Here is a 54,068-nt window from a genome sequence, read left to right as displayed (position 1 = left end):
TGCCCCACTGGCTGCACACCTACAACTGGCATCGACCCCATGCCAGCCTCGGCTACAACCCGCCTATCTCCAGAATTCCGATAACTGTGAACAACGTGCTGGCTTTACACAACTAGCGCGCCGCGCTGCAAGGCGCCCGATTACAGCCGATGCGACCTGCTTTTCCTGCATGCGGGAAACAAGCAAAAAGAGGTTCTGCTCGCAAATGCAGGAATGGGCGTTTCACTTCGGATGGGCTGCAGCCTGCCAGCCGGAAGCCGCTCTCCCCTCGGTCAAGGCCGCTTCGCGGTCCGGCCACGCGAAGCACGCGTGGCGTTCGCATGGACGCGCGGCAGTGCCGTGCAAGCCGCCCATGCTCACCCTGCCCTGACTCGGGCGCGCACCCTCCATGGCGCGCTTGACGCGACCACCGGCCGCCAGTCCGCTGCTGCGGACATACGCAACCCGACTCCGGATGGAGGCGAGGTCGCCCGCCGAAGAAGTCGCGCGCTTTCGGTTTCAGTGTGTTGTGCTGGCTGGGGATTGCGACAGCGGCCATGCGTGGGCGACGGTCGCGCCAGCACTGCGGCGCGACGCTGGCACCGACGAAGCACCAAAGAAGAAGCCGCGGAGACCGCGGCTTCTTTGAGCGCAGGCGCGGCGGCGCGTCAGCCCTTGCGGTAGTCGCGCACGTCGTAGCCGGTATAGATCTGGCGCGGACGACCGATCTTGGCCTCCGGATCGACCTGCTGCTCGAGCCAATGCGCCACCCAACCGGCGGTGCGGCCGATGGCGAACATCACCGTGAACATCTCGGTCGGGATCTTCAGCGCCTTGTAGATGATGCCGCTGTAGAAATCGACGTTCGGATAGAGCTTGCGCTCGACGAAGTACTCGTCCTTGAGCGCCGCCTCTTCCAGCTTCATCGCCACTTCCAGCAACGGATCGTCGATCCCCAGCTCGCCGAGCACCTTGTGGGTCATCTCGCGGATGATCTTCGCGCGCGGATCGAAGTTCTTGTAGACGCGGTGACCGAAGCCCATCAGGCGGAACGGATCGTTCTTGTCCTTGGCGCGCAGCACCGCCTTCTCGACGTTCTTCGCATCGCCGATCTCGGCCAGCTGCTTGAGCACCGCCTCGTTGGCGCCGCCGTGCGCCGGACCCCAGAGCGCGGTGATGCCCGCCGCGACCGAGGCGTACGGATTGGCGCCGGTGGAGCCGACCAGACGCACGGTCGAGGTCGACGCGTTCTGCTCGTGGTCGGCGTGCAGGATGAACAGCAGATCCATCGCCTTGGCGACCACGGGGTTGAGCTCGAGCGGCTCGCTGGGCACCTCGAACATCATGTGCAGGAAGCGGTCGACGTAGCCCAGGCTGTTGCGCGGGTACCGGATCGGCCAGCCGATCGAATAGCGGTAGGCAGCGGCGGCCAACGTCGGCATCTTGGCCAGCAGGCGGATCGCGGCGAGGCGGCGCTGCTCGGGATCCTGCAGATCCAGCGTGTCGTGGTAGAACGCCGACATCGACGCCACCGACGCGGCCAGCATCGCCATCGGGTGCGCATCGTGGCGGAAGCCCTGCAGGAAACACTTGAGCGACTCGTGCATCATCGTGTGATGCGTGACCTCGTGCTCGAAACGCCCGAACTCGTCCTTGGACGGCAGTTCGCCGTTCATCAGCAGATAGGCCACTTCCAGGAAGCTGGAATGTTCGGCGAGCTGCTCGATCGGGTAGCCGCGGTACAGCAGTACGCCCTGGTCGCCGTCGATGTAGGTGATCGCGGACTTGCAGCTGGCGGTGGCGGTAAAACCGGAATCGTAGGTGAAGCAGCCCGTTTCCTTCGGCAGCTTCGAGATGTCGATGCAGGGGTTGCCGAGCGTGCCATGCAGGACGGGCAGCGTCACCGACTTGCCGGCGGCATCGAGCGTGACCTGTTCGAGCTTGGAATTGGTATCGGACACTGAAAAAGACTCCTCGTTTCCCGGAGCGGCGGATGCTCCGGTGGGGCGGGCGCGGCGCTTGCCGCAACGCGTCAATTATCGCATAGCCCCCCGCGACACGCGGTCGCTGGGTTGCGGGAACGTCGAACACGACGACGCCCACCGCACCTGGAGATGCGATGGGCGTCGCGCACAAACGGCGACGGCCGCCAGCTGGCGGCCGCCTGCGCACACCGGACGCGTCGCGCGGGCGACGCGCGGCCCGGTTACTGCTTCGCGTAGCGCTTGCGGAACTTGTCGACGCGACCGCTGGTGTCGATGATCTTGTTCTGGCCGGTGTAGAACGGATGCGTGGCCGAGGACACGTCGATCTTGACCAGCGGGTATTCGTTGCCGTCGTCCCACTGGATCGATTCCTTCGCGGTGGCCGCGAGGGTCGAGCGGGTGAGGAACTTGAAATCCGAAGTCACGTCCTGAAACACGACTTCGCGGTAATCCGGATGGATGTCGGCCTTCATGGCGGCACCAGTTTGCGCAGGGAAAGAGCGGCATTATAGCCGCTGCCCGGACCGCCCGGCAAGGGCGCCCGTCGGCGGGCGCCAGGACGGGCTCAAGCCGCCTGCAGCGCCTCGCGGACCAGGGCGTGGAAGCGCACGCGGTCGTAACGCATCAGGATCGTGGCATTGTCCGGCCGTCCGAGTTGGCGCTGCCAGTCGACGATCGTCGCCCCGCGGGCCGGCCCCTGGTCGAGCACCACGTCCACCGGTCGGGCGACGGTCTCCAGCACGCCGTCGGGCGCGAGCACCCAGGCCATCGCCAGCGCATCCGCACTGTGCCACTCGTCGCCGCGGCGGTCGGCCGACCACTCGCGCGTCTTGCGCGAGATGGCTTCGTAGAAGTCCGCACGCGTGCCGCCCGCCCGCATCCACGCCAGTACCTCGTCGTGCGGCAGGCCATGGGCCACTGTGGCCTCCCAGTCCGAGAGCTCGAACGCCGGGAACGCGTCGAACACGAGCTTCGCCGCCTCAGGATCGAAGTAGACGTTGAACTCCGCGCTCGGCGTGATGTTGCCGTGCCCGGTGACTGCACCGGCCATCGTCACAAAGCGCGCCACCCGCGAGGGCAGCGTCGGATCGAGCTTGAGTGCAAGCGCGATGTTGGTCAGCGGCCCCAGCGCCACCAGCACCAGGCTGCCTGCGTGCACATGCGAGAGCCGGAGGATCGCCAGTGCGGCATGTTCGTCCTGCAGGCCGTGCGATGCCGGCGCGTAGCCGATGTCGCCGAAGCCGTCGTTGCCGTGTACGTAGGCCGCGTCCGGCGCAGGGTGCAGCAGCGGCGAGGCGCTGCCGGCATAGACCGGCACGTCGGAGCGCCCGACCAGCTCGCACAGCTTCAATGCGTTGGCCGTGGTGTGGTGCAGGCCGACGTTGCCGGCCGCGATCGTCAATCCGACCACCTCATGCGCGCGATCGTTGAACGCGAGCAGCAGGGCCAGGGCGTCATCGACCCCGGGGTCGGTGTCGATCAGCAGGGGAATACGGGCATCCATGCCGCATTATCCCCATCGCAGCCGCGCACGGCCAGCCGCGACGAACGGCGTCAGTCAGGGGACCGCGGCAGTGGCCCGGCGCTGCACCAGGACCTCGACGCGGCGATTGGGCGCCAGGCACGCGATCTCGTCCGCGCCGCGCAGGCCCTCGCAGGCAACCAGCGGCTCGCGACTCCCGCGGCCGTCGACCGAGATCCGCGCCGCTGCGCCGCCGCGCTGTGCGAGATGGTCGCGCACCGCCTCTGCCCGCCGGCGCGAGAGCGCATCGTTGGCAGCGGAGCGGCCGATCCTGTCGGCATGGCCGACGATCTCGATCGCCTCGCTGCCATCGAGCGCACCGGCGCGCTCGATCAGCGCATCGAGCGTGCGCCGGCCCAACGGCGTCAACTCGGCGCTGGCGAAGACGAACGTGGTATCGGCCGACAGCAGCGCGACCCGCTCGCCTGTGGTGGAGACACCGCCCCCGATCTGGGCATCGCGCGGCCGGGTCCGCTCGGCGCAGGCGGCAGGCATCCAATGCAGGTCGCGCGCCACACCGGCCTTGTCGAAACGCAACTTGAGCTGGCAACGCGCCGTCTGGCCATCCACCTCGCGGAAATTCAACACGTAGTCCCACTCGCGCACGCCGAACACGCCCTCGGAGAAATGCGGGGGGCCGAGCAACGCGTAGAGCTGGTCCTTGCTCAGCCCGGGCGCCAGCGGCTGCAATGCACCGACCGTGGGGTAGATGCCGCCAAGCGGCTTCGCCGAGGCGGGATCGGGGAATCGTGGCGCCTCGTCGACGTCGCCAGTCGAGGCGCAGGCAGCGAGTCCGGCGACGAGAACCACTGCGCAGAGGCGGACGGAAAAACTCGGGATCGAATGCATGCTGGGTCTCCTTGAACCGCATTCCAGGCAAACGGCCCCGTCCGTGGACGGGGCCGCTGCAATCACCACTGCAGGCCGGCGCCCATCGTGAAGCCGACGTCGTTGACGGTGTTGGTCGTACCGCTGAACTTGTAGACCCAGCGACCATTCTCCGAGACCGTCGTGATGCCGACCGCGAGACCGGCCTCGCGCTCGTACCCGCTCACGGCGGCCGCGACCATGCTCTTGCCGGGCATGTAGGCCTGCGGCAGGCCCGCCACCGCCATGGCGGCCGCCACACCGGCGCGGTACCCGCGATCGATCTCCCAGATGTCGGACTGCATCTGCCCCACACGCATGTCGGTGTAGGCGTTCGCCTCCCCGATTGCACGACCGATCCCGGCGTTGAGCTGATTGACGTTGACCGCGTCGGTGCCGGCGGTACCGGCCCGCACGTTGCGCACCAGCACTTCGCCGCCGCCCCGGTTGAGCGTGATCTGGGTCGGATTGGCGCTGCCGTCGGGATTGGTGTCGTAGCGCACGGTTCCCTGCTCGGACGCGCGCAACTGCGACACGTTGACCGCATCGGTGTCCTGGGTGCCGGCCGCGACGTTCACCACTTGGCGCTCGCTGCCTGCGCTGCCGACCGAGACTGTCCCGGCGCGATCGGCGACCGAGCCCTGGCCCAACGCGACCGCACCTTGCGCAGTGTCGGTGACAGTCGCGCCCTGGCCGATCGCGGTGCCGCCGCTTGCCGCGACCGTGCTGCCCTCGCCTACCGCGACGGCCTCGCTCGCCGCCGCCTGCACGGTGGCGTTGGCGCCGACCGCCGTGCTGTTGTCGGCATGGACCTTGGCATTGCCGCCGATCGCGGTGTCGTGATCACCGGCCGCGTGGCTGTCGCCACCAATGGCGGTGCCGTAACGCCCGCCGTGGCTCGCGTTGCTGCCGATCGAGACGCCGCGCTGGCCATCGGCCATAGCCGCATCATCGCTGCCGTCACGCACACCGTCGACGGCCACCAGCGGATCACCGCCACCGCTGCCAGGCGGCAGGTTGTCGATGCGCGCGTTGACCTGGGTCAGCCCGGTGTCGAGCGCGGCCAGCGCGTCGCCCACCGAGTTGTAGAACGTGCCCTGGATCATGTAGTCCGGTGGCACCAGCCCGCCGAACGGATCGACCGAGGCACCGCCTCCGAAGATCGCCGCCATGCTCGACATGCTCGCGAACATCTGCCCGCCGTTGATGGCCTGCAGGCTGCCGGCCGCGATCTGCCCGGCCGCGAGGTTGTCGATCACGGTACCGCCGCTTCCGCCCAATGTGATCTGCGCCATGTCGGCAGTGTCGTAGCGCACGGCGAATGCATCCAGATCGCCGATTTGCCCCTCCACCGCGCGCAGCTGACGGACATTCGCGGCATCGGTGTCGTCGACGCCATCGGCCACCCCGCTGAGCCGACGCGCATCGCCGTCGACATTCGCAAAGCTCACCTCGTCGCCGCCCGTCTGCCCGCCGACCGTCATCACCAGCGTGCCCGGATCCTGCCGCACCAGACCCTCGGTGCCGTCGAGCAGATTGTTGATCGTCGTGGTGTTGCTTGCCGTGCGCCCGTCGAGGTTGTCCAGCGCCGAGCCCACATCGCCGAAGTCGGTCGTCGTGCCGGTGTCGCTGCCGTCGTCGAGCGTGTACACCGGGCCGGTCACCGCGCCGGTCGTCGGGTCGATCCCGGCGCCGCCGCCCAGCGCTGCGACCACCGGCGACAGCTGGCCGACATTGACCGCCTCATCGGCCGCTACGCCTGCCGCGACATTGCCGATCGCCGTGCCACCGGTCCCGGCCAGCGTCACCCGGCTGTAGTCCGGATTGCCGTCGGCATCGGTGTCGTAGCGCACCGCAGTCGCCCCCAGGTCGCCGACATCGACGACCAGATCGTCGAACGCACCATCCACCGCGTCGAATGCATCGCCGACATTGGTGTAGTTGCCGCCACGGATCACGTAGGTCGGTGCGGAGATCGTGCCGTCGGCATTGACGCCCGCGCCCCCCCCCAGATGGTCGGCCACCGAGCCGGCCACCCCGAACAGCTGCGCCCCGTTGATCGCCTCGGTGCTCGTCGCGCTGACCTCGCCTGCCGCGACGTTGCCGATCGCCGTGCCACCGGTCCCGGCCAGCGTCACCCGGCTGTAGTCCGGATTGCCGTCGGCATCGGTGTCGTAGCGCACCGCCAGCGCACCGAGATCGCCGACCTCGCCGGCGACTTCGCTCAGTTGGCTCATATTGACCGCGTCGGTCGCATCGACACCCGCGGCCACCCCGCTGAGCCGACGCGCATCGCCATCGACATTCGCAAAGCTCACCTCGTCGCCGCCCGTCTGCCCGCCGACCGTCATCACCAGCGTGCCCGGATCCTGCCGCACCAGACCCTCGGTGCCGTCGAGCAGATTGTTGATCGTCGTGGTGTTGCTTGCCGTGCGCCCGTCGAGGTTGTCCAGCGCCGAGCCCACATCGCCGAAGTCGGTCGTCGTGCCGGTGTCGCTGCCGTCGTCGAGCGTGTACACCGGGCCGGTCACCGCGCCGGTCGTCGGGTCGATCCCGGCGCCGCCGCCCAGCGCTGCGACCACCGGCGACAGCTGGCCGACATTGACCGCCTCATCGGCCGCTACGCCTGCCGCGACATTGCCGATCGCCGTGCCACCGGTCCCGGCCAGCGTCACCCGGCTGTAGTCCGGATTGCCGTCGGCATCGGTGTCGTAGCGCACCGCAGTCGCCCCCAGGTCGCCGACATCGACGACCAGATCGTCGAACGCACCATCCACCGCGTCGAATGCATCGCCGACATTGGTGTAGTTGCCGCCACGGATCACGTAGGTCGGTGCGGAGATCGTGCCGTCGGCATTGACGCCCGCGCCCCCCCCCAGATGGTCGGCCACCGAGCCGGCCACCCCGAACAGCTGCGCCCCGTTGATCGCCTCGGTGCTCGTCGCGCTGACCTCGCCTGCCGCGACGTTGCCGATCGCCGTGCCACCGGTCCCGGCCAGCGTCACCCGGCTGTAGTCCGGATTGCCGTCGGCATCGGTGTCGTAGCGCACCGCCAGCGCACCGAGATCGCCGACCTCGCCGGCGACTTCGCTCAGTTGGCTCATATTGACCGCGTCGGTCGCATCGACACCCGCGGCCACCCCGCTGAGCCGACGCGCATCGCCATCGACATTCGCAAAGCTCACCTCGTCGCCGCCCGTCTGCCCGCCGACCGTCATCACCAGCGTGCCCGGATCCTGCCGCACCAGGCCCTCGGTGCCGTCGAGCAGGTTGTTGATCGTCGTGGTGTTGCTTGCCGTGCGCCCGTCGAGATTGTCGAGCGCCGAGCCCACATCGCCGAAGTCGGTCGTCGTGCCGGTGTTGCTGCCGTCGTCGAGCGTGTACACCGGGCCGGTCACCGCGCCGGTCGTCGGGTCGATCCCGGCGCCGCCGCCCAGCGCCGCGACCACCGGCGACAGCTGGCCGACATTGACCGCCTCATCGGCCGCCACGCCTGCCGCGACATTGCCGATCGCCGTGCCACCGGTCCCGGCCAGTGTGATCCGGCCGAAGTTGGGCGCGCCGGTGCCATCGTCGTCGTAGCGGACCGCAAACTCGCCGACGCCATCGACTTCGGCCAGTGCGCCCTGCAACTGGGCGACGTTGACCGCATCGGTGGCCGCGCTGCCCGCCGCGACATTGGTCAGCTGCCGGGCCGCGGTCGCTGTGCCGATCGACACTTCGCCGGCCGAGTTCTGCGCAATCGCCAGCCCCGGCGCGCTGTAGCCTGTCTGCGCGCCGCGCACAGTGACCGAGTCGGCGCCCAGCGCGACACTGTTGGCGTGCACCGAGTTGGCGTTCGCACCAAGGATGGTCTGCCGGTCCGCCGTGCCCGACGCGTTGTGGCCGATGACCACCGCATTGCCGAGCCGTGCGGCGTAGTTGCCGTCCGGACCGCCCGTCCAGCCCAGATCGGCTGCCGAGACCGCCGGCAGCGTGTGGCTGGCATTGGTACCCATGACCACCGTATTGGAACCGTTCGCGCCGGCACCGTCACCGATGATGATCTGGTAATCCTGCGCGGGCAACGTGTCCCAGGTGTAGGTGCCGAGCACGCCGGGGATGCACACGCCGATGCCGGCGACCAACTCACAATCCGGATCGTTGTTCTGGCCGGCGTAGTTGCCGACCGGCACGTTGATGTAGCTGCCCGAACTGGCGCGGCCGATGATCGTGGTGTGGTCGGCCGGACGGTTGCCGTTGAGGTCGAGGACATCCGGGATCACCAACAGATCGGTGCCGAACAGGGACACCGACTGGAACGCATAGCTGAAGTTCTCGCGCGCGATGGACAGGCATTCGTCGGGCAGCAGCGTGCCATTGCCCAGCAGTCCGCAGGCGCGGTACTGGTTGGAGACCGGCAGCAGGAAATTGGTCAGGTGCTGCACCAGCCCAGGCAACGTGCCGCCGGTCAGACCACCTGGATCGATCACACCCATCGGAGACACGCCACCGGCGACGGCCCGCGTCTGGCCGATCGTCGCGACATTCGACCAGACCGGCAACGCGCCGCCCGCCAACACGCGCTCGTTCTCGTCGAGATGGCGCTCGACGAGCTCGGCGATCCGCTCCGCGTCTGTCGACGACGACGCGCCGGTCCGCTCCTGGGCATCCGCGGCCGCGATCGCCGGAACACAGGCGATCGCCAGGACGATGGCCCGCACACGACGTCCGTCGCGGACGCGCCGGTCGGCCAACTCGGAGGCGACGACATAGGCACCGAGCGCACGGTTCCAGATCCTGCAAAAGACCTTGTTCATCCCGCTTCCCCTCTTGTTCGTGAGGGATCAAGGGAACAGCGCCGGTCAGCGATTGGGAATCAGACGATTCTCAAAAGCTCGCGCCTCTGGACGCACTGCACGGCGCCAAGCATCGATCGCGTCTTCGCGTCGAGTCGATGACGGTGATTTCCGCAGGCAAGCGCATGCATCCAGCGTCGCCGATTGGCGCGCCGGCCTCGGCCCGCATCGCTTCTGCTCAGCGGGCCAAGCCGCTGGACAGCGCGTAGGCGTAGAGCTGGCTGTGGTTGTCGAGACCGAGCTTGCGCATCGCATCGCTCTTTTGTCTGCTGACAGTCTTGACGCTGCGCGAGAACGACAGCGCGATCTCACTGACCGATTTGCCGCTCGCGAACAGGCGCACAACCTCCGCCTCCTGCCGCGACAACGGTGCACACTGTCCACTGCCCGCCGTGGCATCGAGCAGACGCTTGATCGTTCGACTGAGGTAGCGCCTGCCCTGCGCTGCGTGTCGGATCGCGGCCGGCAGTTCGTCAAGCGCGCCGGATTTGTCGACGATCGCGTGTACGCCCAGTTCGAGCATCGCGCGCAGGAGCGGCGGATTGCGAACTTCGCTAAATACCGCCACCCCGATGCCGGGAAAGCGCGTCCGCAACTGTCCGAGCAGACGAAGCCCGTCGCCGGCGCGGGCATCGCCCCCCGGCATCGAGAACTCCGTGACCACGACGTCGCAGTCCATCCGCGTCTGCAGCATCCACAACAACGTGTGGGCACCGGTCGCCTCGCCGGTCATCCTCATGCCCGAGTCCGGCGCCTGGACCACCGCGCGCATGCCGGCCAGCACGATCGGTCGCTCGTCGGCTGCATAGACCCGGATCGCTTCCTTCAACAGTGCCATTCCCTAGCCCCCATCTGCGACGCTGACACGCCGCATGCCCGGGACGGTACTGCGCACCGAAGTGGTGATCGAATGAAGATTGTCTATTCATGCAGCTGACTGGGCGAAAAAATGAGACAGCCATCGAAAAAAATGGGCGTCATGCTGCCGCGTAGCGCGCCGCGCCCCCGATCCAGCGCGCGACCAGCCGATCCGCGCACTGCGGATCGATCCGCAGCAATGCCTCCCCAAGGCGATGCACGAGCGGCAGCAGATCGGCGTCGCGCGCCAGATCGGCGAGACGGAACTCGGCCAAGCCGGTCTGGCGCGTGCCCAGCAGTTCGCCAGGCCCCCGCAAGGCCAGGTCCTTCTCGGCAATCACGAACCCATCGCCGGTCGTGCGCATCGTGTCGAGCCGTTCGCGTGCGGTGCGCGAGAGCGGCGGCTGATACAGCAGCACGCAGCTCGACGCCGCGCTGCCGCGCCCCACGCGCCCGCGCAACTGATGCAATTGCGCCAGCCCCAATCGCTCGGCGTTCTCGATCACCATCAGCGAGGCATTGGGCACATCCACACCCACCTCGATCACAGTGGTGGCGACCAGCAGATCGCTGTGACCGTCCTTGAACGCACGCATCGCGGCCTGCTTCTCTGCCGCCCGCAAGCGACCGTGCACGAAGCCGATCCGCAGGCCCGGCAACGCCGCTGACAACTGCTCGAACGTCGTCTGCGCGGCCTGCGCCACGACCTCGTCGGATTCGTCGATCAGCGTGCAAACCCAGTACGCCTGCCGGCCCTGGGCGCACGCGGCGCGCACGCGTTCGATCAGTTCGGCGCGTCGCCCGGCGCCGAGCACCACGGTCTGCACCGGCGTGCGCCCGGGCGGCAGCTCGTCGATCGCCGAAACATCGAGATCGGCGTACGCCGCCATCGCCAATGTGCGTGGAATCGGCGTGGCGGTCATCACCAGTTGATGCGGCACGCTGCCCGCCTGCGCCCCCTTGTCGCGCAGCGCCAGGCGCTGGTGCACGCCGAAGCGGTGCTGCTCGTCGACGATCGCCAGTGCCAGGTCGTGGAACTCGACCGCCTGCTGCATCAGCGCATGGGTGCCGACCACCAGTTGCGCGACGCCCGCGGCGATGTCGGCCGCGGCGGCCGCACGCGCACGCCCGGTGACCTTGCCGGCGAGCCAGGCGACGCGAACACCCAACGGCGCGAGCCAGGCAGACAGGTTGCGGAAATGCTGCTCGGCGAGCAATTCGGTCGGCGCCATCAGCGCCGCCTGGCGGCCCGAGTCGATCGCCGCCAGCGCGGCCAGCGCCGCGACGACAGTCTTGCCGCTGCCCACGTCGCCCTGCACCAGCCGCAGCATCGGACGCGGCCGTGCGAGATCGCGCACGATCTCGGCGTGGACGCGGCGCTGGGCACCGGTCAGCGCAAACGGCAGGCCGGCCTGCATCGCGGCCGCGAGCGGCCCGGGGCGCAACACCGGCGCACGATGCGCCTGCAACGCGATCCGCTGCCGCCGCAGGCTCAGGTGATGGGCGAGCATTTCCTCCAGCGCAAGCCGCCGCTGCGCCGGATGGCGTCCGGACAGCAGCGCGCCCAGATCCACATCCGGCGGCGGGCGATGCACGGTCAGCAGCGCCTCGCGCAAGGTCGGCAGCGCGAGTCCGGCGAGCATGTCGGCCGGCATCAGTTCCAGGGCGTCGTCGTCGGGCAAGCGGTCGAGCGCATGCCCGATCATGCGGCGCAGCGTCGCCGGCCCGATGCCCTCGATGGCGGGATAGACCGGATCGAGCGCGTCTTCGACCACTGACTCGGCGGCATCGCCGACGACCCGGTAGCTGGGATGAACGATTTCCAGGCCGTGCTGCCCCGGCCGCGGCGTGCCGTAGACGCACAGCTGCGTGCCGACCGCGAACTGCGCCAGCTGGGCCGCGCGGAAATGGAAGAAGCGCAGCCCCAGCGTCGCCCCCGATCCGTCGCCGATCGCGACACGCAGCATCGGACGCCGGCGGAACGCGCGCTCCACCGCCTCGACCCGACCCTGTACCTGGGCCGGTACGCCGCCGCGCAGCGCGCGGATCGGCACGACCCGGGTCCGATCTTCGTACTGGCGCGGCAGGTGCAGCCACAGGTCGCCGACCGTGGCCAGCCCGCGTGCAGCCAGCTTGTCGGCGACCTTCGGGCCGACGCCGGGCAGCGTCGAGACCGACGCGGCGCCGGCAGCGGCGAGCGCCGGCCTGTTCATCTGCGCGGCACGCCTGGGATCAGGCGAGCACCATCACCGCATCGACCTCGAAGCGCGCGCCCTTGGGCAGCGCCGGCACTTCGATCGTCGAGCGTGCGGGATACGGCGCGTCGAAGTAGTCGGCCATCACCGCATTGACCTGCGCGAACTCGCCCAGATCGGTAACGTACAGGCCCACGCGCACGATGTCGGCCATGCTGCCGCCGGCCGCTTCGGTCACGGCCTTGAGGTTGTCGAATGCGCGGCGTGCCTGCGCCGAGATGTCGCCCTGGACAATCTCCCCAGTCGCCGGATCGAGCGGAATCTGCCCGGAGAAGTACACGGTGTCGCCGGCACGGACGGCCTGGGAGTACGGGCCGATCGCGGCGGGTGCGTCCTGGGTGCTGATGGGCGTGCGGGGCATGGCGGAACTCCGATGGATGATCCGGCCATTGTAGGGCGATGCCCGTGCGCGGTCGCCCGGACAGCCGCGGCCTACATGCGCTGCACGCCGTGGACGACCGGCAGGCGCCGGGTGCGGCGGATGACATCGGCCAGGTGCTTGCGGTGCTTGACCTCGATCGAGAACCGGATCGCGGCGACCGTGCTGTCGCGCTCGAGGTACTCGACGCCGTCGATGTTGGAGTGCGCACGCGCGATCGCCGCGGCCACCTGTGCCAGCACGCCGGGATGGTTCTCGACCTCGATGCGCAGCGCAACGTTGTAGTCGCCGACGACCTCGCGGTCCCAGTCGATCGCGACCCAGCGCTCGGGCGACTTACGGAACTCGGCGACATTGGGGCAGTCCAGCCGATGCACGACGATGCCGCGTCCGGTGGTGTGGTAGCCCATGATGTCGTCGCCGGGGATCGGCATGCAGCAATTGGCGAACGCGATGACGCCGCGCTCGTCGCCGCGAATCCGGATCGTCTCGCCGGCCCGCGCCGCCGGCCGGTCGCCATCGGTATCGGCATCGTGCTGCGCCAGGGCCGACGCGACCTGCGCCGGCATCCAATTGCCCAGCGCGATGTCGGCCATCAGCTCCTCGAGCCGCGGATAGCGCGCCTCGGCCAGATAGGTGTCGAGCCGTTCCTGCGGCAGCCGGTCGAGCGAGGTGCCCAGGCCCTCCAGCGCGCGGTCGAGCATGCGATGGCCCAGTTGCACTGCGTCCTCGTGCTGCAGTTGCTTGAGCTGGGCACGGATCGCGGTCCGGGCCTTGCCGGTGGCCACGAACTCCAGCCATTGCGGCCGCGGCATCGACGACTTGGCGGTGACGATCTCCACCCGCTGGCCGCTCGCAAGCTGCGTGCGCAGTGGCACCAGCTTGCCGTCCACCCGCGCGGCGACCGCTTGGTTGCCGATGTCGGTGTGCACCGCGTAGGCGAAGTCGAGGGCAGTCGAGTTGCGCGGCAACGACATGATGTCGCCCTTGGGCGTGAACAGGTAGACCTCGTCGGGGAACAGGTCGACCTTGACGTTCTCCAGGAACTCCAGCGACGAGCCGGTCGTGCGCTGGGATTCCAGCAGGCCGGCAATCCACGAATGCGCGCGCGACTGGGCGCTGTTGGGCCCCTCGCCGCCGTGCTTGTAGGCCCAGTGCGCGGCGATGCCGCGCTCGGCGATCAGGTCCATCTCCTCGGTCCGGATCTGCACTTCGATCGGCGCGCCGTAAGGCCCGAACAGCACGGTGTGCAGCGACTGGTAGCCGTTGGCCTTCGGGATTGCGATGAAGTCGCGGAAGCGCCCATCGAGCGGCTTGAACACGGCGTGGGCGATGCCCAGCGCGTGGTAGCAGTCGGCGGCGTTGCCGACGATGATCCGGTAGCCGAACACATCCATGACCTGGGTGAACGTCTTTCCCTCGCCCTGCATCTTGTTGTAGATGCTCCAGGGCGATTTCACCCGCCCCACGAGCCGGTACTGAAGCCCTGCGCTGGTCAGGCGCTGCGCCAGTTGCGCTTCGATGCTCGCCAGCGCCTCGCGCCGCACCAGCGGCTGATTGCGGATGCGCTTCTCGAGCACTCTGTGGCGGATCGGATGCAGCGCATGGAACCCCAGATCCTGCAGTTCGGCCTTGATCCGGTTCATGCCCAGCCGCTGGGCGATCGGCGCGTAGACCTCCAGGGTTTCGCGCGCGATGCGCTCGCGCGAAGGACCGGGCTGCGCGCCGAGCGTGCGCATGTTGTGCAGGCGGTCGGCAAGCTTGATCAGGATCACGCGCAGGTCGCGCGCCATCGCCAGCATCATCTTGCGGAAGCTCTCGGCATCGGCTTCCTGCCGGCTGCTGAAGTTGAGCTTGTCGAGCTTGGTCACGCCATCGACGAGTTCGGCCACCGGCTCACCGAACTGTTCGGCGAGTTGATCGCGCGTGAGCGGCGTGTCCTCGATGGTGTCGTGCAGGATCGCCGCGACCAGCGTCTCGACGTCGACCTTCTGCTCGGCCAGCACTCGGGCCACCGCGACCGGATGGGTGATGTAGGGCTCGCCGGACTTGCGCATCTGCCCGGCATGCGCCGCCGCGCCCACCTCCCATGCACGCCGCAACAGCGCGCGCTGCTCATCGGGCAGATAAAGCGCGGCGCGGTCGAGGTCGCGGACGTAATCGGGCAGCGCGTCGTCGCCGGAAACGTCCGGCGTGACGAGGCTGGCGGGAGGGGCGGGCGTCATCCCGGAAGCCTACGGGCAAGGTCGACGTTTGTGAACCGGGCCGCGCCGCGGACAGGGCCAGCCACCACGCCCCGACAATGGGACGGACAAAACGCAACGACCCCGCTCGAAAGCGGGGCCGTCGACACACCACTGCGCGACGCGGGACGCGTCAGCGCGGCACGATCACAGATCGTCGCCCTTGGCCATGTCCTCGTCGGCGACCACTTCAGCGGCCGCCCATTCCAGCGCCTCGCGCTCCTTGCGCTCGCGCTCGGACTTGTCGACCGCGTCGATGAACGGCTGGTCGATCCGGCGCGCGGCGATCTCGCGCAGCGCCAGGACGGTCGGCTTGTCGTCGTTCTCGCTGTTGTCGAGCTGGGCCTCGACGCCATTGGCGAGCTGACGCGCACGCTTGGCGGCCATCATGACCAGCTCGAAGCGGTTGTCGACGACTTCCAGGCAATCTTCTACGGTGATGCGGGCCATGCGGGCTCCCGGCGACCGGCGCGGGTCGCGCGAATTCGGGGAAAAGGGCCGAGCATGATACGCCCGGGCGGCCCGCCGCGCAAGGCATGCCTCAGCGAATCAACCACTTGCGTAGCGCGGCGCCTGGTCCGCGCGGCTCAATGCCCCGACAGCAGCCTTGCGATGAGCCCGGCGTGGCGCTCGGCCTGACGCTCCCGGCGCAGGCGGCTGGCGCTGAAGATCGCGCACATCTCGGCGACCGCACGATCGAAGTCCTCGTTGACCACCAGGTAGTTGAACTCGTCGTAATGCGACATCTCCTCCTGCGCGGCCGCCAGGCGCTGGGCCATCACCGCCTCGCTGTCCTGGCCGCGCTTGCGCATCCGCTGGTCGAGCGCCTCGCGCGAGGGCGGCAGGATGAAGACGCTGACCGCCTCGGGCACCAGCGCCCGGACCTGCCGCGCGCCCTGCCAGTCGATCTCCAGCAGGACATCCTTGCCGGCGGCCAGTTGCGGTTCCACCGACTGCCGGGCGGTGCCCTTCCAGTCGCCGTGCACCAGCGCGTGCTCGAAGAACTCGCCCGCCTCGATCATCTGCTGGAAAGTGTCCTTGCCGACGAAATGGTAGTGCTCGGCGTGGCGCTCCCCCGGACGTGGCGGGCGCGAGGTGAACGAGATCGACAGCGCAATGTCCGGATCGCGCGACAAGCAGGCGTTGACGATGCTCGACTTGCCGGCGCCCGACGGCGCCGCGACGATGAACAGCGTGCCGCGCATGGGCGCCGCGGCGGTCTGGGGTGCGGGTTCGCGATGAGTCACGCCTGGCTCCGGCGCCCGGAAAGCCGCGCATCGTACCGCTTTACGTGCCGGCCCGTCGCGGTGCGCAGGCCAGGGCACACCTATCAGCGGCCGGCCGGGCATTGGAGCCGGAGTCGAACGAGGGGGCGGGTTCCTCCAATCGATTTTGCCCGGCGCATGGGATAGCGTCGGAGACGAACCGCGCGGGGAGCGCGGAACGGCGGCGCGATGGACACTGCATTGGAGACCTGGTTCCAGCGCGAGATCCTGCCTCACGAGGCCGCGCTCGTCCGCTTCCTGGCACGCAAATGGGTGCACCCCAACGAAGTGCAGGACATCCGGCACGACATCTACATCCGGGTCCTGCTGGCCGCCGAACGTCAGCGCCCGCACTCGCCCAAGGCATTCCTGTTCGACGTGGCGCGCAAGCTGCTGGTGGACCGTGTGCGCCGCGAGCGCATCGTGGCCTTCGACCTGTTGGCCGACGTGGACAGCCTGAATGTGCTGATCGATGAACTGTCGCCGGAGCGGCGCGCCGCCGGCCGCGAACAGATGCACCGCCTGTCGACCCTGTTCCGACGCCTGCCGCCACGCTGTCGTCAGGTCGTGTGGATGCGCCGGATCGAGGATCTTCCGCAGAAGGAAATCGCCCGCCGCTTGGGGATCGCCGAAGCGACCGTCGAAAAACACCTGATGCGCGGCATCGCCTTGCTGGCCGAGGCGCTGTACGGCAAGTCCGCCGACAACCGCGACACCGACGACACGTGGACAAGGATGGCAACGCGTTATGGGCGATAGGGAACGCGACGAGCAGGCCGCGGCCGCCTGGCTGCTGCGGCAGGACAACGGCCCCTGGAGCGAGCGCGACGCCGCCGAGCTCGAGACCTGGCTGGCGCAGTCGGCGGGCCACCGCGCGGCCTACTACCGCTTCAAGGGCGCCTGGCAGGAAGTGGGCCGGCTGCAGGCGCTGCTGGGGCAAGCCGGCACCGCGCCGGAACCGGTGCGCGCCGCGGCGCCGCCCAACGTCGAGGTCCGCACACGGCGCCGGCGCCTGCCCGGTCTGGCGCTCGCGGCCAGCGTGGCCTGCGTCCTCGGCCTGGCCGCGCTGGTGCAGTTGTCCTGGTCGCGCGGGGACGTCTACGCCACCCGCATCGGCGCGCTGGAGGCCGTCGCGCTGCCGGACGGCTCGCGGCTCACGCTCAACACCGACAGCCGCCTGCGCGTCGACATGGCCGGCGACGACCGGCGCGTGCGCCTGCGCCAGGGCGAAGCCTTCTTCGAGGTGGCCAAGGATCCGACCCGGCCGTTCGTCGTCGAGGCAGGCGACACGCGGATCATCGCGGTGGGCACCGCGTTTTCGGTGCGGCGCGACGGCGACGACGTACAGGTCGTGGTCACCGAGGGCCGCGTCCGGATCGAAACCGCAGGTGGTCCTGACGAGGTGCTGCAAGCCCCCCTGCTGGAGGCGGGCATGGCGGCGCGCACACAGGGCGATGCGGTGCTGGTGCGTGCGCGCTCGCCGGTGGAGCTCGCCCAGGACCTGAGCTGGCGCACCGGTCAGTTGGTCTTCCGCGACACCCCGATGGCCGAAGCGATCGCAGAGTTCAATCGCTACAACGCCCGCAAGCTGGTCGTCGAGGATCCGGCGGTCGGCGCACTGCGCGTGGGTGGCATCTTCCGCGCCACCGAACTCGATGCGTTCGTCAGCCTGATCCAGCAAGGCTTCCCGGTCCAGGCCCGGACCGAAGACGACCGCATCGTGCTGACCGCGCGCCAGTGACGCGCAACACCGGCGCCTCGATGGCGCCCACTTACCGGAATGTCCGCGATCGTTCGACTTCCTAAGCTGGCGGCCCCGTTCCGGGCCCGAGACCGAGACCTCATGCCGAGATTCGAACCAGGCCGCGACGCGCACGCGACCCCGCGCGCGTCCGATGCCGAAGGGGGCCGCGCCGCCCTGCGCGCACGTCGGTCGCTGCGCGCGCTGGCGTTACGCGTATCGATCGGCATCTGCATCGCGATGGCCTGCGCGCTGCCGCTGCAGGCGCGCGACGGCGCGCCGTCCGCGGCGCAGGTCGTCGACCTCAAGGAGGTCAGCGATCCGCAGATCAGCCCTGACGGCAGCACCATCGCCTACACGGTGGAGACGCCGCGCCCGGCGGGTGCGTCGAACCTGCGCCGCATCTGGCGTGTGGCCAGCGACGGCCGCAGCGCATCGGTGGAACTCGCTGCGCCGGACGCCGCCGCCGACCGGATGCCGCGCTGGTCGCCCGACGGCACGCGCCTGGGCTTTTTATCCACACGCGCCGCGCCGGACGTGGATACGACGGCACCGCGAGCATCGAGCCAAGTCTGGGCCACGGCCGCAGACGGCGCGACGCCGCGCCCGCTGACCGCGTCGGCTGGCGACGTCACTGCGTTCTCGTGGTCGACCGACGGCACGCGCGTGGCCTATCTGGCGATCGACCCGCCCGCGCCCGAGCGCGCCGCCCGGCTCGCGCGCAAGGACGACGCAATCCAGGTCGGTCGCGATGCGCAGTTCACGCGGCTGTGGCTGACCGATGCGAACGGCCGCAATGCCCGGGCCCTGACCCCGCCAGACCTGCAGGTCCAGGACCTGGCCTGGTCGCCGGACGGCCGCACGTTCGCGCTGCGGGTCTCCGACGAGGTCGGGCTCGGGGCCATGTGGTACCGCTCGCGGGTCGTGCTGATATCGGCCGAGGACGGCGGCGTGCTGGTCACGGTCACCGCGCGCGCCTCCGGCGGGCCGTTGGCCTGGTCGCCCGACGGCACCCGGCTGCTGTACGGACAGCTCGGCCCGCATGGGCACACCGCCACCCGGATGGTCTATGCCCCCGCTACCGACACCCACGTCGCGCTCGCGACGACCTGGCCCGGCACGCTGCGCACGCTGCAGTGGCGCGAGGACGGCACGCTGGTGGGGATCGGCCTGCGCGGCGTGCGGCCGCAACTGCTGGCGATCGCCCCAAGCGACGGCGAGGTCGTGGAGCTGGTCGAACTGCAGGGGCCAGTCCGCGGCCTGAGCCTGGCACGCAACGGCCGGGTCGCGCTCGCCCATGGCCGTGCGGACCATCCACCCGAGGTCGGCACCCTGTCGGAAGCCGACATGCTGGGCGGCGGGCACGTGACCTGGCTGACCGACACCAATCCGCAGGTGCGCGCCTGGCCGCTGGGCCAGGTCCGCGACCTCGTCTGGACAAGCTCACGCGACGGCCGGCAAATCCACGGCGTGCTCGTACTCCCGTCCGACTGGCGGCCCGGCACGCGCCTGCCGACGCTGGTACAGGCGCACGGCGGGCCGGCCGATGCCTGGCTGTCGGGCTGGTTGGGGTCCTGGCACGACTGGGCGCAATCGCTGGCCATGCGCGGCTACGCAGTGCTGCTGCCCAATCCACGCGGCTCGTACGGGCAAGGCGACGCGTTCACTTCGCTGGCGCGCGGCGACTGGGGCGACGGTCCATTTCAGGACGTGCTCGACGGGCTGGACGCGCTCCAGGAAGAGGGCATCGCCGACCCCGCGCGCGTGGCCATCGGCGGCTGGAGCTACGGCGGCTACCTGTCGGCCTGGGCGGTCGGCCACAGCGACCGCTTCCGCACGGCGATCGTCGGCGCGGCCGTCATCGATACCGCCGTGATGGCCCTGACCACCGACGTGCCCTACGAGTATCTGCCCGGCTACTTCGGCAACGTGCTCGAACAGCGCGCCCTCTACGACCGCAACTCGCCGATCCGCAGCGCCCAGCACGTTACGGTGCCGGTGCTGGTGCTGCACGGCGAGGACGACCGGCGCGTGCCGATCTCGCAGGGCGAGCAGTTCCATCGTGCGCTGCTGGTCAACGGCACGCCGGTGGAGATGGTGCGCTATCCACGCGGGCCGCACTGGTTCGAGGCACGCGAGCACGAACGCGACGTGCTCGAGCGCGTACTGGACTGGCTCGACCGCCATCTCTAGCACCTCGATGGACCCCGCGCGTCGCACGCCTCACGGCGCCGCGATGCATCGACGCGCAGATCGATAGCCGGAAAGCGCGCCGTCGTTCGACTCCACTGGCAGCGGCCCCTTCCGGGCCGGGCACGGGGACGCACATGATCCAGGGGCGGCTTGCATGCCGGTGACACGGCGCACGGCATTGAAGATGGGGGCCGCCGCAGTGGCGGCGTATGCGGCCGGCGGCGCCGGCGCGGTGTTCGCACGGCCAAGCGATGATGTGCTGGATCTGTCCGCCGTGGACCTCGCAGCGGCGATCCGCAAGCGCAGCGTCTCGGCGCGCGACACGATGACCGCTTATCTCTCGCGACTGTCGGCGCTCAATCCACGCTTCAACGCCATCGTCTCGTCGGTCGATCCCGACCTGCTGCTGCGGCAGGCCGCGGCGCAGGACGAGGACGCGGCGAAGGGGCGCTTCCACGGGCCCTTGCACGGGTTTCCGCACGCGGTGAAGGACACCGCGCCGGTGCGCGGCATGCGCAGCACGCAAGGCTCGCCGCTGCTGCGCGACAACGTGCCCGCGGCCGACTCGCTGATGGTGTCGCGGATGCGCAACGCCGGTGCGATCTTCACCGGCAAGACCAACGTGCCGGAGTTCGCGCTCGGCTCGCACAGCTACAACCCGGTGTTCGGCGTGACCCGCAACGCCTACGACCCGCGCAAGTCGGCCGGCGGCAGTTCCGGCGGCAGCGCCGTCGCGCTCGCGCTGCGGATGACGCCGCTGGGCGACGGCAGCGATTTCGGCGGCTCACTGCGCAATCCGGCGGGCTGGAACAACGTGTTCGGCTTCCGGCCGTCCTTCGGGCGTGTGCCGTCCGCCCCGTCCAGCGATGTCTTCAGCCAGACCTACGCCACCTCCGGACCGATGGCGCGCACCGTGGCCGACCTCGCGCTGATGCTCTCGGTCCAGGCCGGCGCCGATCCCCGTGCACCGTTTTCGCTCAAGGACGATCCGGCGATCTTCGCCCAGCCGCTGGCACGCGACTGGACCGGCCGGCGGATCGGCTGGCTGGGCGATCTGGGCGGCGCACTGCCGATGGAGGCCGGCCTGCTCGAGGCCTGCGAGCGCGCGCTCTCGGCGTTCCAGGCCATCGGCATGCGCGTGGACCCGGTCACGCTCGACGAACCGGCCGAGACGATGTGGCGCACCGCCGTGACGCTGCGTCACCTGTCGGTGGGTGACGACCTGCGCGCCTACGCCGCCGATCCGGCCAAACGCGCGATGATGAAACCCGAGGCCCTGTGGGAGGTCGAGGGCTTCAAGCAACTCACGCCCGAGCGCATCGCCGATGCGCAAGCCGGACGCACGCGGATCTACGAAGCATTCCGCAAGGCGTTCGAGCAGTTCGACTTCCTGGTGCTGCCCACCGCGCAGGTGTTCCCGTTCGATGTCGAGCAGCACTGGCCACGCGAGATCGCCGGCACGCCCATGGACAGCTATCACCGCTGGATGGAGGTGACGTTGCCGGCGACGATGGCGGGCCTGCCGGCGCTTGCGGTACCGGCGGGCTTCGGTGGACCCGATCAGCTGCCGCTCGGCCTGCAGATCATCGGCCCGACGCATGCCGACCTGGCCGTACTGCAGGTGGCGCACGCCTACGAACAGGCATCGCCGTGGATCGCAACGCGACGTCCGCCCGCGTTGGGCACCGATGCCTGATGTCCATCGCCCGGCCGGGCGACAGAAGTCTGCACACAGATGCGTTGCCGGAAGCACCGCGCCCGCTCGACGTTCCAATCAACGGCTCGACATCGAGCCGATTCCCGGGAAGGCCATGACACGTTCGAATCGTCCGCGTTACCGCCTCATCCATGCCGCCGTTCTCGCTGCATTGTCGGTCCTGTCGAGCTCGGCGGCGATCGCGGCCGAGCCCCGCCAGGTGGAGGTCGCCGCGGGCGACCTTGCAGAGGGCCTCGACACGCTGGCCAGACAGTTCGGCGTCAATGCGATCTATCCGGCGCGCCAGGTCAGAGGCCTGCGCACCGAAGGCGTCAACGGCCTGCTGGAACCGCGCGCTGCATTCGAGGCGCTGCTCCGGGGCACGGCGCTGGACGTCACCGAAGAGAACGGATCGATCCTGATCCGGCTGCCGGACGACGGCGCCGGGACATCCGGCGCGGCCGTCGGCGCGACGTCGGGCAATGCGGCAACCAATCTCGACACAGTGCAGGTCCGGGCCTCGTCGTCCCGGCTCGACCGCCCCGGCTTCGACGCGCCCACGCCGACCACGAGCCTCAGCGCGCAGGACCTGGGCATCGGCGCGCGGCCCAACATCGCCGCCGCCCTCAACGACCTGCCCCAGTTCCGCGCTGGCGTGTCGCCGCAGACCACCGGCACCAATACCGACGCCGGGTCGGCGCCCGTCGACCTGCGCGCGCTCGGCGTCAACCGCACGCTGGTGCTGATCGACGGCCGCCGCTTCTCCAGCACCAACGACCTCAACACCATTCCCACGATCATGGTGCAGGGCGCGGACATCGTCACCGGCGGCGCCTCGGCCGCATGGGGTTCGGGCGCAGTCAGCGGCGTGGTCAACATCGCCATCGACCGGACCTTCGTCGGCACCAAGCTCGGCACGCAGTTCGGCATCTCCGACCGCGGCGACGCCAACGAGCGGCGCTTCGAGGCCGCCTTCGGTCGCGAGCTGTTCGGCGGCCGCGGCCACTTGGTGCTGGGCGCCGAGTTCCTCGACAACGACGGCCTGGTGCCCAGGTCGCGCCGGCCGGATGTCGCCGGTTGGGCGACACTGCCCGACGGCAACGGCCGCTTCGTGCTCACCCACGGCGTGTCGATCGCCGACGCCGCCTATGGCGGCCTGATCCTGTCGGGCGCGCTCGCCGGCCAGGCCTTCGAGCCGGACGGATCCTTGCGTCCGTTCGAGTACGGGCGCGTGGTCGGCACGCAGATGGTCGGCGGCAACGGCCCGAGCGCGGACCACTTCAGCCCGCTGGTCACGCCGCAGCGGCGCTACAGCACGATGGGCACCGCGTATTTCGACCTGACCGACGACACCCGGCTCACGCTCGATGTCCGGCATTCGCGGATGTACAACGACTATCCCTGGTTCGGCGACCACAACCGTGGCAGTACGCGCCTGCGGATCTCGGCCGACAACGCGTTCCTCCCCACGCCGGTGCGCGATGCGCTGGCCGCGGCCGGCGAGTCGTCGTTCCAGATGGGCCGGTTCAATTCCGACTTTGCGTACGCGACGATCGACTTCCAGCGCAAGACCACCGAAGCCACGCTGGCGATCGACGGCGCGCTCGGCGCTGGCTGGACATGGCGCTCGTACTACACGCATGGCGAGTACCGCCAGGACATGCGCAACCCGGGCTTCCTGCTGCGCGACAACTACGCGCGCGCGGTCGATTCGGTGCTCAGTCCCACGACCGGCCAACCGATCTGTCGCGTGGCCCTGACCGATCCGACCACCGATTGCGTGCCGATCAATCTGTTCGGCAGTGGGGCGCCGTCGGCCGAGGCCATCGCCTACGTCACCGGCGCGCCCACGCAGGAGACGCTGATCAAGCTCGATGCTGGCGGCCTCAGCCTGCACGGCGACCCCTGGACCCTGCCCGCCGGTGATGTCTCGGTCGCGCTCGGCGTGGAAGCGCGCCGGGAGTGGCAGCAGAGCACCGCAGGCGCGCTCGACGCGGCCGGCGCGTTCCGCTCGTTCAGTCACGCCTCGATGTTCGGCGCCTTCCGCGTCAAGGAGGCCTTCGGCGAGATCCTGGTGCCGCTGGTGCGCGATGTGCCGGGACTCAACAAGCTCGAGTTCAATGCCGCGGCGCGGATCAGCGACTACGACACCACCGGCTCGATCTGGTCCTGGAAGGCCGGCGCAACCAACGAGTTCCTGCCGGGACTGCGCGCACGCGCCACGCGCTCGCGCGACATCCGCTCGGCCAACCTCACCGAACTGTTCACCACCGCGCTGACCGGCTGGAACAACGTCGCCGATCCCATCACCGGTCAGACCGTGCAGGCCCAGGTCATCAGCGGCGGCAATCCCGGTTTGACTCCGGAAGAAGCCGACACCACGACCTTCGGCATCGCCTGGACGCCGCAGTTCACCGAAGGCCTGGACATCTCGATCGACTACTTCGACATCACCATCAACGACGTGATCATGTCGCTGGGCGTGCAGGAAGTGGTCAACCGCTGCGCACGCGGCAACCAGGTGCTGTGCGGCCGCATCACCCGGAATGCGAACGGCAGCATCGAGCTGATCCGCTCCACGCCCGTCAATCTCGCGCAGTACAAGACCGACGGCATCGATGCCGAAATCCTCTACACGTTTCCGGCCTCACGGCTCGTGCCCTCGGCCGGCGCGCGGGTGCAATGGCGCGCGCTGGCGACCTGGATCAATGCACTGACCACCGACGACGGCGAAGTCAAGCTGAGCTACGTCGGCTCCCAGGGCTCGGCGTTCTCCGGACCCGGCATCCCGCGACTGCGCGTGACCAATACCCTCGCCTATCGCGGCGACACCTTCGGCGCCAACCTGCGGGCCCGCTACATCTCGTCGGGCAACTACAACTCGGCCGTCGACATCGTCGACAACCACATCGGCAGCGTCACCTACTTCGATTTGGGCATGAGCATGCGGACCGCGGGCTTCACCGATTCGGACCTGGAGCTCTACGCCAACATCAACAACGTGCTCGACAAGGGCCCGCCCGCCTCATCGGCGTTCTCGGCCTACTACGACGTGCTGGGGCGCTACTACTCGATCGGCGCGCGTCTGCGGTTCTGACCCGCGGCGCGGTTTGAACCGGGCGCAATCGCACCGCCCAGCGATCCGATGGAAGGCCGGCCAAATCTCGCGACGGTGTCACGCATGCCGGTCAATCCCCGATTATCGGCCCCGCGCTTTGGTATCCCCACAGACGACACTATGCAAGGCATCGTCCGAGTGAATGCCTATCCGCTCAGACGGGCGAGTGTACGTCCAAGGCCGCCATGACGATCGCCTTCGCCCATTGTGGGGTTTGCGCCAGATCCTCTGGCCTCACTGGGTAGCCAATGCCCTCGCGGTCCATGTCCAAAACAAGCAGCGGTTCAACACGGCCGTCGGCATCGGGCGGTCGACTGTTGTCGTAAACGCGCAGCGTTGCCAGATAGGGAATCAGCGCTATCAGGTTTGCCCTGGACGAATCGTAACGACCGCGGATCTTGTCCTCGGCGATATGGTGGCCACCAGCCGCCACGCGGGCGGCGACGCGCTCGATATGCAGCTCTGCGCTTTCCAGCCCGCAGAACCAGACCGTGACCTCGTGAAGGTTGCAAGCCTCACGCAGCAACTGGGGAATCGTTCTCGCGCCGAGGGTGGTCTCGAACGCATAGTCGGCCCCATTGGCAATCGCTTCACGCAGGCGCCTCACCCCTTCCTGCCACGCCTCGGCGTTCGCCTCATCGGGGGGCCATCCTGCCTCCACCAACGCCTGAGTGAAGGAGTCAGGGTTGAACCAGTTGGCTCCATCCTCCCGCAGCATCGCGCCCAGCAGCGAACTCTTGCCGGCGCCGTTGATCCCTGCCAAAACCAAGATCCGGCCCACAGGCTAGCGCGAGCTTCCCAACGCAATCTTCCTGCCCTTATGAGCAGGCCTACCCAGCACCTTGGACAGTCCCGAGCCGTCCTTCAGCGATGACAGGTGCTCATCGAACCGCAACTGCAACGCCCGCAGCGACTGCGCGCGCAGGTTAGCCCCGGATGCCGCGTTCGCATGCGCGACCAGCCGCTGATACTCGTTCACGTCCACCACAACAGCATCGGGATGGTTGTGGTTGGTGATGACGATGGCTCCGCTCGCGCGCACCTTGCGCATGAGGCTCGGCCACCCCTTCACTTTGACGTCCGCAGCGGGCGTCGTTTGAAGCTGAGCCAAATCCAGAGGGAGTTCCATGCTGGTATCCACCGAGGTGTTGTCGACCAGCACGATACTCCAAATTTCCCAATTTGGGAAAATATCGAAAATTGACCATTCAGCCTGACTGGGCGTGGTCGACTGGATCCGACAATGGCCGGAAATGCGATCACGGGGAGTTCAACCGCTTGCCGAAGATCACGTGCTTGATGAGACAAAACCCACGTTGAACAGCGGACTCATAGGTCTCTTTGGGATGGCATGACATCCTCTCGAAACGCTACTCGATGTTCTGCACCTGTTCGCGGATCTGGTCGATCAGCACCTTCAACTCGATCGCGGCCTGCGAGCTGCGCTTGTCGACCGACTTTGAGCCGAGCGTATTGGCTTCGCGGTTGAACTCCTGCAGCAGGAAATCGAGCCGGCGACCGACCGGCTCGCGCTGCGCGAACACACGACGGATCTCGTCCACATGGCTGTCGAGCCGGTCGAGTTCCTCGTCGACGTCGAGCTTCTGCAACCACAGCACCAGTTCCTGCTCCATGCGGCCCGGATCGACCGGCTGGGCCAGGTCGTCGAGCCGCGCCTGCAGCTTGGCCCGCTGGCCGTCGCGGATCGCCGGCATCAGCGTGCGCACCTGGGCGGCAATTGCGGCGATGCCGTCGACCCGTTCCAGTGTCGCGGCCACGAGCTTGGCCCCCTCGCGCTCGCGCGCGGCGATGAAGCCGTCGAGCACCTCGTCGAGCAGCGCCACCACCTCGACCTGCAACGCTGCCGGGTCCACGCCGCGCGACTGCAGCACGCCAGGGAACTGCAACAGCTCGGTCAGGCTGGCCCGCAATTCAGGAAAGCCGTTGCGCAGCTCCTGCGCCAGTTGGCCGAGCTGGTCGAGCAGCGCGCGGTTGAGCTGCAGCTCGCCGCCGCCCTCGACCGGGCGCAGGCGCAGGCCCAGATCCAGCTTGCCGCGCGAGACGCGCGCGGCAATGCGCTCGCGCAGCACCGGCTCCAGCGCCCGCAGTTCTTCAGGCATCCGCGTGCCCAGCTCCAGGAACCGGTGATTGACCGCGCGCAACTCGCAGCTCAGCGTGCCCCAGGGCGTGGTGCGTTCGCCCGAGGCGAAGGCGGTCATGCTGCGGATCATGGCGGTCCCGAAAATCAAGCTCGATAGAGCGCGGCAGTATGCCTGAAGGGCGCCGGTGCCGAGCCGACGCGAACCGGGGCTTGCGGGGCGGCTGCTAGAATCGCCCCCCGTTTTCCTGCAGCGACCCGACATGTCCGATTCTTCCCGCCCGAGCGGCCGCGCGCCCGACCAACTGCGCGAGGTGCGCTTCGAGCGCGGCTTCACCCGCCATGCCGAGGGTTCGGTGCTGGTGAGCTTCGGCGACACCCGCGTGCTGTGCACCGCCAGCGTCGAAAACCGCGTGCCCGCGTTCCTGCGCGGCAAGGGCGAGGGCTGGGTCACCGCCGAATACGGCATGCTCCCGCGCGCCACCAACACCCGCAACGACCGCGAGGCCGCGCGCGGCAAGCAGGGCGGGCGGACGCTGGAGATTCAGCGGCTGATCGGCCGCAGCCTGCGTGCCTGTGTCGACCGTCGTGCGCTGGGCGAACGCACCATCACCCTCGACTGCGATGTACTGCAGGCCGACGGCGGCACCCGCACCGCCGCGATCACCGGCGCCTATGTCGCGCTGGTCGATGCGATCCGCGTGCTGCAGGCGCGTCGCGAACTCGGCCGGGACCCGGTCCACGGCGCGATCGCCGCGGTCTCGGTGGGCGTCTACCGCGGCGTGCCGGTCCTCGACCTCGACTACGCCGAAGACAGCGACTGCGACACCGACATGAACGTCGTGATGAACGACGGCGGCGGCTTCATCGAGATCCAGGGCACGGCAGAAGGCCACGCGTTCCGTCGCGCCGAGATGGACGCGATGCTGGGCCTGGCCGAAGCCGGGGTCGCCGAACTGGTCGCGCTGCAACGCGCGGCGCTGGCGCGCTGACATGGACGCGTCCACGCGCACGCGCCTGGTGCTGGCCAGCGGCAATGCCGGCAAGCTGGTCGAGCTGCAGGAGATGCTCGCCGACCTGCCGCTGGAAATCGTGCCGCAGCGCGCGCTGGGCGTGGACGACGTGCCCGAAACCGGCACCACGTTCGTCGAGAACGCGTTGATCAAGGCCCGCCACGCCAGCGCCGCCACCGGGCTGCCCGCGCTGGCCGACGACTCGGGCCTGATCGTCGATGCGCTCGGCGGCGCCCCCGGGCTCTACAGTGCGCGCTATGCCGGCACGCCGACCGACGACGCGGCCAACAACGCCAAGCTGCTCGAGGCGCTGCGCGCTGTGCCCGAAGATCGGCGCACCGCCCGCTTCTACGCGGTGATCGTGGTACTGCGCCATGCCGACGATCCGCAGCCACTGATCGCAGAAGGTGCCTGGGAAGGCCGCATCCTGGACGCACCGCGTGGCCACCACGGCTTCGGCTACAACCCGGTCTTCCTCGACCCCGAGCACGGACTGACCGCCGCCGAGATGACGCCCGAGCTGAAGAACCGCCTCAGCCACCGCGCCCGCGCGCTGCTGGCGCTGCGCCAGCGCCTGACCGGTCTGGCATCCTGATCCCGCAGGCACGCCTGCCCGCCCCTGGCGCCGGGCCGCCCGGCCCCCTCCCCCCTACCGGCCGATGCTGATCCCCCCGCCCCTGTCGTTGTACGTGCACCTGCCGTGGTGCGTGCGCAAATGCCCGTACTGCGACTTCAACTCGCACGAGCAACGTGGTGCGCTGCCGTTCGATGCCTACGTCGACGCGCTGCTGGCCGACCTCGATCAGGATCTGCCGCTGGTCTGGGGTCGCACGGTGCACAGCGTGTTCTTCGGCGGCGGCACCCCGAGTCTGTTCCCGGCCGACGCGATCGACCGACTGCTGCAGGGCGCCTCGTCGCGGCTGCGTTTCGCCCCGGGCGCGGAAATCACCCTGGAGACCAACCCCGGCACCGCCGAGCACGGCCGCTTCGAGGACTACCGCCGGGCCGGCGTGAACCGGATCAGTTTCGGCATCCAGAGCTTCGACGATGGTTGCCTGCACCGCCTGGGCCGCATCCACGACAGCGCCCAGGCGTTGGCAGCGATCGCGCTGGCGCGCGAAGCGGGGTTCGACAACGTCAATCTCGACCTGATGTACGCGCTGCCGGGCCAGACGCTGGCGATGGCCGAGGACGACATCGCGCGCGCGATCGCCCTGGCACCGGCGCACATCTCGCACTACCAGCTCACGCTCGAGCCCAACACCGTCTACGCCGCGCGCCCGCCGCAGGACCTGCCCGACGAGGACCTGGCCTGGGACATGCAGGAGCGCTGCCAGGCCCGGCTCGCCGAAGCGGGCTACGCGCAGTACGAGATCTCGGCGTACGCGCGGCCCGGCCGACAATGCGCCCACAACCTCAATTACTGGCGCTTCGGCGACTACCTGGGCATCGGTGCCGGCGCACACGGCAAGCTCACACTGGGCAGCGAGCAGGCGATCGCACGCCGATGGAAGCACAAACACCCCACAGCCTGGCTGGCGACCGCTGGCACGCCCGCCTCGATCGGCGGCGACGAGCGCATCGCCGAGGCGCGCCGCCCGTTCGAGTACATGCTCAATGCGCTGCGACTGGTCGAGGGCTTCACGCTGCACGACTTCGAGGCCTGCACCGGCCTGCCGCCGTCGGCGATCGCCGCCCCGCTGCAAGCCGCGTTCGACGCCGGCTGGCTGCATGAGGACGGCGCGCGCATCGTGCCGACCGCGCTCGGCCACCGGTTCGCCAACGACGTGGTGTCGCTGTTCCTGGAAGACTGACCCACCCTCCCCCCCAGGCCCTGGGTCGCTTGCGGCAGAATAGACGTTCACGCTTTCCCCGCAGGATCGAGATGTCTATCACTTCCGCGTTGTCCGCTGCCGACCTCTACGCAGACCACCTCGCGACGCTGTCCGAGCGCACGCGCACCGCGCTCGAGCGCGCGGGCCTCGACCATCTGGTGATCCCCAGCGGCACCCTGCATTACCAGGTCTTCGACGACCGCGACTACCCCTACGCGGTCAATCCGCAGTTCAAGGCCTGGGTGCCGTTGACCCGCACCCCGGGCAGTTGGCTGGTGGTGACGCCCGGCGCGAAGCCGAAGCTGATCTACCTGCAGCCGCGCGACTACTGGCACGTCGTGCCCGAGGCGCCCTCGGGCTACTGGGTGGAACACTTCGATGTCGTGGTCATCCGCAAGCCGGAAGACACCCAGCAGCATCTGCCCAAGAATGCCGCGCGCTGCGCGATCCTCGGCGAGCCCCAGAGCGCACTCGGCCAGTACGGCGCCTATCGCCCGAACAACCCGCAGGCGGTGCTCGACCATCTCGACTACCACCGCGCGTTCAAGACGCCCTACGAGATCGCGATACTGCGCGAGGCCACGCGCATCGCGGTCGGCGCCCACCAGGCCGCCGAGCGTGCGTTCCGTGCCGGCGCCAGCGAGTTCGGCATCCACCTGGCCTACTGCCAGGCCGCCGGCCAGGATGCCAACGAACTGCCGTACCACAACATCGTCGCGCTCAACACGCACGCCGCGGTGCTGCACTACACCGAGCTGGGCCGTTTGGCACCCGACCCCGTGCACAGCTTCCTGATCGACGCCGGCGCCAGCCACGCCGGCTACGCGGCCGACATCACCCGCAGCTATGCGCACGACACCGGCAGCGAGTTCCAGGCGATGATCGACGCGGTCGACCGCGCGCAACAGGCGATGTGCGCGCAGGTGCGCAGCGGCTTCGACTACAAGCAATTGCACCTGGATGCACACCTGGCGCTGTCGGGCGTGCTGCGCGATTTCGGCGTGCTGCGCATCTCGCCCGAAGAAGCGCTGGAGACCGGCGTCAGCGCCGCGTTCTTTCCGCACGGCATCGGCCACGGCATCGGCCTGCAGGTGCACGACGTCGCCGGCTTCGCGGCCTCGGAGACCGGCGGCACCATCGCCAAGCCCGACGGCCATCCCTATCTGCGCCTGACCCGCACGCTGGCGCCGGGCATGGTCGTCACGATCGAGCCGGGCGTGTACTTCGTCGACATGCTGCTCGAGGACCTCAAAGCCGCGGGCAAGGGCGATGCGGTCGACTGGGATCGGGTCGAGACGTTCCGCCCCTACGGCGGCATCCGGATCGAGGACAACGTGGTGTGCACCGACGATGCCCCGATCAACCTCACGCGCGAGGCGTGGAGCGCGTCGGCCGAGTAAGCCGCCCCCGCCCACCCCGTCCACCCCGGCGCAACGCGCCGGGCGTTCGGTCGACCCGCGCGGCAGTGCCGCGCAAGCGGATCGCCCTCACCCCCGCGAGCGGGGGCGGGCTGATGGGTCTAGCGCGCCTGCGCCATGAACGCCTCGATCTCGTCGGCCGTGCGGGCCAGGCCGGCGGTGAGCACCTCGTGGCCGGCGCGGGTGATCAGCACGTCGTCCTCGGTGCGGATGCCGATGCCGCGCCACTTCGCATCGACCGACGTGTCATCGGCCGGCACGTAAAGCCCCGGCTCGATGGTATAGACCATGCCCGGCTCGAGCAGGCGGGACTCGCCCTCGATGCGGTAGTCGCCGACATCGTGCACGTCCAGGCCCAGCCAGTGCCCGGTCTTGTGCGGGTAGTAGCGCTTGTAGCGGCCCTCGGCGATGCATGTCTCTAGGCGCCCCTTGAGCAGCCCCAGCCGCAGCAGCCCCTCGGTCAGCGCTTCGACCGCCGCATGGTGCCCCGCCTCGTAGGGCCGGCCGGGCTGCGCCTTGCGCAACGCCGCCTGCTGCGCCGCTTCCACGACCTCGTGCAGCGCCCGCTGCGCCGCGGTGAAGCGGCCGTTGACCGGAAACGTCCGAGTGATGTCGGCGGCGTAGCCGCGGTACTCCGCTCCTGCGTCGATCAGCACCAGGTCGCCGTCGCGCGCCTGCGCGCCGTTGGCCCGGTAATGCAAGACGCAGGCGTTGGCACCTGCACCGACGATGCTCTCGTAGGCCGGTACCGCATCGTGGCGGCGGAACACGTACTCCAGCTCGGCCTGCAGTTCGTACTCGCGCATGCCCGGCCGCGCCGCACGCATCGCCGCGGCATGGGCCTCGACGCTGATCTTCGCCGCGCGGCGCATCAGTTTGAGTTCGTCGGCGGTCTTGATCAGCCGCATCTCGTCGAGCAGGTGACCAAGCTCGAGGAACTCGTGCGGCGGCTGCGCGCCCAGCCGCACCTGTGCGCGTACGCGGTTGAGCCAGCCGATGAGCTGCAGATCGAATTCGGTGTCGCGCCCGAAGTGGTAGTACACCCGCGTCCTGCCCTCGAGCAGCCCGGGCAGGATCTCGTCGAGATCGTCGATCGGGTATGCATCGTCGACGCCCAGCGCATCCATTGCCCCCTCGGGACCGACCCGCGGCCCGTCCCAGGCTTCGCGTTCGGCATCGCGCTCCCGGCAGAACAGCAGCGCCTCACCGTGCGCGCGGCCCGGCACCAGCACCAGCACCGCGTCGGGCTCAGCGAACCCAGTCAGGTACCACAGGTCGGAATCCTGGCGATACGGAAAGTGGGTGTCGCGACTGCGGATGCGCTCAGGCGCCGATGGGACCACCACGATCGCGTCGTTGCCGGCCATCCGCATCAACTGGCGCCGTCGCTTCTGACAGGCGGCCACGGACATCGCGCCGGCCACGTCAGTTCAACCGGTTGCGGTGACGCCGGCCCAGCGCCGCATCGCCGTGCAGCAGCAACACCGCCACGCGAACGAATTCCTCGATCTCGGCGAATGCGTCCTCCTCGGCATCGTCGTCCTCGGCATCGGCCTGGGCGTCGGCCGCCGCAAGCCGCGCGAGATCGGCCAAGGCCTCGGTGCCTTCTTCCGACAGGCCCGGGGCCGCGCCCGCAGCCAGACCGAAGCCGCCGAGAAAACCGCGACACCAATCGAACAGCGCCGCGCTGCGCGCCGACAGGGGGGCGTCCTCGTCGGGCAGCACCAGTGCAAACCCGAAACTGCGGTCCTCCAATTGCGCCGCGCTGACCGCGCGCAGCCGGTCGAGCGCACTGCCGGCCACCGGGGCAGGCAGCGTGTCGTCGGCGAGTACCGGCGCCAGCCAGTCGGCTCGCGACGCCCCGCCGCCGGCCAGCCAACCACAGAGGCCTCCATGCAATTCGCTGGCGCCGATGGCCAACTGCAGACGGCCGATTTCGGCGTCGATCTCGGCGGGACTGGGCAGGCGTTCGGACACGGGACTCACAAGGGCGGCGACGGACGATGCAGTGTAGCAACCGTGCCGTCGTCTCCTTATCGCCGCGCTTGTTGTCCCGCCCACGCGATGCCTAAACTCGACGCCGCCCCTCCGGCGCGGAGTCCGCGTGATCGTCCCCAGTCCGTTGCACGTTTCGGTCACTGCATTGCTGGCCGCATTGCTGGTGCTGTGCGTGGCGCTGGCGCTCGGGCGGCGGGGCCGACGCGACCGCCCCCGCCCGCGGGACGAACGGGCCACGCGACTGAACCTGGCGCTGTGGGCCACGGGCGAGCGCGACTGGGATTACGACATGGCGTCCGGCGTGGTCCGGCATACCGTGTGCGAGACCGACCCCCATGGCGAGACGGCCGTTGAGCACGCCGTCCCGATCGAGGGACTGCTGCACCCCGAGGATCGCCCGCTCGCCCGCGATGCGCTCGCGCGCTACATCCAGGGCGACGGCAGCGGCCAACTGCAACTGCAACTGCGCGTCGCGATCGACGGCGGCGACTGGCGCTGGGTTCGCGTGCGCGGTCGCGCCGTCGCACGCGGCCGCGACGGCGCGATAGCGCGCATCGCCGGCACGGCGCTCGACGTCACCGCCACGCGCACGGCCGAACGCGAACACCGGATCGCTGCCGAAGTGCTGCGCAGCATGCGCGAGGCGGTCGCGGTCATCGATGCCGGCTTCCGCTACGTCTCAGTCAATCCCGCATTCCTGCGCATGACCGGCTATACCGAGAGCGAGGTGCTCGGCCAGGATGCGCGGCTGCTCGACGACAACCCCGACGCCGAAGATGTCTCGCGCCACCTGCGCGAGGAGGCCGCGCGCCACGGGCACTGGAGCGGCGAGCTGCGGCAGCGGCGCAAGGACGGCGAGCAGTTCCTCGCAGCGGTGGAGTGCCGCACGGTCTACGACGCCGACATGGGCCAACCCCTGCACGTGTTCGTTCTCAACGACATCACCCACCAAAAGCGCGCCGAGCAGGAACTGCGCTACCTGGCCAACTTCGACACCCTGACCAGTCTGCCCAATCGCTCGCTGCTGTCCGAGCGCCTGTCGCGCGCGATCGCGCGCGCGCGCGACAACGGCCATCGCATCGCGGTGCTGTTCCTCGATCTCGACCGGTTCAAGGACATCAACGACTCGCTGGGCCACGCCGCTGGCGACCGCATCCTGTGCGCGGCCGCCACCCGGGTGCAGCAGACGGTCGGCATGCACCATACCGTCGCGCGCCTGGGCGGCGACGAATTCACCATCGTCATCGAGAACCTCGACGACGTGCAGGCCGCCGACCGCATCGCCCGCGAGATCATTCATGCCTTCGAAGCCCCGCTGCGCATCGACGATCGCCGGCAGATCACGATCTCGCCCTCGCTGGGCATCAGCGTGTATCCCGACCACGCGCGCGGGGCGGTCGAACTGCTCAAGCAGGCCGACATCGCGATGTACCAGGCCAAGGCCGCGGGGCGCCGGACCTTCAAGCGTTACGACGATGCGATGGACATCGCGGCCCGCCGGCGCACCACGCTGACCGGTGCGCTGCGCGAGGTGCTCGACCGCGGCGAACTGCGCCTGGCCATGCAGCCGCGGCACGCCCGGGCCCAGGGCGGCATCGCCTGCGTCGAGGCCCTGCTGCGCTGGAACAGCCCGACGCTGGGCGAGATTCCGCCGAGCGAGTTCATCCCGATCGCCGAGGAAAGCGGCCTGATCCACGAGATCGGCGAATGGGTGCTGCGCGAGGCCTGTCGCACCGTGCTCGATTGGCGTCGCCAGGGGGTGGCCGACATCTCGGTCTCGGTCAACGTCTCGCTGCTGCAATTGCTGCGCGGCGACTTCCCGGGCGTGGTGCGCCGTGTGCTGGAGGAGGTCGGATTCCCGCCCCAGGGGCTGGAGCTGGAACTGACCGAAAGCGTGCTGATGGCCGACGCCGAGCATGCGGCCGCGCGCCTGCAGGCGCTGCGCACGATGGGCGTGTCGCTGGCGATCGACGATTTCGGCACCGGGTATTCGTCGCTGGCCTATCTCAAGCGGCTGCCGATCACCACGATCAAGATCGACAAGGCCTTCGTGGCCGGGCTGCCGGACGACCGGGAGGACGCCGCGATCACTGCCACCGTCATCTCGCTGGCGCATGCGCTGGGGCGCCGGGTCGTCGCAGAGGGCGTGGAGACGGAGGCACAACTGCGCTTTCTGACCGACCGCAACTGCGATGAGGTGCAGGGCTACTGGATCTCGCGGCCCCTGCCCCCGGACCAGTGCCTGGCCTTCGTCCGCGCCCACCCTGCTGGTGCCGCGCCGGCGGCAGACGACAACGGCTAAGGCGCCCGCCTTGACCGGCACCGGGGGGCTGCCTATCGTGCCGACATGGACACGCCCGACGTCATCACCCAGCTCGCCCGCCTGACAGCGCGCGTAGAGACGTTGATCGAGCGCGCCCGCCTGCTCCGCGACGAGAACCGCAGCCTGCGCCAGCAACAGGAGAGCATCGTCGTCGAACGTGCCCAACTGGTGTCGAAGAACGAACAGGCGCGCTCGCGCGTGGAAGCGATGATCGCGCGCCTCAAATCCCTGGAGCAGCACACGTGAGCAGTGCCAGCGAGGCGGTCAGTGTCCGCGTGCTGGACCGTGAATACACCGTGGGCGTGGCGCCGGGCGAGCGCGACGGCCTGACCGCAGCCGCACGCCTGGTCGACACCCAGATGCGCGAGATCCGCGGCGCCAACCGTATGGCGGCCGTCGACCGCATTGCAGTGCTCGCGGCGCTGAATTTCGCGCACGAACTGCTGCAACTGCGCCAGACCGGGGGCAGCGATGGCCGCGCGATTGCCGAGGCCATCGCGGCGCTGCACCGCCGGCTCGACGCGTTCGAAGCCGAACTGTGATGACCGTTGCAGGCGCGCGCGAACGGCGGCGACGCGTTCGCGATCGCCCCGCCTTCGCATCGCCGCCACGCGGCTGAACTCGTCCCATCCCTACGCAGCGTTCTCCGACAAACGGCTGCGCGCGCGCCCGCTGCGGCGCTATACTGCGCCTGCGTTCTCTGCCGTGTCCGACAGCGTGCAAAACATTCGCCTTGTCCCTTAAGAACGACACCGGGGATGCAGGAAAACCGGGAGTGCATATCCGCCTTCGAGCGGAAAGCCCGAAGGAATTCCGGCGTTCCCACTTGAACCCCGGGTTCAAGGTCGTTTCGCGTGCATCGACATGTGCGGAGAACGTATCTCTTTCCGCCTGCCGCGTCGCCGGCGCTTTTTCGACGACGAGTCCGGCCGCATGACCGACCGCCCCGCCCTCCGCCGCCGCCTGCGCGACCAGCGCCGCGCGCTGCCGGCCGCGGTGCGGATCGTCGCCGCCGAAGGCTTGACCGCGCAGTTGCTCGCGCTGCCCATGCTGCCCGCCACGGGCTACGTGGCCGGCTACTGGGCCAGCGATGGCGAGATCGGCCTGCACGTCTTCCAGCTCCGCCTGCCGCCCGGCCTGATCTACTGCCTGCCGCTGCTGCATGGCGACACGCTGCGCTTCGCGCCCTGGCGCGCGGGCGATGCGCTGGTGACCAACCGCTACGGCATTCCCGAGCCGGACGTCGAGCCGGCGTCGGCGCTCGATGCGCGCGAGATGGCACTGGTCGTCGCGCCACTGGTTGGCTTCGACGCGCAGGGCCATCGCCTGGGCATGGGTGGGGGCTGGTACGACCGCAGCTTCGCATTCCGCCGGGCGCAGGGCGCGCCGCCCATGCTGGTCGGCGCCGCCTTCGCCTCGCAGCAGGTGGATGCACTCGATGCCGCCGACTGGGACGTGCCGCTGGACGCGGTCTGCACCGAATCGGCGACCCTGTTTTCGCCCCTTGCCGCCTGACGAGACGCGATGAGCACCCGCAAGCGCTACTGGCTGATGAAGTCCGAACCGGAAGATTTCTCGATTGACGACCTGGCCCGCGTCGGTACCGAACCGTGGACCGGCGTTCGCAACTACCAGGCGCGCAACTTCATGCGCGACGGCATGCGGATCGGCGATGCCGTGTTTTTCTACCACTCCAACGCAGCCGTGCCCGGCATCTACGGCATCGCCGAGGTCGCCAGCACCGCCTATCCGGATCCGACGCAGTTCGACGCCTCGTCGAAGTACTACGACGAGAAGGCGAGCCAGGAGACGCCGCGCTGGTTCCTCGTTGACGTGCGCTACGTGCGCACGCTGGCCCACCCCATCACGCTGAGCGAGATCCGCGAGCATGCGGACGCGCTGGGCGAGGAGTTCGCGCTGATCCGCAAGGGCGCGCGCCTGTCCGTGCTGCCGGTCACAGCCGCGCAGTGGAAGCTGTTGTCGTCCCTGGAGAAGAAGCGATGAGCGAAGGCAAGCGCCTGGCCGGCGAGAAGGCGATCGAGTACGTCGAGGGCGGCATGATCGTCGGCGTCGGCACCGGCTCGACGGTGGCGTTCTTCATCGACGCACTGGCGAAGATCAAGCACCGCATCGACGGCGCGGTGTCGAGCTCCGATCAGAGCACCGAGCGCCTGCGCCGGCACGGCATCGAGGTACTCGACCTCAACGCCACCGGCCCGCTGTCGCTGTACGTCGACGGCGCCGACGAGTGCGATCCGGGCAAGCATCTGATCAAGGGCGGTGGCGCGGCACTGACGCGCGAGAAGATCATCGCCGAGGCCAGCGAGCGGTTCGTCTGCATCATCGACCCGGCCAAGCAGGTACCGGTGCTGGGCACGTTCCCGCTGCCGATCGAGGTCATCCCGATGGCCCGCAGCCTCGTCGCCCGCGAGATCCTGGCGACCACCGGCGGTCAGCCCGTCTGGCGCGAGGGCGTGCGCACCGACAACGGCAACTGGGTGCTCGATATCCACGGCCTGTCGATCGCCGATCCGGTAGGCCTGGAAACGCAGCTCAACCAGATCCCGGGCGTGGTCAGCGTCGGTCTGTTCGCCCGCCGCAAGGCCGATGTCGTCATCGTCGGCACATCGACGCCGACTGTCCTCGACTGACAGGCCGGATCCAGCCGGACGGACGCTGGCGTCGTCCCAGCCCGCCGCCAACACCCGTTGTGCTCAGGCGCCAGCGAACAGCAGCAAGCCGATGCCGAGGGCGGTGATCGGCAGCAGCACCAGCAGTGAGATGCCCAGCGCCAGCCAGTTGGAGCGCATCGGCAGGCCCGCGCGTTCGCGGCGGGCGATGGCCTCGCCTTGCGTCTTGCCGGCCAGCACCGTCACCGCGACCAGGGTAGGCACGGTTATCAGCACGCCGGGGAACTGCTCGGGCAGGACCGCACCGAGCGCGCCCGTCGCCAGCAGCCCCAGCAGCGCCAGGCCCAGTGTCGGCCAGACGCGCTCGGGCCGGCCCATGCGGTGGAAGTTCATCGCCATCAGCAGGCCGCCGGCCAGCACTGATCCGAAGAAGGTGGCGATGCCGATGCCGGCGATCTTGAACAACGGCAATCCGGCCGCGTCCTGCGATTCGACGATTGGCGCACTTGGCGGCGCATAGGGATCGGGCGTGGCGTGGACCTGTTCGTCCATGGGCATCCTCGGTGGCGACATGTCGTGCGGCACGCGCTCGCGCGCGCGCGCCCTCTCCCGCCAAGCCTAACCGGTGCAGGCGCGTGCTCCTACGGGGCGGGATACCCACGAAACAGCCCGCCTTTCGGCGGGCTGTTTCGTGGATCGATAGCAGCAGATCACTCGACGTCGAGGAAGCTCCGCAGTTGCTCGCTGCGCGAGGGGTGACGCAGCTTGCGCAGCGCCTTGGCCTCGATCTGACGGATCCGCTCGCGGGTCACGTCGAACTGCTTGCCTACCTCCTCGAGAGTGTGGTCGGTGTTCATGTCGATGCCGAAGCGCATCCGCAGCACCTTCGCCTCCCGCGGGGTCAGGCCGGCAAGCACATCGCGGACCGTCTCCATCAGGTTGGTGTTGGTGGTCGCGTCGATCGGGGACTCCACATTGGTGTCCTCGATGAAGTCGCCCAGATGCGAGTCCTCGTCGTCGCCGATCGGGGTCTCCATCGAGATCGGCTCCTTGGCGATCTTCATCACCTTGCGGATCTTGTCCTCGGGCATGTCCATTTCCTTGGCCAGCTCCTCGGGCGTGGCCTCGCGGCCGTACTGCTGGAGCATCTGGCGGGAAATGCGGTTCAACTTGTTGATCGTCTCGATCATGTGCACCGGAATCCGGATGGTGCGTGCCTGGTCGGCGATCGAGCGGGTGATGGCCTGACGGATCCACCACGTGGCATAGGTCGAGAACTTGAAGCCGCGGCGATGTTCGAACTTGTCGACCGCTTTCATCAGGCCGATGTTGCCCTCCTGGATGAGGTCCAGGAACTGCAGGCCACGGTTGGTGTACTTCTTGGCAATCGAGATCACCAGGCGCAGGTTGGCCTCGACCATTTCCTTCTTGGCCTTGCGGGCCTTGGCCTCGCCGTAGGCCATCGCCCGGTTGATCTCCTTCAGATCGCCCAGGGTCACGCCCATGGCCTTCTCGATCGCCAGCGTGGCTTCCTGCTCGGCGACGATCTGATCGCGCACGTCCTTCAGGCCCGACGACCACTTCTGCTTGCGCTTGATCATCTCGTCCGCCCAGCCGGTGTTGGTCTGGTTGCCGTCCCAGGCACGGATGAAGTCCTTGCGCGGCATCTTGGCCACGCGGGTGGACAGGTCGAGGATGCGGCGCTCGTGGTCCTTGAGCTCGCCGACGACATCGCGCAGCTTGCGCACCAGCAGGTCGCTCAGCGGCAGCGGCAGCTTGAAGGTCATGAACTGGTCGGCCATCTCGCCGCGCAGCTTCACGACCGGCTTGGCCGACGCGCCGTTCTTGGCGTAGGCCTTCTGGAACTTGTTGAACAGGTCGGCCAGCACATCCATGCGGCGCGCCACCTCGGCCGGGTCCGGACCGCTGGGACCGGTGCTCTCTTCCTCGTCGCTGCTGTCGTCGTCCGCATCGTCGTCGTCGCTGTCGGCGTCGTCCGCATCGGCGGCGACCGGCGCAGGCGCGTTGCCGGCGGCGGCCTCTTCTTCAGCGGCGAGTTCTTCGAGCAACTGGTCGTTGAAGCCGACCACGACTTCGGCCAGGCGCTTCTTGCCGGCCTTGTGCAGTTCGTATTCCTCGAGCAGCAACTGGACCGACCAGGGGAAGCTGGCCACCGAGGCCATCATCTGGTTCAGGCCTTCCTCGATGCGCTTGGCGATGGCGATCTCGCCTTCGCGGGTCAGCAGCTCGACCGTGCCCATCTCGCGCATGTACATGCGCACCGGATCGGTGGTGCGACCGCCTTCGGTATCGAGCGAGGTCAGCGCCGCGGCGGCTTCCTCGGCCGCGGTCTCGTCGACCTCGCGGTTGCCGCTCGACTCGCCGGCCAGCAGCAGCGTCTCAGCGTCGGGCGCGACCTCATGGACATCGATGCCCATGCCGTTGATCATGCCGATGATGTCTTCGATCTGCTCCGGATCGACCATGTCGTCGGGCAGGTGATCGTTGACCTCGGCGTAGGTCAGATAGCCCTGCTCCAAGCCCTTGCTGATCAGGAGCTTGATGTCGGACTGCTGGGCGGGACGTTCATTCGCCATGTGGCGCACCGTTGTCAAAGTGAACCCGTAATTATACCACCTGCGGGGCCGGGGTCATGCCCGCAGCAGGAAGGTGACCGGGCCGTCGTTGACCAGGCTGACCTCCATATGGGCGCCGAACCGTCCCGTTTCCACCCCCCCATGGCAGGTGCGGCAGACCGCCACCAGGCGATCGAAGGTCCGTTCAGCCTCCTCAGGCGGCGCGGCGGTGCTGAAGCCCGGCCGGTTGCCTGAGCGAGTGTCGGCGGCCAGCGTGAACTGGCTGACCAGCAACAGCCCGCCGCCGGTCTGCGCCAGCGACCGGTTCATGCGACCGGCTTCGTCGCCAAACACCCGGTAAGCCAGCAGCCGCTCGGCCATCCGCGCCACCTGCGCCTCGCCGTCGCCGGGTTCGATCCCGACCAACGCCAGCAGCCCCGGCCCGATCCGGCCGACGACATCGCCATCGACCCGCACCGCCGCCTCGCTGACCCGCTGGATCAGCGCGAGCATGGCAACCCCGCGGCTCGCCACTTGAGGCTCATCGCGTGCCCCGACACCGCGCCCCCATCCCGACCTTCCCCCGCAAGCGGGGGAAGGGGTGAAGGCGCGCGACGCACAGCAACGCTCGCAGCGCGCTGCGGCTTGCTGCCCTCCCCCGCTTGCGGGGGAGGGTTGGGTGGGGGCACACGGCCAGGTGACGCAGACGGCAGGGGCGAGCGACGAATGCCGCAGACCGCTCGATCCAGCCCGCACCCCGCCCAAACGCCCCCATCCCGGCCTTCCCCCGCTTGCGGGGGAAGGAGTGAGGGCGCGCGACGCATCACAACGCTCGCAGCGCGCTGTGGCTTGCTGCCTTCCTCCGCTTGCGGGGGAGGCAGCGAGGCCCGGCTCGCGTCGCAGCCGTCCTCGGCAAGCAGGGGAAGGCGCAAGGCGCGACCCATCAGCCCGAGTACCGGTTACTGATCGGATAGCGGCGCTCGCGGCCGAAGGCGCGGCGCGAAATCTTTGGGCCCGGGGCTGCCTGGTGCCGCTTCCATTCGCTGGTGCGCACCAGCCGCAGCATCCGGTCGACGGTCGTCGCGTCGAAGCCGGCGGCGACGATCTCGTCGCGCGACTCCTCCTGGTCGACGAAGCGGCGCAGGATCGCGTCGAGCACGTCGTAGGGCGGCAGCGAGTCCTGGTCGAGCTGGTCGGCGCGCAATTCGGCCGACGGCGGCCGGTCGATGACGGCGGACGGGATCACCGGACTGCCGGCGACCGTGTTGCGCCACTTCGCCAGCCCGAAGACCTCGGTCTTGTAGAGGTCCTTGAGCGGCGCGTAGCCGCCGCACATGTCGCCGTAGATCGTCGCGTAACCGACCGCGTACTCGCTCTTGTTGCCGGTGGTCAGCAGCAGCCCGCCATGCTTGTTGGACAGCGCCATCAGGATCGCGCCGCGCGTGCGCGACTGCAGGTTCTCTTCGGTCACGTCGGGCGCGGCGTCGCCGAAGGCCTCGGCCAGCGTGTCGAGGAACCCCTGGAACGGTGGCTCGATCGGAATCGTGAGCATGCGCACACCCAGACGCTCGCACTGCTCGGCCGCCAGGTCGTTGCTCAGCCCGGCGGTGTAGCGCGACGGCAGCCGCACCGCGGTGACGTTGTCGGCGCCCAGCGCATCGACCGCCATCGCCAGCACCACCGACGAGTCGATACCGCCCGACAGCCCCAGCCACACCTTCGAAAAACCATTCTTGCCACAGTAGTCGCGCAGCCCCCGCACTACCGCGCGCCAGGCCAGCGCATCGATGCTCTCGTCGCCGTCGTCGACCCAAAGGACCGGCGTGAAGCCGCGGCGCTGCCGATCGTAATCGACCACCAGCCATTGATCGTCGAACGCGACCGCCGCCGGATGCACGGTGCCATCGGCATCGGCGACGACAGAGGCGCCATCGAACACCAGCGCATCCTGGCCGCCGACCACGTTGACGTAGGCCAGCGCCACGCCCGCATCGCGCGTGCGCTCGGCCAGCAGCGCGTCGCGCTGGCGATGCTTGCCGCGCTCGTAGGGCGAGGCGTTGGGCACCACGACCAGTTCGGCGCCGGCGCGCACGGTGTCGTCGAGCGGCTCGGGGAACCACAGGTCCTCGCACACCAGCACACCGACCGGCACGCCGCGCACGTCGATCACGCACGAGCCGCCATCGGGATCGACGTGGAAGTAACGCCGCTCGTCGAAGACGTTGTAGTTGGGCAGTTCGCGCTTGCGGTAGGTCCGCTCGACCTTGCCATCGCGCAGCACGCTGGCGGAGTTGTAGAGCACGCTGCCGGCCGATTCGGGCCAACCGACGACCGCGACGATACCGTGCACGTCCTTGGCGACCTGCATCAGCGCGGCCTCGCAGTCGATCAGGAAGCCCGGCCGCATCAACAGGTCTTCGGGCGGATAGCCGCTGATCGCAAGCTCGGGAAACACCACGATGTCGGCGCCGAACTCGGTCTTCGCCTCCTCGATCATCGCGGCGATGCGTTCGGCATTGCGCCCCACGTCCCCGACAGGAAAGTCGAACTGGGCCAGGGCGATGCGCAGGGAGCGGGACGGGTCAGATGCCATGCGTCAGGAAATCCAGGGCTTCGATGATGCGCAGTCGCTCGCCCGACAGGTTCGCGACCTGCCGACCGAGCATCTGCATGGGCACGCTGGTGATCTGCGCGGTGTCCATCACCATCGTTTTACCGGCGACCGGCAGTGCCGGCATCAGGCCGGTGACCAGCGGGCCGGCCTGCTCGGGTGGAATCAGCGGCACGACGACACGCGACTCCACAGTGTCGATCAAATCGCTCTGCACGTTCAGCCAACAGGGCACCGCGCGACGCGAAGCCGGGTCGGCATTGGCATAGACGCAGAATTGACTCATGCCCTCGTCGGATCCTTCAGCGATGCCTTGAATGCGCGGACGCGGTCGCTGGCGAGTCCGTCGCGGGCGATGCGCGCGTTGTACGCGGCCATCGCCTCGCGGTTCTCCTCCCGCCACTGGGCGCGCTTGCGGGCGCGCACTTCGGCTTCCAGCGCCTTTTCCAGCGTCGCCGACAGATTGATGTCGAGCGCACGCGCTTCCTCGAGCAATCCCTGGTTGACGCTGACATTGGTCGCACGCTTGCCGTAGCCGGCATAGTCTTCGCGGATGCGCATGACGCGGCCCTCTTCGATGCGCATCTATCATGCGCATCGGCCAACCCCATGTCAACAGCCTCGCCGGACTGGCGCACCGACCGGTACAAGTACCTGTCTGCCGACTGTTCCGGCGTGACCGCTCCGTAAAACCGGGGTCAGAGTGCAATTCTGCGAGGCGAAATTGCACTCTGACCCCGGTTTTGGCGCGGCGAGACCAAGAAAAAGGCCGCCCGAAGGCGGCCTTTTCGCAAAGCGCCGGTGAGCCGGATCGCTTACTTGACCAGCTCGGCGATCGCCGCGCCCAGGTCGCCCGGCGAACGGACGGTCTTCACGCCGGCCGCTTCCATCGCCTTGAACTTGCCTTCGGCCGTGCCCGAGCCACCCGACGCAATCGCGCCGGCATGGCCCATGCGCTTGCCCGGAGGGGCCGAGGCGCCGGCGATGAAGCCCACGACCGGCTTCTTGACGTGCGCCTTGATGTACTCGGCGCCCGCTTCCTCGGCGTCGCCGCCGATCTCGCCGACCATGATGATGCCCTCGGTCTGCGGGTCCTCGTTGAACAGCTTCAGGCAGTCGACGAAGTTCAGCCCGTTGATCGGATCGCCGCCGATGCCAATGACCGTCGACTGGCCCAGGCCCGCCGCGGTGGTCTGCTTGACGGCTTCATAGGTCAGCGTGCCCGAGCGCGAGACGATGCCGATCTTGCCCGGCTGGTGGATGTGGCCCGGCATAATGCCGATCTTGCACTCGCCCGGGGTGATCACGCCGGGGCAGTTCGGACCGACCAGCGTGACATCGGGGTGCGACTTGAGCACGTTCTTCACGCGCAGCATGTCGAGCACCGGAATGCCCTCGGTAATGCAGACGACGACCTTGATGCCGGCCGCTGCGGCCTCGAGGATCGCGTCGGCCGCGAACGGCGGCGGCACGTAGATCACCGACGCATCGGCGCCGGTGGCTTCGACCGCTTCGCGCACGGTGTTGAACACCGGCAGTTCGATGTGGGTGGTGCCGCCCTTGCCGGGGGTCACGCCGCCGACGACCTGGGTGCCGTACTCGACCATCTGGGTCGCATGGAAGGTGCCCTGCTGGCCGGTGAAGCCCTGCACGATGACCTTCGTATTCTTGTTGATCAAAACAGACATTGAATGAGTTCCTGGTCGCGTGGGGTCAGGCGGCAACGGCCGCGACGGCCTTCTTGGCGCCGTCGTTGATGTCGTCGGCAGGGGTGATGGCCAGGCCGGATTCGGCCAGCAGCTTCTTGCCCGCTTCCACGTTGGTGCCTTCCAGACGGACCACGACCGGCACCTTGACGTCCACTTCCTTGACCGCGGCGATGATGCCCTCGGCGATCATGTCGCAGCGCACGATGCCGCCGAAGATGTTGACGAAGATCGCCTTGACCTTGTCCGAGGACAGGATGAGCTTGAACGCCTCGGTCACGCGCTCCTTGGTCGCGCCGCCGCCGACATCGAGGAAGTTGGCCGGCGAACCGCCGTTGAGGGCGATCACGTCCATCGTTGCCATCGCCAGGCCTGCGCCGTTGACCATGCAGCCGATGTTGCCGTCCATCGTCACGTAGTTGAGGTCGTACTCGCTGGCGCGCACCTCGGCCTCGTCTTCCTGGGTCGTGTCGCGCATCGCGGCCAGATCCTTGTGGCGGAAGGTCGCGTTGTCGTCGCTGTTGACCTTGCCGTCGAGGGCGTACAGGTCACCGCTGTCGAGGATCGCCAGCGGGTTGAGCTCGACCAGCGCCAGGTCCTTCTCGTTGAACAGCCGGTACAGGCCGCCCATGATCTTGGCCAGCTGGTTGGCCTGCTTGGCGTTCAGGCCGATCTTGAAGCCGATGTCGCGGCCCTGGTAGGCCTGGAAGCCCTCGACGAAGCCGACATTGAGGGTCTCGATCTTCTCGGGGGTCTCGGCAGCGACCTGCTCGATGTCCACGCCACCCTCGCTCGAGACGATGTAGGTGATCGACTGCGTGCCGCGGTCGACCAGGACCGACAGGTACAGTTCCTTGGCGATCTCGCCAGCCTCGGTCACCAGCACCAGGTTCACCGGCAGCGCGACGCCCGCCGACTGGTAGGTCGCCATGTTCGTGCCGAGCATCTTCTCGGCCGCGGCCTTCACATCGTCGTGGGTCTTGCAGAACTTCACGCCACCGGCCTTGCCGCGGCCACCGGCGTGGATCTGGGCCTTGACCATCCAGGGGCCATCGCCCAGGGACTTGGCTGCTTCGACTGCTTCGTCGGCGGTGGACGCAACGCGCCCGGCCGGCACGGGGATGCCGTAATCGGCAAACAACTGCTTCGCCTGGTATTCGTGGAAGTTCATGTGGGGTCCGTACGGGAAGGAAATGTCGCCGACCGCCGGCGGGCGCACAGGGCGCGGCGGGCCGACGGGGTCCGCCATTCTCGCGCATGCGCGCCCGCCGGGCAAAACCGGGGGTCGGCCGGGACCGTCGGCGCCTGCCTATACTGGCGCCGGACCGTCCCCTTGGAGCCCCCGTGCCGCTGGCCGCCCCCGCGATGTCCCGGTCGCTGATGCAGCGCGAACTGGCCCTGTTCTCGCTCTATCGGGTGCTCGAGGCCGCGCTGCTGGCGCTGGTCGTGTTCAGCCCCTGGGGCGAGGCGCTGGGCGGCGTGGAGATCGCCGCGATCGCGGTGCCGGTGAGCCTGGGCTACCTGGTCGCCTCGGTCGGCCTGCTGATCCACGCCCGCGCGCCCCATCCGGACTATGCCGCCCACGCGACGGTCGGTATCGGCGTCGACATCCTGGTCGCGGCGTTGACCAGCCATGCCGTGCCCGATGTCGCCCCCGGCGTGGCGATGCTGCTGCTGTTCAACGTCGCCGCGGCCTCGCTGTTCGTGCGCCTGCGCACCGGCCTGCTGATCTGCATGGCGGCGGCCGCCTCGCTCCTGATCGGACCGCTCGCCGGCCTGATGAGCGCACGCGCGCCGACACGCCCGGTTGCCGAGCCACTGATGTTCGCGCTCGGCCTGTTCGCCGCCGCCTCGCTGACCCGCATGCTCGGCACGCAGATCCGCGAGAGCCAGGCGCTGGCCGACCACCACGAGGCCGAGGCGCAGAGCCTGGCCGAGATCAACGAACTGATCATCCGCCGCATGCAGACCGGGGTCCTGCTCGTCGACGGCGCCGGCCACGTGCGCCGCGCCAACGAAGCCGCGCTCGCCCTGCTCGATGCCGACGGCGACCCACACGGCCGCCCGTTGTCGCGCCTGTCGCCGCCGCTGGCGCTGCGCCTGGCCAGCTGGCTGCGCAGCGGCAGCAGCGACGGCGCCCCACTCGCCTTGCGCGAACATGTCGATGTCATGCCGCGGTTCGTGCGCCTGCTCGCCGATGGCGACAACACGCTCGTGTTCCTCGACGACACCTCGCTGGTCACCCGCCGCGCCGAATCGCTGACCCTGGCCACCATGGGACGGTTCTCGGCCAGCCTCGCCCACGAGATCCGCAACCCGCTGGCGGCGATCAGCTACGCGACGCAGCTGCTCGAAGAATCGGACGCCATCCAGGACGGCGATCGCCGCCTGCTTCAGATCGTCCACCAGCAATGCGTGCGCACCAACGGCATCGTCGAGAGCGTGCTCGGCCTGGCGCGTCGCGAGCGCGCACGGCCCGAACCTGTCGAACTGGTCGCCGCCGTCCACGCCTTCGTGCAGGACTACCGGCTGCTCATCACCGACGACAACGCCGTCCTGGACGCGGACTGCGACACCGCCTGCGTGCGCGCGGTGGTCGACCCGCGCCACCTGCACCAGGTGCTCACCGCGCTGGTCAACAACGCCGTGCGCTACGGCCGTCAGCCCGGCGAACCGGCGCGCATCACCCTGCGCGTCGAGGATGGCGAACGCCCCTGCATCAGCGTGCGCGACCACGGCCCCGGCATCGAGGACACCGCGCTGGCGCAGCTGTTCCGCCCCTTCTTCACCACCTCCGAAAGCGGCACCGGCCTGGGGCTCTACATCGCCCACGAACTGTGTCGCGCCAACGAAGCACGGCTCGACTATGTCCCCGCACCGGGCGGCGGCGCCTGCTTCCGGATCGCACTGTCGGCGCGGCGCGGCGCGCTGCGCGGCTGAACCGCAGCCGGCCCGGCGCGCGGGCGCGAACGAGCATGAAAACGCACGAACCCTCACGAAAACAAGGCGCCCTGCCGCGTTCGGTGTGACCGGCGTCACCAGTGTGACCCTCGTCACTATTGGCAAAAGCTGTCACTATGGGTCACCCCGCAAAAGCCAAGCGCCCAGCCAGATTTCGATGAGCGAGCACCGCAGCGCCCTGATCGTCGACGACGAACACGACATCCGCGAACTGCTGGTCCTCACGCTGGGCCGCATGGGCCTGCGTACCGATACCGCGCCCAACCTCGCGGCCGCCCGCGAACTGCTGGCCGCCGGCCGCTACGACCTGTGCCTGACCGACATGCGCCTGCCCGACGGCTCCGGTCTGGACCTGGTCGGCGAGATCAACACACGCTTTCCCGGCACCCCGGTCGCAGTGATCACCGCCTACGGCAATGTCGAGGCCGCGGTCGATGCGCTGAAGGCCGGCGCGTTCGATTTCGTCAGCAAGCCGGTCGACATCAACGTGCTGCGCGGCCTGGTGCGCCAGGCGCTGGAGCTGGGCGAGCGCGGCCGCCACAGCGACGACGCGACCGGCGGCCGCCTGCTCGGCAAGTCAGAGGCGATGGTCACGCTGCGCAACACGCTGGCCAAGGTCGCGCGCAGCCAGGCTCCGGTGTGCATCAACGGCGAATCGGGCACCGGCAAGGAACTCGTCGCGCGCATGCTGCATGCCCAAAGCGCGCGCGCCGGCGGTCCCTTCGTACCGGTCAACTGCGGCGCGATTCCCACCGAGCTGATGGAAAGCGAGTTCTTCGGGCATCGCAAGGGCAGCTTCACTGGCGCGCACAGCGACAAGCCCGGCCTGTTCCAGGCGGCCGAGGGCGGCACGCTGTTCCTCGACGAAGTCGCCGAACTGCCGCTGCCGATGCAGGTCAAGCTGTTGCGCGCGATCCAGGAAAAATCGGTGCGCCCGGTCGGCGCTTCGGCCGAAGTGCAGGTCGACGTGCGCATCCTCTCGGCCACCCACAAGGACCTGGCGACCCTGGTCGATGAAGGCCGCTTCCGCCACGACCTCTACTACCGCATCAACGTCATCGGCCTGACCGTGCCGCCGCTGCGCGAGCGCGCCGGTGACCTGCCCCTGTTGTCGGATGCCATCCTGCGCCGGCTCGCCCAAGCCATGCGCCGCCCGGCACCAGCGCTTGCGCCGGACGCGATCGCCGCCCTCGAGGCACATGCCTTTCCCGGCAATATCCGCGAACTGGAAAACATCCTCGAGCGCGCGCTGGCGATGGCCGACGGCGACCGCATCACCGCTGCCGATCTGCACCTGCCGACCGCCCAACCCGGCATGGCCGGCAACAGCGCCGCGGCCCAAACCGCCGTCCGCCTGCCGCCCGACCCGCGCACGCTCAGCCCCTACGAGACCGCCGGCACTGCCCTGCCCTCCTACATCGAGGACATCGAACGCGCCGCGATCCAGCAAGCGCTGCAGGAAAACCGCTACAACAAGACCAAGACCGCCGCCGTGCTCGGCATTACCTTCCGCGCCCTGCGCTACAAGCTCAAGAAGCTCGGCATCGACTGAAGCCAAATCGGAGCACAACCGGCGGTCAAAACCGGGGTCAGAGTGCAATTTCACGGTAATTGCACTCTGACCCCGGTTTTGAGATCACGGGCGCTTGGCGGCCTCCTGCCGCACCGGTCCACCCCCGCCTCGGGTGCTCCCCGTCGCCTTGGGCCGCACCTGCGACCAGTCCATCGGCCGGTTGCCGCCAATCTCGATCCAGCCCTGCTGCAGGGCATGGCAGGGGTTGTCCAGCACGCTGTAGACATCCACGCCATTACCGGCTCCCAGGCCCCAGACGCCCGCCCAGGCATTGCGACCGGCTCGCTTGGCGACGTACAGCGCCCGATCCGCCACACGGATCGCTTCCTGCCAACGCGGCGCGTCGCCGGGGAACACCGGCAACGACGACACACCGATCGAGACCGTCAGTGGCAGCGCGCCGTCGCGGCCGTCCTCCACGCGCAGCCGCTCGATCTGCCGGCGCAGATGTTCGGCCAACGCGAACGCAGCGACTTGCGAGGTGCCACCCCGCGCGACCAAGAACTCCTCGCCGCCCTAGCGCGCCACCACGTCGCCCGCATCGCAGGCATCGCGCAGGCAGCGCGCGACCTCGACCAACGCGGCATCGCCGATGTCGTGCCCGAAGCGATCGATCCGGAGGAGATGAAAGCGGCGCTGCGCAGTGCGGAATCCGCCGCACGTCGCGCCGGCAAAGCCAGCCACCGCCTCGTGGACTTTAGCCGCCACGACGAGACCGCGCCCGAGACCTTCGCCGCCGCCACGGCCCTCGCCGACCTCGACCCCATGCTGCGGCAAACGTTCCTGCCTGGGGTGGATGTCGTCCTCGATCTCGATCCAGGCGCCCACCTGGCGATCCACTTCGACCGCGCTCACCTCGAACTGATCCTACTGAGCTTGGCGGCCAACGCCCAGCAGGCCATGCCCGACGGCGGACGCTTCACGCTCTCCGTTGCCCCTTACGCCCTCGACCGCGTCGAGATCATCGCCCGCGACACCGGACGCGGCATGAGCGCCACCACCCGCGCACGCTGCTTCGAACTGTTCTTCACCACCCGCCCCGCCGCCCAGGAGGCCGGCCTTGGCCTGGCCGTCGCCGCCCATCTCGTCCGCGAAGCCGGTGGTGACATCACCGTCGAGAGCGCACCGGGCCAGGGCAGCGCCTTCCGCATCGTGCTGCCGTGGCAAGCGCAGGACGCCGAAACCGCGCGCACAGGCAGCCGCAGGCCGCGGGCGTCAAGTCAGGCGCTCTGGCAGCGGCCCGCGGCGGGGCAGCAGAGCTGAGGGCGCCGCCTCCACCAGCTCTGCGATACAATGAAGATCCGCTGCCGTATCCGATTTCCAACCATGAAAACGACACTCAGCGATCAGGCACTTCAGTGGTATCTGCATCATCGCCGCGAGAACTTCGCGGCAAGCCAACGACTCGAGGGCATCGACACCCAGTCGACGCGCGCGCATAACACCAGTCCGCTCCCCACGCGGGAACAACTGCTGAAGAAGTACGCCATTCGAAGCGGGCGCTGATGCGCGACAAATACGGGACTGGCGAGGATCCTGACTGCTGGCCAGGCACCAGCGTCCTGAAGAACAAGCTCCAGCTACATGATGAAGCCGCGCTCGCGGTCGCAGAAGCTGACTTCGCCGCAGCCGCTGTGCAGAACATCACGATTGGACCGCCGCCTTTCGACGTCGCTTACTTGAAGCGCCTGCATCGTCAGCTCTTCGGTGACGTATACGATTGGGCAGGGCACTTCAGGAAGGTCGACATTACCAAAGGGGACACCCGCTTCTGCACGGCCTCCAGAATCGAGCCCGAGGCAGCCAAGATCATCGACCTCCTGACGCAAGCCGCCCCCTCCACTCAAGGCTCCCGCCAGTTCCTTACGCATGTGGCGTATTGCTACGGCGAACTCAACATGGTGCATCCGTTTCGCGAGGGCAACGGACGCACGCAGCGCCTCTTCTTCGAGCATTGGCTCTTGACGCTGGGCTACGGCACCCACTGGGATCGCGTCCAACGAGACGAATGGATTGCGGCTTGCATTGCGGCCGCCGGATGCGACTACGCAGCCCTCACCACCATTTTCGAACGGTGCATATCTCCAATCGAATCCCCGTAGCGCCGCCGAAAGAGCCGATAGAATCCGAACCTCACATAGAGTTGTGACGACGCACGCGTAACGAGACATGGAATGTCCGAATCTTCTGACAATCTGCCCGCCCGCCTGATCGCTGACATCGGCCCCACACTGGAATGGCTGCAAAAACGTGCATGGCCACTCGGTGGCATCGGTCTGGTCGTGACCGTAATGTGCCTGCTTTATCACGCGCGACGCGCGCAGGTGCCGCTGGATTTGACCTCATCATCAATGATCGCCGCGATCCCGATGTTGCTGGCCCTGATCACAGTGTGCGCGACGGCACTGACGATCAACTCCCTGCTACCTGCCTGTTTGCTGATCATGCGGCCCAAGCTCGAGGGCGATCCCCTGATCGACTTGCTTGCCGACGCCCCCCGGTCGCACAGAGCAAGCCGCGGCTGCCGCCCAAGCGTTACGGAAGCGCATCACCTGCTTCTGGATCGGTACACCCGTGGCCCAGGCCGTCGTGTTGATCATAGCCAGCGTGGCCGCAGATCACTTGCCGGCAGTCGCAGACAACGACCTGTCAATAATTGCCTTCCTGGCGGCAGCGGTAGCCGTAGGCGCATGGCTGATTGTAAAGATCCCCGGCTGCCCACTCGACGCGCTCTCCTGGCAGTTCCGGTGCTTCTCTGGATTGGATGCGGTGGGACAACTTTTTTCCGTGGCCTTGGTCCTGAGTCTGCTTCTACGGCACCCGGCAGGTAGCGACCTTGAGATCGTGCTGTCGATTCTGACGGCGTTGTTGGCCATCGGTGTCTTGCAAGTCGCCGCGGCACTGGCTGCCAATCGCGTCCGCACCCATCCACGTCCACTGGCTGCGGCGAGCGCACTCGGCTTGACGGCCGTCTTCGTGTTTGCCTTGATCCCTCCCATGGGCGCGGCACTGGCGGACTTCGCACTCCGAGCCCCACTCACGGGCGGCGCGGCTTGCGTCCAGATCACCTGGGTCCCTGATCGCGCGCCCGAAAGCGTGGACCGCCGGCTACGCGTCGTCGCGCCGGCCGGAGACACGCTACTCGTCCAACGGCCCGGCGTACCGGACACCACCTACTTTGTACGACGGGACGCCATTCTGGCCATGACCGGTATCAATTGCCGTTTTGCGGAGCAGCGAGCAACCGACGAACGCGCCAAGGCTGCACACGCCCCTGCTGACGCCCTCACGTCCGCGTCCGAAGCAGCGGACGGCATCACCCGCTGAGCTGATCCGTATCGCAAACAATGTGGCTCAAGTTCGGCGATACGCCGTCGATATCTTCCTGCGTTCTTCAGGCGCGGGGATAGTTAAGCCCGAACTGAGACAGGCATCACGTAGGCTACCCACCACAGCCTGACGCTAAACGTCACAACCCGACACTGCTTGGCATGTCGGGGGCAGAACGCTCACACTTGTTCACCACGAACGCGCTCATAATGCGCGAGCCGGCGCATTCGCGCGATTGGCACGACCCATGCGACATCCCTGATGCACGTGCATGTCGCACGGCTGCCCACGGATCGGCACCCGCCGCTTTCCAGGCACGTGAATCCATCCACCCTTGGGGAGTTGCTCCATGAAGACGCAGAAAGGTTTCACCCTGATCGAACTGATGATCGTCGTCGCGATCATTGCCATCCTGGCCGCGATCGCGCTGCCGGCTTACAACAACTACCGCGTTAAGGCAGCAGAGAATGCTTGCCTCGGTGAAGCCAAGGCGTATATGAACTCAGCCGTTTCCGCTGTTCATGCCAATATGACGGTGGAACCCTACGCGCCGAAGGCGTGCGCTTCCATCTCGGCTCCGATCACCGCAGACAATGTCGCCAGCAGCGCTGCCATCACGTTCGCGGCCACCTCGAATCCTGCAGGTCAGACGAGCACGACCTGTAACGCCGGAACGGCGAGCTGTGCATTGACAGCTACAGCAGGCACCAGCTCGAGTTCGGGTGGCACGAGCGGCACGACTGGCGGTTGATAAGCCGATACATCGATGACAAAAGTAAAGGGGGCCTTGCCCCCTTTACTTTTCAACCATATGACAACACCGCCTCCGCCAACGGCTGTCCCCCTGAGAGTGGGGCTAAGCGGCCTGGCTGGCTTCTCCGTCGGGCTGGCAGCGTCGCTAGCATTTGATCTAGCCCCCATCTCATCTCTAGCGGCGTTGATACTCGGCAGACTCAACTTCCAAGTGCAACACCCGGCGGAGTGTAGGGTGTCGCGATGGGAAAACAGTACAGCCACCTGAGCGCGGAAGAGCGCGCAGTGCTTCAGGTCGAGCGCA

General features: G+C 68.5%; 47 protein-coding genes, 1 other RNA gene and 2 pseudogenes. 24 read left to right on the top strand and 26 right to left on the bottom strand.

Annotation, left to right across the window (positions count from 1 at the left end):
- Positions 1 to 116, top strand: a pseudogene (locus tag ABE487_RS14660) (IS481 family transposase); the annotation flags it as partial.
- A gap of 531 nt (positions 117 to 647) precedes the next feature.
- Here the strand turns inward: ABE487_RS14660 and ABE487_RS14655 are convergent.
- The 11 genes from ABE487_RS14655 to gmk all read right to left on the bottom strand — a co-directional run bounded on the left by ABE487_RS14655 (position 648) and on the right by gmk (position 16,131).
- A complete protein-coding gene (locus tag ABE487_RS14655) occupies positions 648 to 1,940 on the bottom strand; it encodes a citrate synthase (protein WP_183427563.1) in 1,293 nt (430 codons plus the stop codon).
- A gap of 245 nt (positions 1,941 to 2,185) precedes the next feature.
- Complete coding sequence (locus tag ABE487_RS14650; RefSeq protein WP_183427564.1) at positions 2,186 to 2,437, bottom strand: type B 50S ribosomal protein L31; 252 nt, start codon at positions 2,435 to 2,437, stop codon at positions 2,186 to 2,188.
- A gap of 92 nt (positions 2,438 to 2,529) precedes the next feature.
- Complete coding sequence (locus ABE487_RS14645) at positions 2,530 to 3,468, bottom strand: nucleoside hydrolase (RefSeq protein WP_346452399.1); 939 nt, start codon at positions 3,466 to 3,468, stop codon at positions 2,530 to 2,532.
- A gap of 54 nt (positions 3,469 to 3,522) precedes the next feature.
- Positions 3,523 to 4,335, bottom strand: a complete 813-nt coding sequence (locus ABE487_RS14640) for an OmpA family protein (RefSeq protein ID WP_346452400.1) — start codon at positions 4,333 to 4,335, stop codon at positions 3,523 to 3,525.
- Between the two features lie 62 nt (positions 4,336 to 4,397).
- On the bottom strand, positions 4,398 to 9,152 hold the full coding sequence (locus tag ABE487_RS14635; RefSeq protein ID WP_346452401.1) for a YadA-like family protein: 4,755 nt from the start codon (positions 9,150 to 9,152) through the stop codon (positions 4,398 to 4,400).
- A gap of 217 nt (positions 9,153 to 9,369) precedes the next feature.
- A complete protein-coding gene (locus ABE487_RS14630; RefSeq protein WP_346445306.1) occupies positions 9,370 to 10,029 on the bottom strand; it encodes a response regulator in 660 nt (219 codons plus the stop codon).
- Between the two features lie 139 nt (positions 10,030 to 10,168).
- Positions 10,169 to 12,262 carry an ATP-dependent DNA helicase RecG gene (recG, locus tag ABE487_RS14625; RefSeq protein WP_346452402.1) on the bottom strand — a complete coding sequence of 698 codons (2,094 nt, stop codon included), beginning with the start codon at positions 12,260 to 12,262 and terminating at the stop codon, positions 10,169 to 10,171.
- Positions 12,263 to 12,281: 19 nt separating this feature from the next.
- Entirely contained in the window at positions 12,282 to 12,665 is a 384-nt protein-coding gene (locus ABE487_RS14620; protein WP_346449442.1) for a RidA family protein, read from the bottom strand.
- 71 nt (positions 12,666 to 12,736) lie between these two features.
- Entirely contained in the window at positions 12,737 to 14,908 is a 2,172-nt protein-coding gene (locus ABE487_RS14615) for a bifunctional (p)ppGpp synthetase/guanosine-3',5'-bis(diphosphate) 3'-pyrophosphohydrolase (protein ID WP_346445309.1), read from the bottom strand.
- A 165-nt stretch (positions 14,909 to 15,073) separates the two neighbouring features.
- Entirely contained in the window at positions 15,074 to 15,376 is a 303-nt protein-coding gene (gene rpoZ / locus ABE487_RS14610; RefSeq protein WP_047135361.1) for a DNA-directed RNA polymerase subunit omega, read from the bottom strand.
- Between the two features lie 137 nt (positions 15,377 to 15,513).
- Positions 15,514 to 16,131 carry a guanylate kinase gene (gene gmk, locus ABE487_RS14605; RefSeq protein WP_346452429.1) on the bottom strand — a complete coding sequence of 206 codons (618 nt, stop codon included), beginning with the start codon at positions 16,129 to 16,131 and terminating at the stop codon, positions 15,514 to 15,516.
- Between the two features lie 249 nt (positions 16,132 to 16,380).
- Between gmk and ABE487_RS14600 the strand changes: the two genes are divergently transcribed.
- From ABE487_RS14600 to ABE487_RS14580, 5 genes are all read left to right on the top strand, one after another.
- The gene (locus ABE487_RS14600) at positions 16,381 to 16,950 is read left to right on the top strand and encodes an RNA polymerase sigma factor (protein ID WP_346449439.1); all 570 of its coding nucleotides are present in this window, start codon (positions 16,381 to 16,383) and stop codon (positions 16,948 to 16,950) included.
- Positions 16,940 to 17,932: a FecR family protein gene (locus ABE487_RS14595; protein WP_346445312.1), complete on the top strand. Its 993-nt coding sequence runs from the start codon at positions 16,940 to 16,942 to the stop codon at positions 17,930 to 17,932. Before ABE487_RS14600 ends, ABE487_RS14595 begins: the two co-directional genes overlap by 11 nt.
- 102 nt (positions 17,933 to 18,034) lie before the next feature.
- Positions 18,035 to 20,125: a S9 family peptidase gene (locus ABE487_RS14590; protein ID WP_346452403.1), complete on the top strand. Its 2,091-nt coding sequence runs from the start codon at positions 18,035 to 18,037 to the stop codon at positions 20,123 to 20,125.
- A 160-nt stretch (positions 20,126 to 20,285) separates the two neighbouring features.
- Complete coding sequence (locus ABE487_RS14585) at positions 20,286 to 21,821, top strand: amidase (protein WP_346452404.1); 1,536 nt, start codon at positions 20,286 to 20,288, stop codon at positions 21,819 to 21,821.
- A gap of 115 nt (positions 21,822 to 21,936) precedes the next feature.
- Positions 21,937 to 24,918, top strand: coding sequence for a TonB-dependent receptor (locus ABE487_RS14580; protein WP_346452405.1), 2,982 nt, complete (start codon positions 21,937 to 21,939; stop codon positions 24,916 to 24,918).
- Positions 24,919 to 25,093: 175 nt separating this feature from the next.
- Here ABE487_RS14580 and ABE487_RS14575 read toward each other — a convergent pair whose 3' ends face one another.
- From ABE487_RS14575 to ABE487_RS14565, 3 genes are all read right to left on the bottom strand, one after another.
- On the bottom strand, positions 25,094 to 25,720 hold the full coding sequence (locus tag ABE487_RS14575; RefSeq protein WP_346445316.1) for a hypothetical protein: 627 nt from the start codon (positions 25,718 to 25,720) through the stop codon (positions 25,094 to 25,096).
- 3 nt (positions 25,721 to 25,723) lie between these two features.
- Positions 25,724 to 26,068: a type II toxin-antitoxin system prevent-host-death family antitoxin gene (locus tag ABE487_RS14570; protein WP_346445337.1), complete on the bottom strand. Its 345-nt coding sequence runs from the start codon at positions 26,066 to 26,068 to the stop codon at positions 25,724 to 25,726.
- Between the two features lie 241 nt (positions 26,069 to 26,309).
- Complete coding sequence (locus ABE487_RS14565; protein WP_346445317.1) at positions 26,310 to 27,170, bottom strand: YicC/YloC family endoribonuclease; 861 nt, start codon at positions 27,168 to 27,170, stop codon at positions 26,310 to 26,312.
- A 130-nt stretch (positions 27,171 to 27,300) separates the two neighbouring features.
- On the opposite strand from ABE487_RS14565, the gene rph reads away from it, so the two are divergent.
- The 4 genes from rph to pepQ all read left to right on the top strand — a co-directional run bounded on the left by rph (position 27,301) and on the right by pepQ (position 31,285).
- Positions 27,301 to 28,029, top strand: coding sequence for a ribonuclease PH (rph, locus tag ABE487_RS14560; protein WP_337244127.1), 729 nt, complete (start codon positions 27,301 to 27,303; stop codon positions 28,027 to 28,029).
- Position 28,030: 1 nt separating this feature from the next.
- Entirely contained in the window at positions 28,031 to 28,645 is a 615-nt protein-coding gene (gene rdgB / locus ABE487_RS14555) for an RdgB/HAM1 family non-canonical purine NTP pyrophosphatase (protein WP_346452406.1), read from the top strand.
- 64 nt (positions 28,646 to 28,709) lie between these two features.
- Complete coding sequence (hemW, locus tag ABE487_RS14550) at positions 28,710 to 29,864, top strand: radical SAM family heme chaperone HemW (RefSeq protein WP_346452407.1); 1,155 nt, start codon at positions 28,710 to 28,712, stop codon at positions 29,862 to 29,864.
- A 71-nt stretch (positions 29,865 to 29,935) separates the two neighbouring features.
- The gene (gene pepQ, locus ABE487_RS14545) at positions 29,936 to 31,285 is read left to right on the top strand and encodes a Xaa-Pro dipeptidase (RefSeq protein WP_346452408.1); all 1,350 of its coding nucleotides are present in this window, start codon (positions 29,936 to 29,938) and stop codon (positions 31,283 to 31,285) included.
- Positions 31,286 to 31,404: 119 nt separating this feature from the next.
- Here the strand turns inward: pepQ and ABE487_RS14540 are convergent, their stop codons facing one another.
- Complete coding sequence (locus tag ABE487_RS14540) at positions 31,405 to 32,715, bottom strand: aminopeptidase P N-terminal domain-containing protein (protein ID WP_346452410.1); 1,311 nt, start codon at positions 32,713 to 32,715, stop codon at positions 31,405 to 31,407.
- A 13-nt stretch (positions 32,716 to 32,728) separates the two neighbouring features.
- On the bottom strand, positions 32,729 to 33,268 hold the full coding sequence (locus ABE487_RS14535; protein WP_346452430.1) for a UPF0149 family protein: 540 nt from the start codon (positions 33,266 to 33,268) through the stop codon (positions 32,729 to 32,731).
- A 139-nt stretch (positions 33,269 to 33,407) separates the two neighbouring features.
- Here ABE487_RS14535 and ABE487_RS14530 point away from each other — a divergent pair, with 139 nt between their 5' ends.
- The 7 genes from ABE487_RS14530 (at position 33,408) to rpiA (ending at position 38,275) form a co-directional block, all read left to right on the top strand.
- Complete coding sequence (locus ABE487_RS14530) at positions 33,408 to 35,603, top strand: EAL domain-containing protein (protein WP_346452913.1); 2,196 nt, start codon at positions 33,408 to 33,410, stop codon at positions 35,601 to 35,603.
- 45 nt (positions 35,604 to 35,648) lie between these two features.
- Positions 35,649 to 35,870, top strand: coding sequence for a TIGR02449 family protein (locus tag ABE487_RS14525; RefSeq protein ID WP_241945337.1), 222 nt, complete (start codon positions 35,649 to 35,651; stop codon positions 35,868 to 35,870).
- Positions 35,867 to 36,166: a cell division protein ZapA gene (locus ABE487_RS14520; RefSeq protein ID WP_346445323.1), complete on the top strand. Its 300-nt coding sequence runs from the start codon at positions 35,867 to 35,869 to the stop codon at positions 36,164 to 36,166. The genes ABE487_RS14525 and ABE487_RS14520 overlap by 4 nt, the downstream gene beginning before the upstream one ends.
- 152 nt (positions 36,167 to 36,318) lie before the next feature.
- Positions 36,319 to 36,503, top strand: a non-coding RNA gene (gene ssrS / locus ABE487_RS14515) — 6S RNA.
- Positions 36,504 to 36,557: 54 nt separating this feature from the next.
- Positions 36,558 to 37,139, top strand: coding sequence for a 5-formyltetrahydrofolate cyclo-ligase (locus ABE487_RS14510; RefSeq protein ID WP_346452414.1), 582 nt, complete (start codon positions 36,558 to 36,560; stop codon positions 37,137 to 37,139).
- A gap of 9 nt (positions 37,140 to 37,148) precedes the next feature.
- Positions 37,149 to 37,628 (top strand): EVE domain-containing protein, encoded by a 480-nt coding sequence (locus tag ABE487_RS14505; RefSeq protein WP_346445325.1) that lies wholly within the window; start codon positions 37,149 to 37,151, stop codon positions 37,626 to 37,628.
- Entirely contained in the window at positions 37,625 to 38,275 is a 651-nt protein-coding gene (rpiA, locus tag ABE487_RS14500; protein ID WP_346452416.1) for a ribose-5-phosphate isomerase RpiA, read from the top strand. The genes ABE487_RS14505 and rpiA overlap by 4 nt, the downstream gene beginning before the upstream one ends.
- 63 nt (positions 38,276 to 38,338) lie before the next feature.
- Here the strand turns inward: rpiA and ABE487_RS14495 are convergent, their stop codons facing one another.
- The 8 genes from ABE487_RS14495 to sucC all read right to left on the bottom strand — a co-directional run bounded on the left by ABE487_RS14495 (position 38,339) and on the right by sucC (position 46,318).
- Entirely contained in the window at positions 38,339 to 38,806 is a 468-nt protein-coding gene (locus tag ABE487_RS14495; RefSeq protein WP_346445327.1) for a hypothetical protein, read from the bottom strand.
- A gap of 158 nt (positions 38,807 to 38,964) precedes the next feature.
- Entirely contained in the window at positions 38,965 to 40,851 is a 1,887-nt protein-coding gene (gene rpoD, locus ABE487_RS14490) for an RNA polymerase sigma factor RpoD (protein ID WP_346445328.1), read from the bottom strand.
- Positions 40,852 to 40,905: 54 nt separating this feature from the next.
- On the bottom strand, positions 40,906 to 41,343 hold the full coding sequence (gene dtd / locus ABE487_RS14485) for a D-aminoacyl-tRNA deacylase (RefSeq protein ID WP_346452417.1): 438 nt from the start codon (positions 41,341 to 41,343) through the stop codon (positions 40,906 to 40,908).
- Between the two features lie 430 nt (positions 41,344 to 41,773).
- The gene (locus ABE487_RS14480) at positions 41,774 to 43,423 is read right to left on the bottom strand and encodes an NAD+ synthase (RefSeq protein WP_346452418.1); all 1,650 of its coding nucleotides are present in this window, start codon (positions 43,421 to 43,423) and stop codon (positions 41,774 to 41,776) included.
- Positions 43,413 to 43,727, bottom strand: coding sequence for a CcdB family protein (locus tag ABE487_RS14475; protein WP_346445331.1), 315 nt, complete (start codon positions 43,725 to 43,727; stop codon positions 43,413 to 43,415). The genes ABE487_RS14480 and ABE487_RS14475 overlap by 11 nt, the downstream gene beginning before the upstream one ends.
- Entirely contained in the window at positions 43,724 to 44,002 is a 279-nt protein-coding gene (locus ABE487_RS14470) for a type II toxin-antitoxin system CcdA family antitoxin (RefSeq protein WP_346445332.1), read from the bottom strand. The genes ABE487_RS14475 and ABE487_RS14470 overlap by 4 nt, the downstream gene beginning before the upstream one ends.
- A 254-nt stretch (positions 44,003 to 44,256) precedes the next feature.
- Complete coding sequence (gene sucD / locus ABE487_RS14465) at positions 44,257 to 45,129, bottom strand: succinate--CoA ligase subunit alpha (RefSeq protein WP_346452419.1); 873 nt, start codon at positions 45,127 to 45,129, stop codon at positions 44,257 to 44,259.
- Between the two features lie 25 nt (positions 45,130 to 45,154).
- Positions 45,155 to 46,318 carry an ADP-forming succinate--CoA ligase subunit beta gene (sucC, locus tag ABE487_RS14460; protein WP_337244111.1) on the bottom strand — a complete coding sequence of 388 codons (1,164 nt, stop codon included), beginning with the start codon at positions 46,316 to 46,318 and terminating at the stop codon, positions 45,155 to 45,157.
- 194 nt (positions 46,319 to 46,512) lie between these two features.
- On the opposite strand from sucC, the gene ABE487_RS14455 reads away from it, so the two are divergent.
- Complete coding sequence (locus ABE487_RS14455) at positions 46,513 to 48,087, top strand: ATP-binding protein (RefSeq protein WP_346452420.1); 1,575 nt, start codon at positions 46,513 to 46,515, stop codon at positions 48,085 to 48,087.
- Positions 48,088 to 48,265: 178 nt separating this feature from the next.
- Positions 48,266 to 49,660: a sigma-54 dependent transcriptional regulator gene (locus ABE487_RS14450; RefSeq protein WP_346448327.1), complete on the top strand. Its 1,395-nt coding sequence runs from the start codon at positions 48,266 to 48,268 to the stop codon at positions 49,658 to 49,660.
- Between the two features lie 84 nt (positions 49,661 to 49,744).
- Here ABE487_RS14450 and ABE487_RS14445 read toward each other — a convergent pair whose 3' ends face one another.
- Entirely contained in the window at positions 49,745 to 50,140 is a 396-nt protein-coding gene (locus ABE487_RS14445) for a diguanylate cyclase (protein WP_346452422.1), read from the bottom strand.
- Here ABE487_RS14445 and ABE487_RS14440 point away from each other — a divergent pair.
- From ABE487_RS14440 to ABE487_RS14430, 3 genes are all read left to right on the top strand, one after another.
- Positions 50,129 to 50,944 carry a sensor histidine kinase gene (locus ABE487_RS14440; protein ID WP_346452423.1) on the top strand — a complete coding sequence of 272 codons (816 nt, stop codon included), beginning with the start codon at positions 50,129 to 50,131 and terminating at the stop codon, positions 50,942 to 50,944. The genes ABE487_RS14445 and ABE487_RS14440 overlap by 12 nt on opposite strands.
- 63 nt (positions 50,945 to 51,007) lie before the next feature.
- A complete protein-coding gene (locus tag ABE487_RS14435; protein WP_346452424.1) occupies positions 51,008 to 51,187 on the top strand; it encodes a YhfG family protein in 180 nt (59 codons plus the stop codon).
- Positions 51,187 to 51,783 (top strand): Fic family protein, encoded by a 597-nt coding sequence (locus ABE487_RS14430; protein ID WP_346452426.1) that lies wholly within the window; start codon positions 51,187 to 51,189, stop codon positions 51,781 to 51,783. The genes ABE487_RS14435 and ABE487_RS14430 overlap by 1 nt, the downstream gene beginning before the upstream one ends.
- A gap of 203 nt (positions 51,784 to 51,986) precedes the next feature.
- On the opposite strand, the gene ABE487_RS14425 is transcribed toward ABE487_RS14430, so the two are convergent.
- A complete protein-coding gene (locus ABE487_RS14425) occupies positions 51,987 to 52,127 on the bottom strand; it encodes a hypothetical protein (RefSeq protein ID WP_346452427.1) in 141 nt (46 codons plus the stop codon).
- Positions 52,128 to 52,255: 128 nt separating this feature from the next.
- On the opposite strand from ABE487_RS14425, the gene ABE487_RS14420 reads away from it, so the two are divergent.
- A complete protein-coding gene (locus ABE487_RS14420; protein WP_346452428.1) occupies positions 52,256 to 53,008 on the top strand; it encodes a hypothetical protein in 753 nt (250 codons plus the stop codon).
- Between the two features lie 352 nt (positions 53,009 to 53,360).
- Positions 53,361 to 53,450 (top strand): annotated as a pseudogene (locus ABE487_RS14415) (prepilin-type N-terminal cleavage/methylation domain-containing protein); the annotation flags it as partial.
- Positions 53,451 to 54,068 lie beyond the last annotated feature (618 nt).

This window comes from Luteimonas sp. TWI596 (assembly GCF_039674105.1).
Lineage (GTDB): Bacteria > Pseudomonadota > Gammaproteobacteria > Xanthomonadales > Xanthomonadaceae > Luteimonas.
This window is presented reverse-complemented; position numbering and strand designations above follow the sequence as displayed.

Bases quoted from the DNA above. Each gene is read 5' to 3' on its own strand.
- ABE487_RS14650 (WP_183427564.1), bottom strand. From the start codon at position 2,437: ATGAAGGCCGACATCCATCCGGATTACCGCGAAGTCGTGTTTCAGGAC.
- ABE487_RS14645 (WP_346452399.1), bottom strand. From the start codon at position 3,468: ATGGATGCCCGTATTCCCCTGCTGATCGACACCGACCCCGGGGTCGAT.
- ABE487_RS14640 (WP_346452400.1), bottom strand. From the start codon at position 4,335: ATGCATTCGATCCCGAGTTTTTCCGTCCGCCTCTGCGCAGTGGTTCTC.
- ABE487_RS14635 (WP_346452401.1), bottom strand. From the start codon at position 9,152: ATGAACAAGGTCTTTTGCAGGATCTGGAACCGTGCGCTCGGTGCCTAT.
- ABE487_RS14630 (WP_346445306.1), bottom strand. From the start codon at position 10,029: ATGGCACTGTTGAAGGAAGCGATCCGGGTCTATGCAGCCGACGAGCGA.
- recG (WP_346452402.1), bottom strand. From the start codon at position 12,262: ATGAACAGGCCGGCGCTCGCCGCTGCCGGCGCCGCGTCGGTCTCGACG.
- ABE487_RS14620 (WP_346449442.1), bottom strand. From the start codon at position 12,665: ATGCCCCGCACGCCCATCAGCACCCAGGACGCACCCGCCGCGATCGGC.
- ABE487_RS14615 (WP_346445309.1), bottom strand. From the start codon at position 14,908: ATGACGCCCGCCCCTCCCGCCAGCCTCGTCACGCCGGACGTTTCCGGC.
- rpoZ (WP_047135361.1), bottom strand. From the start codon at position 15,376: ATGGCCCGCATCACCGTAGAAGATTGCCTGGAAGTCGTCGACAACCGC.
- gmk (WP_346452429.1), bottom strand. From the start codon at position 16,131: ATGCGCGGCACGCTGTTCATCGTCGCGGCGCCGTCGGGCGCCGGCAAG.
- ABE487_RS14600 (WP_346449439.1), top strand. From the start codon at position 16,381: ATGGACACTGCATTGGAGACCTGGTTCCAGCGCGAGATCCTGCCTCAC.
- ABE487_RS14595 (WP_346445312.1), top strand. From the start codon at position 16,940: ATGGGCGATAGGGAACGCGACGAGCAGGCCGCGGCCGCCTGGCTGCTG.
- ABE487_RS14590 (WP_346452403.1), top strand. From the start codon at position 18,035: ATGCCGAGATTCGAACCAGGCCGCGACGCGCACGCGACCCCGCGCGCG.
- ABE487_RS14580 (WP_346452405.1), top strand. From the start codon at position 21,937: ATGACACGTTCGAATCGTCCGCGTTACCGCCTCATCCATGCCGCCGTT.
- ABE487_RS14570 (WP_346445337.1), bottom strand. From the start codon at position 26,068: ATGGAACTCCCTCTGGATTTGGCTCAGCTTCAAACGACGCCCGCTGCG.
- ABE487_RS14565 (WP_346445317.1), bottom strand. From the start codon at position 27,170: ATGATCCGCAGCATGACCGCCTTCGCCTCGGGCGAACGCACCACGCCC.
- rph (WP_337244127.1), top strand. From the start codon at position 27,301: ATGTCCGATTCTTCCCGCCCGAGCGGCCGCGCGCCCGACCAACTGCGC.
- rdgB (WP_346452406.1), top strand. From the start codon at position 28,031: ATGGACGCGTCCACGCGCACGCGCCTGGTGCTGGCCAGCGGCAATGCC.
- hemW (WP_346452407.1), top strand. From the start codon at position 28,710: ATGCTGATCCCCCCGCCCCTGTCGTTGTACGTGCACCTGCCGTGGTGC.
- pepQ (WP_346452408.1), top strand. From the start codon at position 29,936: ATGTCTATCACTTCCGCGTTGTCCGCTGCCGACCTCTACGCAGACCAC.
- ABE487_RS14540 (WP_346452410.1), bottom strand. From the start codon at position 32,715: ATGTCCGTGGCCGCCTGTCAGAAGCGACGGCGCCAGTTGATGCGGATG.
- ABE487_RS14525 (WP_241945337.1), top strand. From the start codon at position 35,649: ATGGACACGCCCGACGTCATCACCCAGCTCGCCCGCCTGACAGCGCGC.
- ABE487_RS14510 (WP_346452414.1), top strand. From the start codon at position 36,558: ATGACCGACCGCCCCGCCCTCCGCCGCCGCCTGCGCGACCAGCGCCGC.
- ABE487_RS14505 (WP_346445325.1), top strand. From the start codon at position 37,149: ATGAGCACCCGCAAGCGCTACTGGCTGATGAAGTCCGAACCGGAAGAT.
- rpiA (WP_346452416.1), top strand. From the start codon at position 37,625: ATGAGCGAAGGCAAGCGCCTGGCCGGCGAGAAGGCGATCGAGTACGTC.
- ABE487_RS14495 (WP_346445327.1), bottom strand. From the start codon at position 38,806: ATGGACGAACAGGTCCACGCCACGCCCGATCCCTATGCGCCGCCAAGT.
- rpoD (WP_346445328.1), bottom strand. From the start codon at position 40,851: ATGGCGAATGAACGTCCCGCCCAGCAGTCCGACATCAAGCTCCTGATC.
- dtd (WP_346452417.1), bottom strand. From the start codon at position 41,343: ATGCTCGCGCTGATCCAGCGGGTCAGCGAGGCGGCGGTGCGGGTCGAT.
- ABE487_RS14480 (WP_346452418.1), bottom strand. From the start codon at position 43,423: ATGGCATCTGACCCGTCCCGCTCCCTGCGCATCGCCCTGGCCCAGTTC.
- ABE487_RS14475 (WP_346445331.1), bottom strand. From the start codon at position 43,727: ATGAGTCAATTCTGCGTCTATGCCAATGCCGACCCGGCTTCGCGTCGC.
- ABE487_RS14470 (WP_346445332.1), bottom strand. From the start codon at position 44,002: ATGCGCATCCGCGAAGACTATGCCGGCTACGGCAAGCGTGCGACCAAT.
- sucD (WP_346452419.1), bottom strand. From the start codon at position 45,129: ATGTCTGTTTTGATCAACAAGAATACGAAGGTCATCGTGCAGGGCTTC.
- sucC (WP_337244111.1), bottom strand. From the start codon at position 46,318: ATGAACTTCCACGAATACCAGGCGAAGCAGTTGTTTGCCGATTACGGC.
- ABE487_RS14455 (WP_346452420.1), top strand. From the start codon at position 46,513: ATGTCCCGGTCGCTGATGCAGCGCGAACTGGCCCTGTTCTCGCTCTAT.
- ABE487_RS14450 (WP_346448327.1), top strand. From the start codon at position 48,266: ATGAGCGAGCACCGCAGCGCCCTGATCGTCGACGACGAACACGACATC.
- ABE487_RS14440 (WP_346452423.1), top strand. From the start codon at position 50,129: ATGTTCGGCCAACGCGAACGCAGCGACTTGCGAGGTGCCACCCCGCGC.
- ABE487_RS14435 (WP_346452424.1), top strand. From the start codon at position 51,008: ATGAAAACGACACTCAGCGATCAGGCACTTCAGTGGTATCTGCATCAT.
- ABE487_RS14430 (WP_346452426.1), top strand. From the start codon at position 51,187: ATGCGCGACAAATACGGGACTGGCGAGGATCCTGACTGCTGGCCAGGC.
- ABE487_RS14425 (WP_346452427.1), bottom strand. From the start codon at position 52,127: ATGATCAGCAAACAGGCAGGTAGCAGGGAGTTGATCGTCAGTGCCGTC.